This window comes from Acidiphilium sp. 20-67-58, assembly GCF_002255515.1.
Lineage (GTDB): Bacteria > Pseudomonadota > Alphaproteobacteria > Acetobacterales > Acetobacteraceae > Acidiphilium.
The window spans coordinates 1-50,128 of record NZ_NCAS01000033.1 but is presented as its reverse complement, the minus strand read 5'-3'; the positions used below and the strand labels follow the sequence as shown (position 1 = coordinate 50,128).

The following is a 50,128-nucleotide window of genomic DNA, read 5'->3' as shown; positions in this document are numbered from 1 at the left end:
ACTTTCCGATCCGATTGGATCGGATGTAGTGCTCTAGCATATTGATAAGTCGAGCATCTTTATCCGATCAGATGATTCCATCTGATCGGATGATGCTCTGGATGGGTGCTGGCGACCGCAGCACCCCGCCTTGCGGCGGCGGCGCGGCGGTCAGGCGGTCATTTCTGCGCCGGCAGGCCGGCGGCGGCGAAGAGCTGCGCGCGCATCGAGGGATTCTGCCGGGCCTCGGCCAGGACCTGGTCGTATTGCCGGACGGTGAGGCCCTGGGCGGTGATCGCCGCCGCCGCCTTGGACTTGGCCGAGGCGATCAGGCGCTGCTTGCCGGCGGGGTCGGTCGTGTGGGCGAGTTTCGCGCCGTAGCTGTGGTTGATGTCGAGCACCTGGTGCAGCGCCTTGCCGGCCTTGGCGACGGTCTGCGGCGAGGCGGCGGGGGCGGCTGCCATCGAGCCGGTGGTGGGTGCGGGCATCGGGGTGGCGGCGCCGGGCGCGGTGGTCGCGGCCAGAGCGGGGGAGGCTGCGAAAGCGGCGGCGAGCAGGGCAACGGCACTGGCGCGGAAAAGGGTTCGGTCGTTCATGGGCATGACCTCTTCAGGCTGGGCGGCCGCAGGGCGGCCGCGGCGGCATCGTCGCCGGGCGGCGATGCGCGGGGCGGCCGAGGAGCGGCCGCCTTCCTCACGCAAAGATGAGGACCGGGGCGGCCGGAGCAAGTTTCGATTTGTTTAGTTACGCCACCGGATCATGCGGCTTTCGACTGGTCGAGAATCCGCTGGAGGTTGCCCACGATGTCCCGCGCGGCGGCGAGGCGGGCCTTCACGTCCATCTCGCGGACCATGACCAGCTTGTGGTCCGGGCGCAGGCGGAGCAGGCCGGCGCGGGTGGCGAGCCAGGAGACGAGGCCGCCGGGATTGGCGAAGGCGTTGCCGCGGAAGGCGACGACCATGCCTTTCGGCCCGGCCTCCAGCTTCTCGACGCCGACGGCGCGGCAGGCGCGCTTGAGCGCCACGGTGGCGAGGAGGTTTTCCACCTCCGCCGGCATCGGGCCGAACCGGTCGACCAGTTCGGCGGCGAGCGCCTCGCTCTCGGCATCGGTCACGAGCCCGCCGATGCGGCGGTAGAGGCCGAGGCGGACCGGCAGGTCGGCCACGTAGGCCTCGGGGATGAGGACGGGCAGGCCGAGGCCGATATTCGGCGTCCAGTCCCGCGCGGCCTCGCGCGATTGGCCGCCGCCGGCCGCGCGCAGCTCGGCCACCGCATCCTCCAGCATCTGCTGGTAGAGCTCGATGCCGACCTCGCGGATATGGCCGGATTGTTCATCGCCCAGCAGGTTGCCGGCGCCGCGCAGGTCGAGATCGTGGGAGGCGAGGGTGAAGCCGGCGCCGAGCGTGTCGAGCGTCTGCATCACTTCGAGGCGTTTCTGCGAGGAGGCGGCGAGCGTGTGCGAGGCGGGCCAGGTGAGATAGGCGTAGCCGCGCTGCTTGCCGCGGCCGACGCGGCCGCGCAGCTGGTAGAGCTGGCCGAGGCCGAAGAGATCGGCGCGCCAGATCAGGATCGTGTTCACCGCCGGCATGTCGAGCCCGGATTCGACGATGTTGGTGGCGAGCAGGACGTCGTGCTTGCCTTCGCTGAACTCGGTCATCACCCGCTCGATCTCGGTGGGGGGCAGGCGGCCATGGGCGGTGGCGGTGCGCAGGTCCGGCGCGATCTCGGCCAGGCGCTCGCGCATCCGGTCGATATCCTCGATATGCGGGACGACGCAGAAGATCTGCCCGCCGCGGAAGCGCTCGCGGGCGATGGCCTCGCGGATCACCAGCTTGTCCCACGGCATGATGAAGGTGCGCACGGCAAGGCGATCGACCGGCGGGGTGGTGATCAGCGAGAGGTCGCGCACGCCGGTCAGCGCGAGCTGGAGGGTGCGGGGGATCGGCGTCGCGGTCAGGGTGAGGACGTGGATGTCCGCCTTGATCTGCTTGAGCCGTTCCTTGTGGGCGACGCCGAAATGCTGCTCCTCGTCGACGATCAGCAGCGCGAGATCGGCGAAGGCGATGGTTTTGGAGAGCAGCGCATGGGTGCCGACGACGATGTTCACCGTGCCGTCGGCGAGGCCGGCCTTCACCTTCGCGGTATCCTTGGCGGAGACGAGGCGGGAGAGCTGCTCGACGCGGATGGGCAGGCCGGCGAAGCGCTCGGAGAACAGGCGGTAATGCTGGCGGGCGAGCAGCGTGGTCGGCACCACCACGGCGACCTGGGCGCCGGACATCGCGGCGATGAAGGCGGCGCGGAGGGCCACTTCGGTCTTGCCGAAGCCGACATCGCCGCAGACCAGCCGGTCCATCGGCTTGCCGGCGGCGAGATCTTCCATGACATCGGCGATGGCGCGGGCCTGGTCCTCGGTTTCGGTATAGGGGAAGCGGGCGCAGAACTCGGCGAAGGCGCCGTCATCGGCGGCGAGGATCGCGGCGTCGTGCAGCTTGCGCTCGGCGGCGATGCGGATGAGGCCGGCCGCCATGTCGCGGATGCGGTTGCGGGCCTTGGCCTTGCGCGCCTGCCAGGAGGCGCCGCCCAGGCGGTCGAGCCCGACGCCGGCGGTCTCGCTGCCGAAGCGGGAGAGCATGTCGATGTTCTCGACCGGCAGGAAGAGCTTCTGGTCGCCATCGTAGAGCAGGCGCAGGCAGTCATGCGGCGCGCCGTCGACGCTCAGCGTCACCAGCCCGTCATAGCGGCCGATGCCGTGATCCTGATGGACGACGAGATCGCCCTCCGCGATTTCGGTGGCGTCGGCGATGAACTGGTCGGCGCGCTGGCGGCGGCGCGGCGGGCGGGCGATGCGCTGGCCGAGCAGGTCCTGCTCGGCGACGATGGCGAGATCGTCGGCGACATAGCCGCGCTCGAGGCCGAGAATGGCGAGCAGTATGGCGTCGCCCTGGGCGATGCGGGCCTCGGCGGCGTTGTCGATCGGGATCGAGCGCATGCCGTGGTCGCGCAGCAGGGCGGCGAGACGGTCGCGCGAGCCGGCGGACCAGGCGGCGAGGACGACGCGGCGCCCGGCCTCGCGCCAGCGGGCGGCGAGCAGGCGGAATTCGTCATAGACCGAGGCGATGCCCTGGGCGGCGGCGAGGATGGCGCCGGGACGGCCGCCGGCTTCGACACCCTCGGCCCCGTCGGGCCGGGCGAAGGGGGAGAAGACGGTCGCGCCACGGGCGCGGAGCAGCGCATCGAGGCCGGCGCGGTCGAGATAGAGGCTGGCGGGCGGGATCGGCCGGTAGGGCGCCTCGCCGGCGCGGGGCGGGGCGCGGCGGGCTTCATAATGATCGGCGATCATCTCGAAGCGGGCGGCGGCGGCCTCCTCGGCCTGGTGGTCGAGGCTGATGGCAGCACCGGGCGCATAGTCGAACACGGTTTCCATCGTCTCGCAGAAGAGCGGGGCGAAATGTTCCATGCCGGGCTGGCGGCGGCCGTCGGAGATCGCCTCGTAGAGCGGGTCGGCCTGCGCCTCGGCGCCGAACAGGTCGCGAAAGCCGGTGCGGAAGCGGCTGACCGCCTCGGCATCGAGCGGCAACTCGGTGGCGGGGCGGAAGGTGAGCTGGTCCAGCGCCTCGCCGCTGCGCTGGGTGCCGGGGTCGAAGCGGCGAAGTGTATCTACCGTGTCGCCGAACAGGTCGATGCGGGCAGGCGTCGGCTCGCCGGCGGGCCAGACGTCGAAAATGCCGCCGCGGACGGCGAAATCGCCGGGTTCCATGACGGTGCCGACGCGGTGATAGCCGCGCTGTTCGAGAAAGCGGGCGAGATCGTCCGGGGCGGCGGCGCCGCCGGGGGCGATGGTGCGGCTGGCGCCGGCGAAGCGGGCGCGCGGCGGGGTGCGCTGGACGGCGGCGTTCACCGTGGTCAGCACGATGCGGGTGCCCTTCGCCGGCTCCAGCAGCCGGGCCAGGGCGGCGACACGGTCGGAGACGATGGCCGGGTTGGGCGAGACGCGGTCGTAGGGCAGGCAGTCCCAGGCGGGGAAGCGGATGATCTCGGCGGCGGGGGCGAAGAAGGCGAGCGCGTCCTCCAGCCGGGCGAGGCGGGCATCGTCGCGCGCGATGTGCAGCACCGTGCCGGCCTCGGCGGCGCGGCGGGCGATCAGGTCGGCGTCGAACCCTTCCGGCGCGCCGTAGACGGGAAGCAGGCTCATCGCCCGCGCTTGGCGCCGAACTCGCCCTGCGCGATCTCCGCCGCCTCGTCGCGGATGCGGTGGAACATGTCCGAATCGGCTTCAGGCGGGACCGGCTTGCGGCCGGTCAGCCAGTCCGCCAGCTCGGCGTCGGGGTGTTCCATCACCGCCTCCAGCGCGTCGAGCGCGGCATCGTCCATCGCGTCGATATATTTGCGGGCGAAACCGCCGATCATCAGGTCGTTTTCATAGGTGCCGCGATGGGTGGCCCGGTAGAGCAGCCGGCGGCGGCGCTGCGCGAGCGCCTCGGTCGATACATCGGTCATGATGGGTTGCGATATAGTGGAGTGCTCCGCCACTGTCAGCCCGTGACCACCAACATCTCCGAGTCGCTGGCGCCGTTCCGGGCCGAGCTTGCCAGCCTGCCGGGCGTCGGCCCGAAACTCGCGGCGCTGATCGCGCGCGCGGTGGGCGGGCCACGCGTGGGCGACCTGCTGTTTCACCTGCCGCTGCATTTCATCGACCGCTCGCGGTTTTCGACGCTGGCCGAGGCGGAGCCGGGGATGGTTGCGACGGTTATGATCGAGGTGGTGCGGCACGAGGCGCCGGCGCGGCGGGGGCAGCCGCACCGGGTGGTGATTCGCGACGCCAGCGGCTTCGGCGAGGTGGTGCTGTTCCATCCCGGGCGGCTGCGGCAGTTTCCGCTGGGGGCGAAACTGCTGCTGTCGGGCAAGGTCGAGCGGTTCGCCGACCGCCCTACCCTGCCCCATCCCGATTACGTGCTGGCGGCGGAGGACGCGGCGCGGCTGCCGGCGATCGAGCCGGTGCGGGGGCTGACGGCGGGGCTTTCGGCGCGGCTGATGGCGCGGGCGGTGGACGGCGCCCTCGCCCGTCTGCCGGAGCTGCCGGAATGGCAGATGCCTTCCGTGCTGAAGAAGCAGGGCTGGCCGGGATTCGCCGCCGCGCTGCGGGCGCTGCAGGCGCCCGAATCGATGCCGGACGACCGCCCGGCGCGGCGGCTCGCCTATGACGAGTTGCTGGCGCGGCAGCTCGCCTTCGCGCTGATCCGCGCGCGGCGGCGGCGGCGGACGGGGCGCGCCTTTGCCGGGGATGGGCGGCTGCGGGCGGCGGCGCTGGCGCGGTTCGGCTTCGCGCCGACCGCGGCACAGGACGAGGCGCTCGCCGAGATCGACGCCGATCTCGCGTCACCGCACCGGATGCTGCGGCTGTTGCAGGGCGATGTCGGCGCGGGGAAGACGCTGGTGGCGACGCTGGCGATGCTGCGCGTGGTCGAGGCCGGGGCGCAGGCCGCCCTGCTCGCCCCCACCGAATTGCTGGCCCGCCAGCATCTCGCGACGCTGGAGAAACTCTGCCCCGTGCCGGTCGCGCTGCTGACCGGCTCGCTGCGGACGGCGGAGCGGCGGCGCGTGCTGGCCGGGCTCGCCGACGGGTCGATCCCGATCGTGGTCGGCACCCATGCGATCTTCCAGAAGAGTGTCGCGTTCCACGATCTCGGCCTCGCGGTGATCGACGAGCAGCACCGGTTCGGCGTCGAGCAGCGATTCGCCCTCGGCGCCAAGGGGCGGGCGACGGACATGCTGGTGATGACGGCGACGCCGATCCCGCGCACGCTGCTGCTCTCGCATTGGGGGGAGATGAGCGTGAGCCGGATTCTCGCCAAGCCGGCCGGGCGGCAGCCGATCCGCACCACGCTGCACCCGGCGGGGCGGATGGAGGAGATCGTCGCCGCGGTGGCGCGGATGATCCGCCAGGGCGGGCGGGTCTATTGGGTGTGTCCGCTGGTGGCCGAGAGCGAGGCGATGGACATCGCCGCCGCCGAGGCGCGGTTCGCCGCACTCGCCGAGCGGTTCGGCGCGCGGGTGGTGCTGGCGCATGGGCGCCAGCCGATCGAGATCCGGGCGGCGGCGCTGGAGCGCTTCGCCCGCGGCGAGGCGGATATCCTGGTCTCGACCACGGTGATCGAGGTGGGGGTGGACGTGCCGGAGGCGAACGTGATGGTGATCGAGCATGCGGACCGGTTCGGGCTGGCGCAGCTGCACCAGCTGCGCGGGCGGGTCGGGCGCGGGGCGGCGGCGAGTTTCTGCCTGCTGCTGCATGGCGACGAGCCGAGCCAGGCGGCGCGGCGGCGGCTCGCGATCCTGCGGGAGACGGAGGACGGGTTCCGCATCGCCGACGAGGATTTCCGGCTGCGCGGCGGCGGTGACATATTGGGGGCGAAACAGTCCGGCCTGCCCGGCTACCTTCTGGCGGACGCCGAACGCGACGAGGACCTGATTGCGATGGCGCAGAAAGACGCGACCCTGCTGCTCGACACCGACCCGCAGCTCGAATCCCCGCGCGGGCGGGCGGCGCGGGTGCTGCTGCACCTGTTCGAGCAGGACCGCGCGATCCGCGCGCTGGTGGCCGGATGAGCCGGGCCTATCCGGAGGCGCCGCGCGTCGGCATCGGGGTGGTGCTGCTGCGCGGCGACGAGGTGCTGCTGATCCGCCGCGGCCGCAAGCCGGCACTCGGGGCCTGGAGCCTGCCGGGCGGCGGCCAGGAGCTGGGCGAGACGGCGGAGGCGGCGGCGCGGCGGGAATTGCGCGAGGAGACCGGGCTCGAAGCCGGGGCGCTCGTGCTGGCGGCGCATGTCGATTCGATCCATCGCGATGCGGCCCAGCGCATCGAGTTCCATTACACAATCCTCGATTTCGCCGGGCTGTATCAGGGCGGCGAGGCGGTGGCGGGCGATGACGTGACCGACATCGCCTGGGCCAGGGCGGCGGAATTCGACCGCTACGAATTGTGGAGCGAGGCGCGGCGGGTGATCGGCATCGCCCGCCGGCTGCTGGGCGTCACATGAACAGTTTCTTGTCCTGCTTCATGCCGGCATAGAGCGGGGCGACCCATTTGCCGTAGCCGTTGTAAATTTGCGTCGGCACCACATCGCCGGTGCCGATGACGCGCTCGCGCGCCTGGCTCCAGCGCAGGGTGGGGTAGTTCGGGTTCACATTGGCCCAGAAGCCATACATGTCCGGGCTGGTCTTTTCCCAGAAGGTGACCGGTCGCTCCTTGGTGAATTCGATGCGGACCAGGGATTTCGCCGACTTGAAGCCGTATTTCCAGGGCAGCACGACGCGGATCGGCGCACCGTCCTGCTTGGGCATCTTCGCGCCGTACATGCCGGTGCCGACGAAGGCGAGCTCGTTCATCGCCTCCGCCATGGTCAGGCCCTCGTGATAGGGCCAGGGGAAGAAGGGGATCGACAGGCCCGGCATCACCTTGGGATCGGCGAGCGAGGTGAAGCGGAGATATTTCGCCCCCGAGAGCGGCTTCGCCAGCTTGACCAGCTCGGCGAGCGGAAAGCCTTCCCAGGGGACGACGAGGGACCAGGCCTCGACACAGCGATGGCGGTAGATTCGGGTTTCGGTGCTGACCTTCTTCATCAGGTCGTCGAAGGAGATGGTGAAGGGCTTTTCCACCATGCCGTCGATGCGGATGGTCCAGGGCTCGGTGGGGAGCTTCTGGGCCTTGGGCCAGATGTCCTTGTGCAGGCCGAATTCGTAGAAATTGTTGTAGGTTTCGGCATTGTGGCGAGGGGTAAGGCTGCGCGCGGGGTCGAAGCGGGCGGCGGAGGGCGGGTAGTCGGCGATGCGATCGCCCGGTTTGGCATTCGCATCGGCCAGCGCGGCGCCGATCTGGCCGAAGCCGAGCATGGCGCCGCCCAGCGTGGCGAGGGCGGCGCGGCGGTTGAGGGCGAGATGCGGGGGGGTTGCATCCCGCTCGGGCAGGGACCAGTCCGGTGTGCGGATGACGTGCATGGTTGTTCTCCTCGGGCGATAGATTACTCTGGTGCGCGCTGGCCATTCATCAAGCCGCCGTGACCGCGGCGGGATCACCCATCACAGCTTCGGGATCGCATGACCGACAGACCGATCGACCGCCTCCTCGCCGTCATGGCCGCACTTCGGCATCCGCAGACCGGATGCCCGTGGGATCGCGAGCAGGATTTCGCCACCATCGCTCCCTATACGGTCGAAGAGGCCTATGAGGTTGCGGACGCGATCGGAAAAGGCGATCCGGCGGCGCTGCGCGACGAGCTGGGGGATCTGCTGTTCCAGGTGGTGTATCACGCGCGGATGGCGGAGGAGCGCGGCTGGTTCGGCTTCGACGAGGTCGCCGCCGGGATTGCCGCGAAGATGATCCGCCGGCATCCGCATGTGTTCGGCGATGCCGCGGCGCGGGACCAGGCGGCGCAGACCCAGGCCTGGGAGGCGGACAAGGCGCGCGAGCGGGCGGCGCGGGCGGAGAGCGGCCTGCTGGATGGCATCGCCACCACGCTGCCGGCGCTGATGCGGGCGCGCAAGCTCGCGGCGCGGGCGGCACGGGTGGGTTTCGACTGGCCGGATGCGGAGTCGGTTCTCGACAAGCTCGACGAGGAGACGGCGGAGCTGCGCGCCGAGCTGGCGGGGGCGGACCCGGCGCGGATCGAGGACGAGCTGGGCGACATGTTCTTCGTGATGGTCAATCTCGCCCGCAAGCTCGGCTGCGATGGCGAGCAGGCGCTGGCGCGGGCGAATGCGAAGTTCGAGCGCCGGTTCCGCGCGGTGGAGGCGAGGCTCGCCGCCGCCGGGACCACGCCGGAAGCGGCCGGGCTCGCGGAGATGGAAGCGCTCTGGCAGGCGGTGAAGCTGGAAAGCTAGCCGTAGAGCGCGTCGCGCAGGCGGTGCCAGGTGTCGCGGTCGGCGGCGGCGATGAGGCCGCCATCGATGTCGGCGGGGCGCCAGGCCTCGCCATCCGGGCGGCGGACATGGCCGCCGGCCTCCTCGACGATCAGCGTGCCGGCGGCATGGTCCCACGGCAGGGTGCGGCGGGAGACCGTGGCGTGCATGTGGCCCGACGCCATGGCGCGGTAGGTGGCGGCGGCGCAGCGCAGGTTGGGCGTCTGCCCGATTGCGTCGAGACGGGCGAGCACGCGGGATTTTTCGTCCGCCGCCATGTATTGCCAGGAGACCGAGGCGATCATCTGCGCGAGCGGCGCCGGGGCGGCGACGCGCAAAGGCAGGAATTCGGCACGCGCCGCCGCGCCGCGGAGCAGGAAGGCGCCGGCGCCGCGCGTGGCGAGCATGGTATCGTCCCGCAGCGGGTCGTGGATCAGGCCGGCGATGGTCTGGTTGCCCTCGACCAGGGCGATCATCAGGCCGAACAGCGGCAGGCCGGCGGCGTAGTTCTGGGTGCCGTCGATCGGGTCGATCACGAAGACCGGGGCGGGGCCGGCGACCGCGCCGAGCAGGGCGGGATCGGCGGCGACCGATTCCTCGCCGATCACCGCGACATCGGGGAAGAGGGCGCGCAGGCCTTCGGTCAGCGCGCGCTCGGCCGCCTCGTCGGCCACGGTCACGGGGTCGAGCGGGCCGGATTTGGTGCGCAGATCGGCCGGGCCGATATGGCCGAAGCGCGGCATCACGATGCTGCCGGCGACCTCGCGCAGCAGCGCCGCGATGGCGGAAAGGTCGGATCTGTCAGGCATCATGGGCGGGATTCCGTGGCGATGGATGGGGTGCCGGATCGGGGCGATGGATCAGGGGGTCGGGGCGTGCAGCGCGGCCTCGTGGTCGCGCTCGAAGCGGGCGCGGTCTTCGGGGCGGAGCCGGACCTCGATGGCGATGGCATCCTCGCCATCCATGCGGGAGAGCACCTCGCCGTGGCGGTAGAGCCAGGCGAGGGCGGCACCGTCGGCATGGGCGAGCCAGTAGGTCGCGACCTGCATGGCGCCGGCGAGCCGGGCATCGATCGCGGCGCGCAGGGTTTCGAGATTTTCGCCGGAAAGCGCCGAGACGGCGATGGCGGCGGGGCCCGGCAGGTCCGAGATCGCGGGATCGAGCAGGTCGATCTTGTTCATCACCTCGATGCAGCGGGAGGACCAGCCCTCGTCGATCATGCCGGAACGGGCCATGCCGTCGAGCACCGAGATCACGTCGGCGCGCTGGGCGGCGCTGTCGGGGTGGGCGCAGTCGCGGACATGGAGGATGATGTCGGCGGCGGCGACCTCTTCGAGCGTGGCGCGGAAGGCGGCGACGAGTTCGGTCGGCAGGTCGGAGATGAAGCCCACCGTGTCCGACAGGATGGCGTGGCGGCCGGAGGGCAGGACGATGAGGCGCATCGTCGGGTCGAGGGTGGCGAAGAGCTGGTCCTGCGCGTGGACGGTGGCGCCGGTGAGCGCGTTGAACAGCGTCGATTTGCCGGCATTGGTGTAGCCGACCAGGGCGACGACGGGATAGGGCACGCGGTTGCGCGCGGCGCGGTGCAGGGCGCGGGTGCGGCGGACCTCGTCGAGCTCGCGGCGGAGGCGGGCGATACGGTCGGTGATCAGGCGGCGGTCCGCCTCGATCTGGGTTTCGCCGGGGCCGCCGAGGAAGCCGAAGCCGCCGCGCTGGCGCTCCAGATGGGTCCAGGAGCGGACGAGGCGGGAGCGCTGGTAGGCGAGATGCGCGAGTTCGACCTGCAGCACGCCCTCGGCGGTGCGGGCGCGCTCGCCGAAAATGTCGAGGATCAGGCCGGTGCGGTCGATGACCTTGCATTTCCAGGCGCGTTCGAGATTGCGCTGCTGCACCGGGCTGAGCGTGGAATCGACCACCGCGACGCCGATTTCGGCCTCGGCGATGGAGTCAGCGATGCGCTGCACCTGGCCCTCGCCGAACAGGGTGGCGGGGCGGTGGGCGCGGAGCTGGACGATTTCCTCATGGGCGATGACGAGGCCGATCGAGGCGGCGAGGCCGATGGCTTCGGCGAGGCGGGCCTCGGCCTCGCGCGGGCCGTTGCGCCGCCCGCCATGCTCCCAGGGCAGCAGGATGGCGGCGCGGGTGGGTGCGGCCTTTGTCGGTATGGTCAATCCGGCCTACTCGGCGTCGCGATCGGCATCGCCGGCACGGCCGAGGGAGAGAGTCGCCCCGCTGCCGCCGGCCGCGCCTTCGGCCTTGGTCGCATCGAAGAGCTGGATCGGCGCGCCGGGCATCACGGTCGAGATCGCGTGCTTGTAGACGAGCTGGGTATGACCGTCGCGACGGAGGAGGACCGAGAAATTGTCGAACCAGGTGATGACGCCCTGCAGCTTCACGCCGTTCACCAGGAACACGGTGACCGGGGTCTTGCTCTTGCGAACGTGATTGAGGAACACATCCTGCACGTTCTGCGATTTTTCGTTGGCCACGTGTGGAATCCTTTTTTTCTTGCCGTGCATGGCTTGTGCCATGGCGTGGTTGCATCGACCCGCGGCAGGGAGATCCGGCACGCGGGAGCGGCTCCGGCCGGCCGGACTTCAGGCTGACGGGGGGCGCCAGTCTGGATATAGACCGCCACGGCGGCGAAACCAATCAGACTTGTCGGCGAGGTGCGAAAAAAACCCGGCTTGCGACGGCGGCGATCACCGGATCACAGGATGAAGCCGCCGCCGAGGACGCGGGTGTCGCGATACACAACGCAGGCCTGGCCGGGGGCGGCGAGAGCGGGGGTATCGAGGGTGACGAGGTTGCGGGCGATGTCGATCTCGGCGGGGTGCGGCGTCTCGCCGGCGCGGAGCTTGACGCTGGCGCGGAACGGGGCGGCGGGCGGGTCGATCAGCCAGTTCGGCTCGGCGATCCGCACCTCGCGGCCGCCGGCGCCGCGCGGGCCGACGACGATGCGGCGGCGGGCGGCGTCGATCCTGGTGACGACATGGCCGGAGGCGGCGCCCAGTCGCTTGGCCTGGCCCACCGTGTAGCGGGCGATGCCCTGGTGATGGTCGAGCACGGCGCCGTCCTCGGTGACGATCTCGCCGGGGGCGGCGGCATCGGGGCGGAGCTTCGCGACGATGTCGGCATAGGTGCCGGAGGGGACGAAGCAGATATCCTGGCTGTCCGGCTTTTCGGCGACGGGCAGGTGCATCCGCGCGGCCTCGGCGCGGACGGCGTCCTTGTCCGGCATGGTGCCGAGGGGGAAGCGGGCGAAGGCGAGCTGGTCGCGCGTGGTGGCGAACAGGAACCAGGACTGGTCGCGCCGCGCATCGACCGCGCGATGCAGCTCGGCGCCCTCGGCGCCCTCCTCGCGGCGGACATAATGGCCGGTGGCCAGCGCCTCGGCGCCGAGATCGCGGGCGAGGCCGAGCAGGTCGCCGAACTTGAGGTGCTGGTTGCAGCGCACGCAGGGGACCGGGGTGCGGCCATCGGCATAGGCATCGGCGAAATCGCCGATCACCGCAGCGCGGAAGGCGGCCTCGGCATCGATCACGTAATGGGCGATGCCGAGACGGTCGGCGACGTTGCGGGCGTCGTGGATGTCCTGCCCGGCGCAGCACGCGCCCTTGCGGCCGGTGGCGGCGCCGTGATCGTAGAGCTGGAGGGTGACGCCGATCACCTCGTGCCCGGCCTCGTGCATCAGCCCGGCGACGACCGAACTGTCCACCCCGCCGGACATGGCGACGACGACGCGCATGGTCTCAGCCGTCCTGCGCGTTCCGCACGCCGGCGGGCAGCTTCACGACGAGCCCGTCCAGCACCGGGGACATCACGATCTGGCAGCCGAGGCGGGAGGTCTTTTCAAGGCCGAAGGCGAGGTCGAGCATGTCTTCCTCGTCTTCCGAGGCGGCGGCGAGCTTCGCGAACCAGTCGGGCTCGACGATGACATGGCAGGTCGAGCAGGCGAGCGAGCCCTCGCAGGCGCCTTCGATGTCGATCCCGTGCTTGTGGGCGATTTCGAGCACCGACAGGCCGGACGGGGCGTCCACCGTCCGGCGCGTGCCGTCGCGCTCGATGAAAGTCATGTTCGGCATGTGCGACCCCTGAATCCGTTGCGTTATCCGTTGCGTAGTCGGTTGCGGTGCGAGGGCGCGCGTCCGGGCGCCGTTCACGCAGCCGAGGTAGAGACATGCGCGGATTTGCGCAAGGCGCGGTCGGCAAGACGCCGATATGCGGCGAGGAATCGGGCGGGCGCGTCGTCCGGCGCGTTCCAGGGCAGCGAGACGCGGATGGCGTTGGACGCGAGATCGCCCAGCCCCATCGCGGCCAGGACGTGGCTGCGCGCGACCTTGCCCGAGGAGCAGGCCGCGCCGGCGGAGACGCGGATGCCGGCGAGATCGAGCGCGATGACCTGGGTTTCGGCGGCAAGGCCGGGCAGGATCAGGCAGGTCGTGTTCGCCAGCCGGGGCGCGCCGGCGCCGGCGATGCGCGCGCCGCACGCGCGTGCGCCGGCCTCGATCGCATCGCGCAGGGCGGCGAGGCGCGGAGTTGAGCCGGCGGTGGCATGGACGGCATCGAGGGCGGCATCGAGGGCGGCGGCGAAGCCGGCGATGCCGGGCAGGTTGTGGGTGCCGCCGCGGCGGCCCTGTTCCTGGCCGCCGCCGCGGATCAGCGGGACGAGGCGGGCGGCGGCGTCGGGGGCGAGCAGCAGCGCCCCCGCCCCTTTCGGGCCGCCGAGCTTGTGCGCGGAGATGGCGACGCTGGAGGCACCCTGGGCGAGATAATCGGGATCGGCAACGCGGCCGGCGGCCTGCACGGCATCGACATGCAGCATCGTGCCGCACGCAGCGCAGAGGGCGGCGATGGCGGCGATGTCGTTCAGCACGCCGGTTTCGTTGTTCGCCGCCATGACGCAGGCAAGGGTCGGGCGGCATTCGGCCAGCAGGGCGGCGAAGGCGGCAAGGTCGAGCTGTCCCGCGTCATCGACCGGGGCGATGCGGGCATTGGGGGCGGCGGCGCGCACGGCGTCGTGCTCGGTGGCGCCGATGACGATGGCGCCGCCGGCGGCGAGGCCGTGGATCGCCATCGCGTTCGCCTCGGTCGCGCCGGCGCAGAAGACGAGGTTTTCCGGCCGGGCGCCGAGCCGGGCGGCGAGGGTGGCGCGGGCGGATTCGAGATATTTGCGCGCCGCCCTGCCCTCGGCATGGACCGAGGCGGGATTGCCGTCGAGATCGAGGGCGGCGAGGATTGCCGCGCGGGCTTCGGGGCGGAGCGGCTCGGTCGCGTTGGCGTCGAGATAGAGGCCCGGGTCAGCCGCGGGCGATGGGCGCGTCATGGATGGGCTCGCGCAGCGCGGCATCATCGGGTGTGTGCGCTTCGGCGTGATCGGGTGTGCGCGACTCCGCGTGATCGGGTTTGCGCGACTCCGCGTGATCGGGTGTGCGCGATTCCGCGCGGTCTGGTGTGCGCGATTCCGCGTGATCGGGTTTGCGCGATTCCGCGCGGTCTGGTGTGCGCGATTCCGCGCGGGCGACACGGGCTTCGAGATCGGTCAGTTCGGCGCGCAGACGCTCCATCTCGCTCAGCAGCGGGTCGAGGCAGGGGTCGCAGGGCGTGCCATAGGGGTCGAACCGGGGTTTGGACGGGCGGATCGAGGTGCCGCGCTCGACCGGGCGGGCGGGAATGCCGACCACGGTGGTATTCGCCGGCACATCGGCCACCACCACGGCATTGGCGCCGACGCGGGCGTTCTCGCCGATCAGGATGTTGCCCAGCACCTTGGCGCCGGCACCGATGATGACGTTGTTGGCAAGCGTCGGGTGGCGCTTGCCGCGCTCGCTCGACGTGCCGCCGAGCGTGACCTGGTGGTAGAGATAGACATCGTCGCCCAGCACCGCGGTTTCGCCGATGACCACGCCCATGCCATGATCGATCATGCAGCGGCGGCCGATCGTGGCACCGGGATGGATCTCGATGCCGGTCGCCACCCGGGCGAGATGCGAGAGGAAGCGGCCGGCGAGTCGCAGCCGGTGCCGCCAGAGCCAGTTCGCGACACGGTGCAGCAGGACGGCGTGCAGGCCCGGATAGCACAGCAAAACCTCGAGATCCGACCGGGCGGCCGGATCGCGCTGGCGGTAGGCCCGGATGGTTTCACGCAAAAACATTGAGCTCATGCGACATTTCCGTGGAAAATCTGGATGCCATCCGTTATCTCTGTGCCTCTCCGGCGATATTGGCGCCGGATGGACGAAATGAAAGCTCTAAAAGCTCTAGCGGGCCCTGGGATACGAATTTTCGGGCGGGAGACGAAGTTTTGGCGGACGCCTTCCCCGGCAGGCATGGCAACGGCGCGACGCGGCGTGCTGCGGAAGGGCGGAGACACAGGGCTCCGCACGCTGGACCGGCGGCTTTCGGGCCGGCGACCGGAACAATGCCAGAGGCCGTGCTGGGGGCCATGGTTGCGGATGATCGCGCTCGTCATGACGGGGAGAGTAGGTATGCATACCGGACCGGTCAATCATGCGTGGAGGCAACCTATATATAAGTGTCGAAGCCGTTTCCCCGGCTCCGGCGGCACTTGAGGGTGCGAGGGCGGCTTCGGGCCGCCGGCGGGGAAATATTCCTGCACCCGGCGACGATCGAAGGCCGGGTGATGTGACGATCGATTGGGAAAGACCAGACAATACCATGCCTGAAGTTATGTTTGCCGGGCCGGATGGCCGTCTCGAAGGGCGTTATCACCATGCCAAGGACCGGGGGGCGCCGCTCGCGCTGGTGCTGCACCCGCATCCGCTGCATGGCGGAACCATGAACAACCGCATCACCTACACGATGTACCAGGTGTTCCAGCGGCTTGGCTTCTCGGTCATGCGGTTCAATTTCCGCGGCGTCGGGCGCAGCCAGGGCAGCTATGACGGCGGGATGGGCGAGATCAACGACGCGGCCGCGGCGCTCGACTGGATGCAGGCGCTGAACCCCGGGCATGCCGGGCTGTGGATTTCGGGCTATTCGTTCGGCGCCTTCGTCGGCATGCAGTTGCTGATGCGCCGGCCGGAGGTTTCGGGCTGGATCAGCGTTGCCCCGCCGGCAGCGCATTACGATTTCGGCTTCCTTGCCCCCTGCCCTTGCGGCGGGCTGATGATCCATGGCGATGCCGACGAGCTGGTGCCGGAGAATTCGGTGCGCAAGCTGGTCGACAAGCTCAACACGCAGAAGGGTGTCGCCGTCGATTACCGCGTGCTGGCCGGCGCCGACCACGTGTTCGCCAACCATGCCGAGGCGATCGGCGAGGCGGTGGAGACCTATGTCAGCGGCGCGATCGCGCGCAAGCACATGGCGCTGGCCGCCGACTGAGCGCCAACCCGATATCGCGACAGAGCGCCCGGCCCGGCAACGGACCGGGCGTTTTCATGTCGGCGATCCGGACGGCGATCCGGGCGGCGATCCGGGCGGCGATCCGGACGGAGGCTGGGGGGCCGGGTCGGCGACGTGCAGTTCGATGCCGAGCGTGCCGATCAGGGCGGCGATCGGCGGCGGCGGCGGCAGGTCGGTATAGAGGGCGGAGACCTGGGCGAGCGTGCCGATCCGCACCATCGCCGGGCGGCCGAACTTGGAATGATCGGTGACGAGGACGACGCGGCGGGCGTTGCGGATGATCGCCTGCGAACAGATCACCTCATCCATGTCGAAATCGTAGAGCGCGCCATCGGCGTCGATGCCGGAGACGCCGATGATGCCGATATCGACGCGGAAACGGTCGAACATGTCGCGGGTGGCCTGGCCGGTGATGCCGCCATCGCGGTTGCGGACCATGCCGCCGGCGACGATGACGCGGAAATCGGTGCTTTCGCTCATGATCCGCGCGACGTTGAGATTGTTCGTGATCACCGAGAGATCATGATGGCCGAGCAGGGCGCGGGCGACCTGTTCGGTGGTCGAGCCGATATTGATGAAGAGCGAGGCGTGTTCGGGAATGTCCGCCGCCACCATGTCGGCGATGCGGAGCTTGGCTTCGAGATGGACCACGCGGCGGCGGTTGTATTCCATGTTCTCGATGCTCGATGGCAGGCCGGCGCCGCCACGGTAGCGGCTGAGCTTGCCATCGGCGGCGAGCGCGTTGAGGTCGCGGCGGATGGTCTGCACCGTGACGTCGAAATGGCGGGCCAGCGCCTCGATCGTCTGAAAGCCATTCTGCTCGACCAGGGCGACGATTTCCGCCCGCCGGCTGATGGATGCGGCATGATCCAACACGCGATGTTCCTTTTCCGGGTGCGAAACAAAAAGACGGCGGCGTTTCGCTTGCGAAGATTGTAGGATGAGGGTGCGCGAAAAGGCAATCGGGCCAGGCGACCAGATGGCGGGCAGATGGCGGGCAAGAAAAAGCCCGACGGGGAGACCCCGCCGGGCATTCGGCCGAAACCTTTGAGACGTGCTCTAAATTATCGATAAACCGAGTATCTTTATTTTGTCAGATGACACCATCCGGTCAGATGTTTCCATCTGACCGGATAATGCTTTAGAGCACTTTCCGATCCTGATGGATCGGATGTAGTGCTCTACCACGTTGATAATCAGAGCATCTTTATCCGGGCAGATGATATCATCTGACCGGATGATGCTCTACTCGCCCTTCTTGGCGCGCCCGGAGCCGGAGGGGGTGGCGCCGGCGGTCTTGGTGCCGAGGCCGATCTTCTTGGCGAGGGTGGAGCGCTGCTTGGCATAGGCGGGGGCGACCATCGGATAGTCGCTCGCCAATCCCCACCGCTCGCGATACTGCTCGGGCGTCAGATTGTAGGCCGATTTCAGATGACGGCGAAGCATCTTGAGTTTTTTTCCATCCTCAAGACAGACGATGTAATCGTTGAAGACGGATTTCTTCGGATTGACTGCCGGCTCGAGCGGCGGCGGCGGCTCTTCTACAGGCTGATCCGTGCCGCTGAGGCTCGTGTAGACATCCCGGATGAGCGTGGGCAGCATTTCGGCCGAAACCGAATTGTGCGATACATGCGCTGACACAATCTGCGCGGTGAGTTGTAGGAGTTGTTGTGTGTCATGGCTATCCGGCATCACTGGTCCTTCTTCGACACTACTTGATCATTTACCTGAAAACTGATCTGGAGCATTTTGATGTGAATTGCAAGAATTTACGTTTGAAATTCGTCCGAAAGGCGGATGTAATTCATCTCATCGATGTTCCATTTTTTGAAATTGGTTAGAAAATGGTAATCCAGGATATGAAAGTCATGGAACTCCCTGCCCATAACCGGGCCATCGACATTACTGCGGAAACCTGTCCGATGACTTACGTGCGGACACGGCTGGCGCTCGATTCGATGGCGGCGGGGGAGATTTTGCTGGTGCGGCTGCGCGGCGCCGAGCCGCGGGCGAACGTGCCGCGCGCCGCCGCCGACCAGGGGCACGATTTGCTCGACATGTTCGACCTGCCGGATGGCAGCGCCGTGGTGGTGATCAGGAAAGCGGACGCGTGAACAGCAGCGCGTCGCGCCCCGGACCGTAATAATCGCGCCGGCGCCCGGCGGGGCGGAAGAGGCAGGCGCGATAGAGGCGGATGGCGGCATCGTTGTCCGCCGCGACCTCGAGAAACACCGTCTCGGCCCCCCTGCCCCGCGCTTCCGCCAGGGCGGCGCCCAGCAGGGCGCGGGCGATGCCGCGCCGGCGGGCGGTGGCGGCGACGCCGATGGTCAGGATCTCGGCCTCGCCGGCAACCGCACGGGCGAGGACGAGCCCGCCTGCGGGGGCGATGAAGCCAAAGGTCGTCGGGTTCTCGAACAGGGTGGCGATGGCCGCTTCCGACCAGGGATCGTCCGGGAAGGCGGCGGCGTGGATCGCGGCGAGGGCGGCGGCGTGCGCGGCCGTGGCCGGCGCGGGTTGGTCTGGCACCCCTGCGGGCGCGGGCCAGTCTTGCGCCCCTGCGGGCGCGGGTTGGTCTGGCGCCGCTGCGGGCGCGGAATTATCGCCGTTGCCCGCGCCGGTCACGGGGCCGGGTTGGTGGGGGTGGTGTCGTGCCCCTGCGGGGGCGGGCGCAGGCCGCCGGCGGGCAGGCGTGCCTCGGGCGGATCGACATAGAGCGGGGCGGCGGGGCGCGGCGCGTGCCCTGCGGCGAGGCGCTGGCGCAGGGCGGCGGCGATGCCGGCGATGGTGCAGGTCTCGATCCCGGTGGGCACGGCATCGTGGCCGGCTTCGGCGAGGCGGGATGCGATATCCGCCGCACGGTCGCCGGCAAGGGCGATCGGGCCTTCGGGGGTGGGCAGGTCGGTCTCGTCGAAGGCGCTCGCTTCGCCGTCCCGTTCCAGGAAGAGGCGGCCGCGCCGGGCCGTGGTGACGACCCAGAGCTTGCGGCCGGGATCGGGCAGCAGCGCCGCCATCGCCTCGCCCACGGTGACGCCATAGACCGGGATGCCGGCGGCGAGGCCGATTCCGTGCGCGAGGGCAAGCGAGGCGCGCAGGCCGGTGAAGCTGCCGGGGCCGATGGTGACGGCAATGCCGTCGAGCGAAGCGGCGGCGAGCCCCGCCTCGTCGAGACAGGACGCCGCCCAGACCGGCAGCAGGTCGGCAAGACCGGTCTCGGGCGCGCCCTCGCGCGCGGCGCGGAGGCGATCACCCTCGATCACCCCCGCGCGGGCGGATTTCAGCGCGGCATCCAGCACCAGAAGCCGCGCGGCGGGCGGCGTCATCTCAGAGCAGGACGCAGGCTTCGTCGAACCCGAGGCGCGGGGCGCGGGGGAACGGATCCTCGGCCACGCCGTAGCCGAGATTGATCAGGAAATTCGACCGCCAGCCCTGGTCGGAGAGGAAGGTCTGGTCGACCCTCGCCTTGTCGAACCCGGACATCGGGCCGCAATCGAGCCCGAGGGCGCGGGCGGCCATGATGAGATAGGCCCCCTGCATCGTGCCGTTGCGGAAGGCGGTTTCCTCGGCGAGGTCGGGGTTGCCGGCGAACCAGCCGCGGGCATCGGCATGGGGGAAGAGCTTCGGCAATTCTTCATAGAATTGCGGGTCGTGCGCGACGATGACGGTGACGGGGGCGGACATCGTCTTGTCGATATTGCCGGGGTTGAGGGCGGGTTTCAGCCGCTCGCGCGATTCGGGGCTGCGCAGGAAGAGGAAGCGCGCGGGCGAGCAATTGGCCGAGGTGGGGCCGTATTTGAGCAGGTCGTAGAGTTTTTGCAGCGTGTCGTCCGGGACCGGCGTGTCGGTCCAGGCGGATTTGGTGCGGGCGGTGCGGAACAGCGCATCGAGCGCGCCGGCATCGAGGGTCATGCGGGTCTCCGTCGGGTTCGGGGCGTCAGGCCAGCTGGCTCAGGCCATTACCTGCTGCACCGATTTCACTTCGGGGACGTAATGTCTGAGCAGGTTCTCGATACCCATCTTGAGGGTCGCCGTCGAGGAGGGGCAGCCGGAGCAGGCGCCCTGCATGTGCAGCGACACCACACCGTCGCGGAAGCCGCGGAAGACGATGTCGCCGCCATCGCCGGCGACCGCGGGGCGGACCCGCATGTCGAGCAGTTCCTTGATCTGGTCGGCGATCTCGCGGTCGGCCGGATCGACATCCTCCGCCGCGTCTTCCTGCGCGCTGTCCATCACCGGGCGGCCGGAGAGGAAATGCTCCATGATCGCGCCGAGCACCTGCGGCTTGAGCGAGGGCCACGCGCCCGGATCGTCGCCGGTGACGGAGATGAAATCGGCGCCGAGAAAGACGCGGACCACGCCGGGCAGCGCGAACAGCGACGCGGCCAGCGGGCTCGACGCCGCGGCATCGGCGGTGTCGAAATCGGCCGAGCCCTGGCCGAGCACCTCGCGGCCGGGGAGGAATTTCAGCGTGGCGGGGTTGGGGGTAACATCGGTTTCGATGAACATTGGTGGTCTCCGTCGTCAAACCGGACCTGTGCGGTCCTCTCCGGGACAACATCGTCCCGAACGGGGCAAAGAACAAGGGGGGTGACGCAGGGCAAAACCGCGGATGAAATCGCCGTAGGCCATGATTCCGACACGGCGGCGCCAGCATCGCGTCATGAAACGCAGGCTAGAGCGGGATGGTTCAACCAACCGGAGTTCCGACATGAAGCCGATCCGCGCCGTCCGCAGCCTTCGCACCCACGCCCCCGCCGCCTTGCTGGCCGCGACCATGGCCGGCGCCTCGATCGCCGCAATCGCCCTGCCGCATGCGAGGGCGGCGACCCCCGAAAGCAAGACCACGAGCAAGACCACGACCACGACCACAACGGCCCCTGCCCCGCATTCGCGCATGCTCGTCCATGTCGATCACCGGCTCGCGGCGCTGAAGGCGAAGCTGCGGATCACCGCTTCCGAGCAGCATGCCTGGCACGGTTTCGCCCAGGTCTCGCGCGACAACGCGACCGCGATCGCGACGCTCTACCAGAGCCGGGCCGCGCATCTCGCGACGATGAACGCGGTGCAGAACATGGAATCCTTCGCCGCGATCCAGGCGAAGCAGGCGGACAACATGAACAAGCTGACCGCCGCGTTCCAGACGCTCTACGGCAAGCTCGACGCGAGCCAGCAGAAGACGGTCGATTCCATGTTCCGGGCCTATGCCGAGCACCACATGGCGCATCACCGGAAGCTGCACGCCAAGGGCTGACGCCCCCTCAGCGCTCGGCGAGGACGAGGCGGCGGCGGCCGGCGCGCAGCGGGATGACGCCGGCGACGTCCTTCGTCGCCTCGGTGATGACGACGCCGCCGGCCTGGGCGGCGATGCGCCGCCCGACACGCTCGACCAGCGGGGCGGCGCGGAGGACGGCGCGGCCGCCGAGCGGGGGGAGGAACAGGGCGGCGTCGCGCCGCTCGACCCGGAACAGCGACTCGGCGAGCATCCGACCGAGTTGCGCGGGCGAATAGGGCTGGCCGTGGCCGAAGGGCGTGCGGTCGAGATAGGCCCAGGACGAGGCGCGGTTGGGCACCACCACGATCATCCGCCCCGCCGGGCGCAGCACCCGCCACGCCTCGCGCAGCAGGCGGCGGGCGGTTTCGGCGTGTTCGAGACCATGGATCAGCAGCAGCCGGTCGATGCTGACATCGGCGAGCGGCAGGGCATCGTCCTCGACCAGCACGCTGAGGCCGGGGCGGGAGACGGGCCAGGGGGCGGCGCCGATCTGCGCCGGCACCGCGGCGATGCAGCGCGTCGCCCGGTCGCGCCAGAGCCGCAGATAGGGGCCGGGATAGCCGAGGCCGAGAACCTCGAGGCCGCGCGCCTCCGGCCAGAATGCGCGCAGCCGGGCGCGGATCAGCCGGGCGGTGGCGGCGCCGCGCGGCGTGGCGTAGAAATCGGCGATCGAGGGCGCATCGAGACGCATTCCTCCCGTATAGCATGAGAGAAGGACGGATCATGACGATTTCCCATCGCGGCTTCACGATCACGCGGGTGCCGATGCTGGCCGACAATTATGCCTGGGCGGTGGCGCATGGCGGGGCGAGCGCCTTCGTCGATCCGGCGGATGCGGCGGCGGCGATCGCTTCCGTCGAGGCGGCGGGCGGGCGGCTGGACTGGGTACTGCTGACGCATCATCACGACGATCATATCGCCGGGGCGGTGGAACTCGCGGCGCGGTTCGGCGCGCGTATCGCCGGCAATGCGGCGGATGCGGCGCGGCTGCCGAAGCTGGATGCGGCGCTGGCGCCGGGGGAGACGATCGATCTCGGCGGGGCTGCGGTCAGGATGATCGCGACACCGGGGCATACGGTCGGGCATGTCGCCTATGTGTTCGGCGATGCGGCTTGCGCCTGCGGCGATACGCTGTTCAGCCTCGGCTGCGGGCGGATGTTCGAGGGCACGCCGGCGCAGTTCCATGCCAGCTTGCAGGCGCTGGCGGCACTCGACCCCGAGATGCTGATGCTGTGCGGGCATGAATATACGCTGTCGAACGCGCGGTTTGCCCGCCATGTCGATCCTGACAACGCGGCCGTGGCGGCGCGGGCGGCGGAGGTGGAGCTTCTGCGCGCGGCGGGCGCGCCGACGCTGCCGGTGCGGCTCGCCGACGAGCTGGCGGCCAATCCCTTCCTCCGCGCCGCCTCGGCCGAGGAATTCGCCCGGCTGCGCGCCGCCAAGGACAGGTTCTGAACCGGCGGCGGGCCGGGGCAGAGTCTGATCCCGGCGGCGGGCCGGGGCAAAGATCAGGGCGAGAGCAGCGGGGCGATCTGATCGAGCACGGCGGCGTCCTCGATCGTGGGCGGGATGACGGGTTTGGCGCCGTTCGCCATCTGCTTCATCGTCGCGCGGAGGATCTTGCCGGAGCGGGTCTTGGGCAGGCGCTGGACCACCAGCGCGTCCTTGAACGCGGCGACCGGGCCGATGCGCTCGCGCACCAGGGCGACGAGTTCGGCGGCGATCTCGGCATCCGGCCGGGCGACGCCGGATTTCAGCACGACGAGGCCGAGCGGCACCTCGCCCTTCACCGCGTCCTGCCGGCCGATCACCGCGCATTCGGCGACGTCCTGGTGGGCGGCGAGGACCTCTTCCATCGCGCCGGTCGACAGGCGGTGGCCGGCGACGTTGATGATGTCGTCGGTGCGGCCCATCACCCAGATATCGCCATCCGCATCGACCATGCCGGCATCGCCGGTGCGATACCAGCCGGGGAAGGTTTCGAGATAGGCGCGGCGGTAGCCCTCGTCGTCCTGCCAGAGGGTGGGGGCGCAGCCGGGGGGCAGCGGCAGGCGGATGGCGAGGGCGCCGACCTCGCCCTGGGGCATCAGCCCGCCCTCGGGGTTGAGGGCCTGGACATCGTAGCCCGGACAGGGGCGGCCGCCGGAGCCGGGCTTGAACGCGGTGAGGCCGAGGCCGCGGAAGCGGGCGGAGATCGGCCAGCCGGTTTCGGTCTGCCACCAATTGTCGATCACCGGCTTGCCGAGCAGGGCGGCGATCCATTCGGCGGTCGGCGGGTCGCAGCGTTCGCCGGCGAGGAACAGGGCTTCGAGTTTCGAGAGATCATGCTGGCGGGTGAGCGCGCCCTCGGGATCCTGCTGCTTGATCGCGCGCAGGGCGGTGGGGGCGGTGAACAGGGTTTTCACCCCGTGCTCGGCGCAGACGCGCCAGAAGGCGCCGGCATCCGGCGTGCCGACGGGCTTGCCCTCGTACATCACGGTGGTGACGCCGGCGAGCAGCGGGGCATACACGATATAGGTGTGGCCGACGACCCAGCCGACATCGGAGGCGGTCCACATCACCTCGCTCGCGCTGCCGGGGCCGGGATGGACGTCGTACATCATCGGGATGGTGGCGGCGAGGGCGACGGCGTGGCCGCCATTGTCGCGGACGATGCCCTTGGGCCGGCCGGTGGTGCCGGAGGTGTAGAGCACGTAGAGCGGGTCGGTCGCGGCGACGGGGACGGGATCGTGCGGGGCGGCGGCGGCCTCGGCGTCGAGATAATCCTCGTCGCGGCCGGGGACGAGATCGGCGCGCAGGGCCTCGCGCTGGAAGATCAGGCAGGCGCGCGGCTTGTGGGCGGCGCGATCGAGAGCAGCGTCGAGGATCGGCTTGTAGGGCACGATGCGGCCGGGTTCGAGGCCGCAGGAGGCGGCGATGACCAGTTTCGGCTCGGCGGAATCGATGCGGCTGGCCAGCTCGGGGGCGGCGAACCCGCCGAAGACGACGGAATGGATGGCGCCGAGCCGGGCACAGGCGAGCATCGCGATCGCCGCTTCGGGGACCATCGGCATGTAGATCACCACGCGGTCGCCCTTCGCGACACCGCGGGCGGCGAGCGCGCCGGCGAGCTTCGCCACCCGGTCGCGCAGGGCGCGATAGGTGTAGCGGGCGATGCGGCCTTCCATCGCGCTGTCCCAGATCAGGGCGATGCGCTCGCCGGCGCCGGCGGCGATGTGACGGTCGAGGCAGTTGGCGGCGGTGTTCAGCGTGGCGCCGGGAAACCAGCGCCCGAACGGACCCTGGGTGGGGTCGAACACTTTTTCATAGGGGGTGATCCAGTCGATCCGGCGGGCGGCCTCGGCCCAATATTCCTCCGGGGCGTTGTGCCATTGATCATAGCGCGCCTGGTATTCGCTGGACATTTTTTCGCTCCCCTTGTTTCCGTTGGCCGGCTGTTACGGGCAGACTAGGAGCAAGCGGCGCCGCGGGCAATCAGGGCGGCGGCGTATTGGCGCGGGATCGCAAGAGATAGCGCGCTGGTCTTTCTGGTAGCTTGGGAGGTAGCTTGGGACAACGCGCGAATTTTCAGGCAGCGCAGAGTAAAACGCTGCTGGAGGTCCGGGCGGGAATCGAACCCACATTCAAGGATTTGCAGTCCTCTGCATAGCCACTCTGCCACCGGACCGGCGCGGCTTACCCCGGCTTATCGGGCGGGGACTGGCCGCGGTCAAGCCCCGGGGGATCGATGACTTTGCCGGATCGGCCGGCGCGTCCTATAGAGGGGCGGCTCCAGCGTAGAGGATCTCCGATGTCGGACAAAGAAGGATATTTCCGCGCCGCCCGCACGATGATGGTGGACGGCCAGATCCGGCCCAACAACATCGCGGACGACCGGATCATCATCGCCATGCGCACGATCCGGCGCGAACGATTCTGCCCGGCGGCGCAGGCGAATCGCGCCTATGCCGATGCCGACCTGCCGCTCGGCGGCGGGCGGTTCATGCCGGCGCCGCTGAGCGTGGCGCGGCTGGCCTATTTCGCCGCGGCGGCACCGGGCGCGCGGGTGCTGGTGGTGGGGGCGAACACCGGATATTGCGCCGCCTTGCTGGCGTCATGCGGCGCGGTGGTGACGGCGCTGGAGGAAGATGCCGGCCTGCGCGCGGCGGCGGCGGCGGCGCTGGCCGCCGAGGCGCCGGAGGTGCGGCTGGTCGGCGGCGCGCTCGCGGCGGGAGCGCCGGCGGCGGCGCCGTTCGACGTGATCGTGATCGAGGGCATGGTGGACGCGCTGCCGGAGGGATTCGCCGCACAGCTCGCACCGGGCGGTCGGCTGGTGTGCGTGCTGCGCGAAGGCGGGATCGGCCGGATCGTGGTGGCCGAGGCGGTCGGCGGGCGGTTTGCCCATCGCGCCATGGCGGATTGCAACATGCCAGCGCTTGCCGCGTTTGAACGTAAGACAGCATTCAGTTTTTGATATCATGATGGATTTGATGTCCGCATTTAAGGAGACAGCACTTTTGCGAGCAGAACGGGCGAGGCCGGGAGTCCGGCGGATTGCGGCGGCGCTTTCGGCAGCACTGCCGGCGGTGGCGTTGCTCGGCGCGCCGGTGGTGGCGTTGCTCGGCGCGCCGGTGGCGCGGGCGGCGGGCGGCGATCGCCCGTCGACGCTGACCGCCGCACTGGCGGAAGCCTATTCCAATAACCCGACCCTGCAGCAGCAGCGCGCGACGCTGCGCGCGACCGACGAGAACGTGCCGGCGGCGCTGGCCGGCTGGCGGCCGACGATCACCATCCAGGGCTCGGCCGGGCGGGTGGACGAGACCTCGGAATCGGCGTTCTACGCCACCAGCATCACCGGCGCGCCAGTCCTGACGCGCAACAGCCTGACCGCGGCGCGCAACGAGGCCAGCGGGCAGATCACCGTCAACCAGTCGATCTTCGATGGCGGGCTGACGATCGCCAAGGTTCACCAGGCGAAGAACGACGTCTATGCCGCGCGGGCGCAGCTGCTCGCGACCGAGCAGGACGTGTTCGGCAAGGTGGTGACCGCCTATGTCACCGTGATTACCGACCGGCACCTGCTCGACCTCGACCGCAGCAACGAGGGTGTGCTGGCGCAGCAGCTCCGCGCGGTGAAGGACCAGTTCAAGGTTGGCGAGATCACCGAGACCTCGGTGGCGCAGGCCGAGGCCTCGCTGGCGGGGGCGCAGGAGCAGATCGCGGTGGCGAAGGGCAACCTGCACATCGCCGAGGAGAATTTCCGCCAGCTGGTCGGCGCCTATCCGGCGAAGACGCTGGTGCCGCCGCAGCCGCTCGCCCTCGGGCACCAGGGCAAGGCGGCGCTGGCGCGCGCGGCGCTGGCCAACAACCCGGCGGTGGTCGCGGCGCTGTTCACCATGGCGTCGAAAAAGGACGGGGTGGATGCGGCGGTGGCCGGGCTCGGGCCGCAGCTCTCGCTCTCGGCCTCGGCCTTCGACCAGTCCAACCCCGGCGGGCCGCATTCGCGCGCCACCGGCGGGCAGATCCTCGCCAATCTCACCATCCCGCTCTACCAGGGCGGCAAGGAATATGCCGCGATCCGCCAGGCGCGGGACAATGTTCAATACGCCTATGCCGGGGTGATCGACGCGCAGCGCGCCGCCGTGCAGCAGGCGACCCAGGCCTTCGAGGGGTTGCAGGCGGCGCGGGCGGCGATCGTCAGCAGCCGGGCGCAGATCAGGGCCGACGCCATCGCGCTCGACGGCACCGAGCGGCAGGAGATCGTCGGCACGCGCGACACGCTCGACGTGCTGAACGCGCAGCAGCTGCTGTTCAACGCGCAGACCACGCAGATCCAGAACATCGCCACCGAGGTGAACGAATCCTACGCCATCGCCGCGGCGGTCGGCCGGCTGACCGCGAGCGACCTCGCTCTGCCGGTCACGCAATATGACGATCTCAAATATTATGACACCGTGAAGGGCGCGCTGTTCGGCAACGGCAACGAAGCCTTCCGCAATGCCGGCATCACGCCGGACGGCACCCTCCTCGCCCGGCCCAAAACGACGCCGAGCGGGCCCAGCGAACTGCACATCAAGCCAGGGGGCACCAACCCATGAGCGGAACGCCACCGGATCCCGCGGCCGAACCCTCGATGGACGAAATCCTTTCCTCCATCCGCCGCATTCTCAAGGACGATGACCCCGTCGCCATGCCGGCGGCGGAGACGGCGCAGGCCGGCGGCGCCGCACACGCCGCGGCGAAGCCGGTGCTCGACCTCGACCCGACGATGATGGTCGCGGAAGGGCGCATCGCGCCGAAGCCCGAGGGCGAGCTTCAACAAGGCGGCGCCATGGCGGCGGGGGCGACGCTGTCGCGCGCCACACCGCCGGGCATGGCGACGGAGCAGACGATCGATACCGAAGCGGTCGCGCTGCGCGATCCCGAGCGGCTGGTCAGCCCTGCCGCGGCACAGCGCGCCGCCGAGCATATCGGCACGCTGCGCCGCACGGTCGCACCGGAGCGCGGGCTGTCGCTCGGGCGCGGCGACATCACCGTCGAGGACCTGGTGCGGGCGGAATTGCGGCCGATGCTCAAGGCCTGGCTCGACGAGCATCTGCCCAACGTGGTCGAGCGGATCGTGCGGTCGGAAATCGAACGGCTGATCGGCGAGGACGGCCCGTAAGCGGCGCCGGGCGGGCTTTCGTCCCTGCCCGGTTTCGCGCATAAGGGCGTCATGCTGGACAAGACTTTCGACCCCGCCGCGTTCGAGACGCGGCTTTACGAAATCTGGGAAAACGCCGGTGCCTTCGCCGCCGATCCCACGCGCGCGGCCGCACCCTTCACCATCATGATCCCGCCGCCCAACGTGACGGGGAGCCTGCATGTCGGCCATGCGCTGACGATGACGCTGCAGGACGTGCTGATCCGGCATCACCGGATGAGCGGGCGGGACGCGCTGTGGCAGCCGGGCACCGACCATGCCGGCATCGCCACCCAGCTGATGGTGGAGCGCGAACTCCAGCGCGAGGGCACATCGCGCCAGGAGATCGGCCGCGCGGCGTTCCTCGACCGGGTGTGGAGCTGGAAGTCCGAGCAGGGCGGCACCATCACCCGCCAGCTGCGCCGGCTCGGCGCCTCGCCGGACTGGTCGCGCGAGCGCTTCACCATGGACGAGGGCCTGTCGGAAGCGGTGCGGACCATTTTCGTCCGGCTGTTCAATGACGGGCTGATCTACCGCGCCAAGCGGCTGGTGAACTGGGACCCGGTGTTCCGCTCGGCGATTTCCGACCTCGAGGTCGAGATGCGGGAGGTGAAGGGCAATCTCTGGCACCTGCGCTACCCGATCGAGGGCACGGAGCGGACCATCACGGTGGCGACGACGCGGCCGGAGACGATGCTCGGCGATACCGCGGTGGCGGTGCACCCGACCGACGAGCGCTATGCCGACCTGGTCGGCCGCACCGTGATCCTGCCGATCACCGGGCGGCGGGTGCCGATCGTTGCCGACGAGCATTCAGATCCGGAGAAGGGATCGGGCGCGGTCAAGATCACGCCGGCGCATGATTTCAACGATTTCGGCGTCGGCCAGCGGCATGGGCTGGCGATGCCCTCGGTGCTGGACCGCGAGGCGCGGGTCACCCTCGCCGAGATCCGCGCCGAATGCGCGCCGGCGGATGCGGCGTTTCTCGATGGTCTCGACGGGCTGGACCGGTTCGAGGCGCGGCGGCGGATCGTAGCACATCTCGACGAGATCGGCGCGCTGGAAAAGATCGAGCCGCATGTGCACGCGGTGCCGCATGCCGACCGCTCGAACGCGGTGATCGAGCCGCTGCTGACCGAGCAATGGTTCTGCAACGCCGAGGCGCTGGCGGGGCCGGCGATCGCGGCGGTGGAGGACGGGCGGGTGCAGTTCGTGCCGAAATCGTGGGAGAACACGTATTTCGCCTGGATGCGCAATATCGAGCCCTGGTGCATCTCGCGCCAGCTCTGGTGGGGGCACCGGATTCCGGCCTGGTATGCGCCGGATGGGAGCGTGTTCGTCGCCGAGACCGAGGCGCAGGCGCAGGCACAGGCCGAGGTGCGTTTCGGCGCGAGCGTCGCGCTGCGGCAGGACGAGGACGTGCTCGACACCTGGTTCTCCTCCGCCCTCTGGCCGTTCTCCACCCTCGGCTGGCCGGAGCAGACGCCGGAGCTTGCCCGCTACTATCCGGGCGCCGTGCTGGTCACCGGGTTCGACATCATCTTCTTCTGGGTCGCCCGGATGATCATGATGGGGATGTACGCGATGGGCGACGTGCCGTTCCGCACCGTCATGATCAACGGGCTGGTGCGCGACGAGCGCGGCCAGAAGATGAGCAAGACCAAGGGCAACGTGATCGACCCGCTGGCGCTGATCGACCAGTTCGGGGCGGATGCGCTGCGCTATACGGTGATCGCGCAGAGCGGGGCCGGGCGGAACATCAAGCTCGGGCCGAACATGGTCGAGGCCAATCGCAGCTTCGTCACCAAGCTGTGGAACGCGGCGCGGTTCTGCGAGATGAACGCCTGCCGGCCGGAGGCGGCGTTCCGCCCGGAGGCGGCGACGCTGCCGCTCTCGCGCTGGATCCTCGATGCGGCGAACCGCGCCATCGTGGAGGCGACCGAGGCGCTGGAGGGGTTCCGCCTCGCCGATTATGCGCAGGCCTGCTACCGCTTCACCTGGGGCGATTTCTGCGACTGGTTCCTCGAACTGGCGAAGCCGGCTCTGGCCGGCGATGACGAGGCCGCGCGCGAGTTGCGGGCGGTGGCCGCGCATGTGCTGGGCCTGCTGCTGCGGCTGCTGCATCCGGTGATCCCGTTCGTCACCGAGGCGCTATGGGACGAGTTCGGCTATGGCGCGCCGGGTTCGTTGATCCGCACCGCCTGGCCGGTGCCGGCCCCGGTGGCAGAGGCGGCCGCGGCGCGGGACGAGGTGTCGTGGGCGATCCGCGCGATTTCGGAAATCCGCGCCGTGCGCAGCGAGATGAACGTGCCGGCGGCAACGCGGATCGACCTGCTGATCCGCGATGCGGCGCCGCAGACGCTGGCGCGGGCGGCGCGCTGGCGCGAGGAGATCGGCCGGCTCGCCCGGGTGGCCACCCTCGCCCCGCTGGAGGGCGAGATGCCGCAGGGCGCGGCGCAGGCGATTCTCGACGAGGCGACGCTGGTGCTGCCGCTCGCCGGCATCATCGACCTCGCCGCCGAGCGCAAGCGGCTGGCGACGACGCGGGCCAAGGCCGAGGCCGAGGCCGGCAAGCTGCGCGGCAAGCTCGGCAACGAGGATTTCGTCCGCCGCGCGCCGGAAGAGGTGATCGCCGAGAACCGCGAGCGGCTGGAAGCGGCCGAGGCGGAGATGGCAAGGCTGGACGCCGCCCTCGCCCGCATCGCATGATCGGCGGAGCAGTTTCGGCCGCGTGACGGCCACCGCGCGGGGCGGTGGCGGGGCGGCGCAGGGAGATGCGGGATGAACCGTTCCGCCGCGACCATCGCCGTCATTCTCGTCGTGCTCGGCGTGCTCATCGCCGTGCCGCTGCAATTGCCCGCCCCGGGCGCCATCGTGGCGCTGCTCGGCATCGTCTGCGGGCTGACGCTCAGGACAGCGAACGAATGGGAGCGCGCGGTGGTGCTGCGGCTCGGCCGCTTCGCCGGCATTCGCGGGCCGGGCGTGTTTTTTATCATCCCGGTCATCGAGACGGTCTATGTGCTGGTCGATACCCGCAAGCAGAGCACGATCATCAGCGCGGAGAACACGCTGACGCTGGATGGCGTTTCGGTCGCGGTGGATTCGGTGCTGTTCTGGAAGGTGGAGGATGTGCGGCGGGTGGCGACCGAGCTGACCGATTATCGCGCGATGATCGGCCAGGTGGCGCAGACCTCGCTGCGGGAGATCATCAGCGGGATGGTGCTGGGCGAGATTCTCGGCAATCGCGAGACGATGGATGCGAAGATCCGCGCCGCGATCGCCGCCAAATCCCAGGATTGGGGGATTGGCGGGATCGCGGTCGAGATTCGCGACGTGCGGATCCCGGCCGAGCTGAACGACGCGATGAGCCGCAACGCGCAGGCGGAGAAGGAGAAGCAGGCGCGGGTGACGCTGGCGAGTTCGGAAGTGGCGATTGCCGAGCAGATCGTCCATGCCGGGGAGGTTTATGCCGCCAACCCGATGGCGCTCAAGATCCGGCAGATGAACCTGGTTTACGAGATGAACAAGGACCGGGGGGCGACGATCCTGCTGCCGACGGAGCTGGCCGGGGCGATGACCGCCGCGCTGAAGGGGCTGACGCCGGAGGGCTGAGCCTCAGGCGCCTGCCGCCTAGAGCACTTTCCGATCCGATTGGATCGGATGTAGTGCTCTATCATATTGATAAGTCGAGCATCATCCGATCAGATGATTCCATCTGATCGGATGATGCTCTAGCCGGCCGGTTCAGGCTCCGGCGATCGTCATGCTCTCGATGCGCAGCGTCGGCGTGTCGGTGCCGCGGCGGAATTCGAGGTCGTTCGCCGGGGTGAGATGGAGGAACATCTCGCGCAGATTGCCGGCGACGGTGAGTTCGGCGACCGGCTCGGCGAGCTGGCCGTCGCGGATCATGAAGCCGGCGGCGCCGCGCGAATAATCGCCGGTGATGCCGTTCACGCCCATGCCGATCAGCTCGATGACGTAGAGGCCGAGGCCGATATCGGCGATCAGCGCCTCGGGCGAAAGCGCGCCGGGCTGCATGTAGAGGTTGCTCGGCGCCGGGGATGGCGGGCCGGACGTGCCGCGGGCGGCGTGGCCGGTGGTGGCGAGGCCGAGCTGGGCGGCGCTGCGGGTATCGAGCAGCCAGGTGGTGAGCCGGCCATCCTCGATCAGCGCGCGGCGGGAGACGGTCTGGCCCTCGCCGTCGAAACTGCGCGAGCGCAGGCCGCGGCGGCGCAGCGGATCGTCGATGATGGAGATGCCGGGGGCGAAGATCGCCTGGCCCATCGCATCCTTGAGGAAGCTGGTGCCGCGGGCGATGGACGCACCGTTGATGGCGCCGGCGAAATGGCCGAGCAGGGAGCCGGCGACGCGGGGGTGATAGACCACCGGGAGTTTCGCGGTGGCCGGGCGGCGCGGGTCGAGCCGGCTGACCGCGCGCTCGGCGGCGGCGCGGCCGAGGGAGGCGGGGTCGGCGAGGTCGGCGCCGTGGACGGCGGCGGAATATTCATAGTCGCGCTGCATCCCCACCCCTTCGCCGGCGATGGGCGAGACGGAGATGCCGTGACTGGAGCGGGAATAGGCGCCGGCGAAGCCGCGCGAGGTGGCCAGCGCGACGTGGCTGCGCGACCAGGAGGCGCCCGCACCCTCGGAATTGGTGATGCCCTTGACCGCGAGGGCGGCCTCTTCGGCCGCGGCGGCGCGGGCGAGCAGCGCCTCGACGCCGGGTTCGGCCGGATCGTCCATGTCGAGCGGGGCGGAATCGGGCGGGGGCGGCGCGTCGGGGATGGTGGAGAACCGATCCTCGGGGACGACGCGGGCCATCGCCACCGCCTGTTCGGCGAGGCGGGCGAAGCCTGCGGGGTCGATCGCGCCGGAGGAGACGATGGCGCTGCGGCTTCCCACAAACACGCGCAGGCCGACCGTGTCGCTCTCGGAGCGCTCGATCTCCTCGACCTTGCCGAGGCGGCGGCCGACGGAGAGCGAGGTGCCGGAGCCCATCAGCGCATCGGCGGAATCCGCTCCGGCGCGCTTCGCGGCGTCGAGCAGGGCGTCGAGCAGGGCGAGCCGGTTCACGCGGCCAGCCTCTCGATGATTTTCGGCATTTGCGGCACGCGGCCGACCGGGCCGATCGCGGCAAGCGTGGGCTTGGCGCGGAAGATGCGGGTGGCGACGCTGGTGATGTCGTCCACCGTCACGGCATCGATTTTCGCGACGGTTTCGGCGGTCGGGACGATGCGGCCGAAGATCTGCCACTGGCGGGCGATCTGCTCGCAGCGGCTGCCCGTGCTTTCCAGCGACATCAGCAGCCCGGCCTTGACCTGGGCGCGGGCGCGGCGGAGTTCGGCCTCGGAGACGCTCTGGCGGACCTTGGCCAGCTCACCGAGGGTGACGGGGACGAGTTCCGCCGCCTCGGCCTCGCCGGTGCCGGCATAGATGCCGAACAGCCCGGCATCGCGCGCCGGCAGGGCGAAGCTGTAGATCGAGTAGACGAGGCCGCGCTTCTCGCGGATTTCCTGGAACAGGCGCGAGGACATGCCGCCGCCGAGCAGGGTGGAGAGCAGCATCGCGGCGTGGAAATCGGGATCGGCGTAGCCAACGGCGGGGAAGCCGAGGACGAGATGCGCCTGGTCGAGATCGCGCAGCTCGCGGTATTCGCCGCCGGCGTAATCGGCCGGCAGCGGCTCGGCGCGGGTCGCGGCCGGCAGGTCGGCGAAATGCTTCGCCACGAGATCGACCACGCGGGCGTGTTCGAGATTGCCGGAGGCGGCGACGACGAGGTTCTCGGGCGTGTAATGCGCCTTCATGTAGCGGCGCAGCGCATCCGGCCCGATGGCGCGGATTATGTCCTCGGTGCCGAGGGTGGGCCAGCCCATCGGCTGGTCGGGATAGGCGGCGAGCTGGAAATGGTCGAACACGATATCGTCCGGCGTGTCGTTCGCCTGGCCGATCTCTTGCAGGATGACGCCGCGCTCGCGCTCGAATTCCGCCGGATCGAAGGTGGAATGGCAGAGAATGTCGCCGATGATGTCGATGCCGAGGGAGAGATCCTCCTTCAGCAGCTTCACGTAATAGGCGGTCTGCTCGCGCGAGGTGTAGGCGTTGATGTGGCCGCCGACATCCTCGATCGCCTCGGCGATGGCGGCGGCACTGCGCCGCTCGGTGCCCTTGAAGGCCATGTGTTCGAGGAAATGCGAGACGCCGTTTTCCGCCGCCGTCTCGTGGCGGGTGCCGACGCCGGCATAGGCGCCGAAGGAGACGGTCTCCACCCGGTCCATCCGTTCGGTCAGGATGGTCAGGCCGGAATCGAGTTTCGTCACCTGCACTGTGTCACTCATGCATCGTTCCTGTGCGCGAAATGGCGGACCAGGGTCTCGACCTCGCCGAGGCTGTTGGCCGCGCGTACGAAATGTTCATCCCGATGATATAGGTCGGCCAGCCGCTCTGGCAGCCCCGGGCGGATGCCGATCGCGCGGTGCATCGCATCGGGGAACTTCGCGGGGTGCGCGGTTGCCGCCGCGATGACCGGCACGCCGACCGGGGCGGCGGCGCGGGCGGCGGCGATGCCGATCGCGGTATGCGGGTCGGCCATGTAGCCGGTTTCGGCGCGGATCCGGGCGATTTCGGCAAGGGTCGCCGCATCGTCGAGGGCGAGGCCGGCGAAGTCCCGCCGGACCGACTGCCAGACCTCGCTTGGAACCTGCATCGAGCCGGTGGCGCGGAAATCGGTCATGGTGCGGGCGGTGGCCGGCGCATCCCTGCCCAGCGCCTCGAACAGGAGGCGCTCGAAATTCGAGCTGACCTGGATGTCCATCGAGGGGGAGACGGTCTCGACCACGCCGGCGGTGCGCATGTCGTTGGCGGCGAGGAAGCGGGCGAGAATGTCGTTCGCATTGCTGCCGACGATGAAGCGCTCGATCGGCAGGCCCATCTGGCGCGCCGCCCAGGCGGCGAGGATGTTGCCGAAATTGCCGGTCGGCACGGCGACGGCGACCGGGCGGTCCGGCGCGCCGAGGGCGAGGGCCGCGGCGACGAAATAGGGGATCTGGCCGGCGATGCGGGCCCAGTTGATCGAGTTGACCGCCGACAGGCGCAGCTCGGTGCGGAAGGGCGCATCGGCGAACATCGCCTTGACCAGGTCCTGGCAGTCATCGAACGTGCCGGAGAGGGCGATGTTGAGGACGTTGCGGGCGTTGACCGTGGTCATCTGCCGGCGCTGGACCTCGGAGGTGCGGCCCTCGGGGTGGAGGATCGCGATATCGACCCGCAGGCGGTCGCGGCAGGCCTCGATCGCGGCGGAGCCGGTGTCGCCGGAGGTGGCGCCGACGATCGTCACCCGCTCGTCGCGGGCGGCGAGGACATGGTCGAACAGGCGGCCGGCGACCTGGAGGGCGAGATCCTTGAAGGCGAGGGTCGGGCCGTGGAACAGTTCGAGCACGAAGAGCGAGGGTTCGAGCTGGACCAGCGGGACCACGGCGGCGTGATCGAAGCCGCGATAGGACGCGCGGGTGATGGCTTGCAGATCGTCGAAGCCGATGGCGCCGCCGGTCATGAACGGGGCCATGACGCGGGCGGCCAGCTCGGCATAGGGCAGGCCGCGCAGGGCGCGCCATTCGGCTGGCGAGAAGGTCGGCCAGCTCTCGGGGACGAACAGCCCGCCATCCTCGGCGAGCCCGGCGAGCAGGACGCCGTCGAAATCGCGGGACGGGGCCGCACCGCGGGTGGAGACGTAGCGCATCGGCAGGTCGTTCCTGGAAAAGCGTCAGCGTGCGGCGCCGCGCGCGGGGGCGGCGCCGCCCCGGATCAGGCGTTGGCGGCCGGCTGGCCCTCGGCCTCGGCGCGGCGGGCCTGCCAGAGGCCGACGAAATCGACCGGGCCGAGCATCACCGGCGGGAAACCGCCATCGCGCGTGACATCGGCGAGGATGTTGCGGGCGAAGGGGAAGAGCAGGCGCGGGCATTCGACCAGCAGCACCGGCTCCATCTGGTTTTCCGGGATGCCGGTCAGGGTGAACACGCCGGCATAGGCGAGGTCGGCGATGAAGACGGTCATTTCCTTGCCGGCTTCGGCGCCGTTGCCGGATTCGGCGGGGGCCGGATGGGTCGCCTCGGCGCGGGTGGTCAGGGTCACCTCGAAGACATCGGCATCGTCCTGCAGGCGCTGGACCTGGACGTCGAGATTGATGTTCACGTTCGGGGCCTGGCGGAGAAGCGTGTAGATCGAGGGCGCACCGGGCACCTCGAAGGACAGGTCCTTGGTGTACTGGATGTTGAGGGTGAGCGGCGCGATCTGCGATTCAGACATGGGGGGTGGCTCCGTTTGACTGGAGGCCCGCCTAGCACAGGGCCGCGTTTGGTGCCAGCATGGCGGGACGAGGAGTGTTGGACCATGAACAGGAGCGTGTTCATCGATGGCGAGGCCGGCACCACCGGCCTGCAGATTGTGGAGCGGCTGCGCCGGCTGCCGGGGGTGGAGCTGCGCAGCCTCGATCCCGCGCGGCGCCGCGACCCGGCGGCGCGGCGGGCGATGATGGAAGCGGTCGATCTCGTCGTGCTGTGCCTGCCGGACGAGGCGGCGCGCGAGGCGGCCTCGATGGTCGAGGGCATGGGCAGTGCGGCGCCGCGCCTGCTCGACGCCAGCACCGCGCACCGCGTCGCACCCGGCTGGACCTATGGCTTCGCCGAACTCGCGCCGGGACAGGCGGCGGCGATCGCGGCGAGCCCGCGGGTCGCCAATCCCGGCTGCTATGCCACCGGCGCCATCGCGCTGCTGCGCCCGCTGGTCGATGCCGGGTTGGTGCCGGAGGATCATCCGGTCGCGATCAATGCGGTGTCGGGCTATTCGGGCGGCGGCAAGGCGATGATCGCGGATCATGAGCAGCAGGGCGGGCCGGCCTTCGAGCTGTATGCGCTGTCGCTCAACCACAAGCACCTGCCGGAGATCGCGGCCCATGCCGGGCTCGCGCGGCGGCCGATCTTCGTGCCCTCGGTCGGGCATTTCCGCCAGGGGATGCTGGTGTCGATCCCGCTGCATCTCGACGCCCTGCCCGGCCGGCCGACGGCGCGCGAGATCGGCTCGGCGCTGATGGAGCGCTATGACGGCGGCGGGCAGGTGGTGGTGCGCCGCACACCCTGCGAGCAGCGGGTCCAGGCGGCGGTGGCCGAGGGGTCGGACCTGATGGAGCTGTTCGTCTTCGAGAACGAGGCGGAGAGCCAGGCGGTGCTGGTGGCGCGGCTCGACAATCTCGGCAAGGGCGCCGCGGGGGCGGCGGTGCAGAATATCGGCCTGATGCTCGGGCTGGCGGCGCGGCAGGCGGCGGAGGCCTCCTCCGCCTGAGCTTGACCCGCCGCGGCGCGCCGCCCACCATGCGCGCCGAGAGGAGGGCATTCCCATGCGACTGTTCATCGCCCTCGACCTGCCGCGGGAGATCCGGCAGACGCTCGCCGGCTTCGCCTTCAACCTGCCGGGGGCGCGCTGGGTGCCGGCGCAGAACATGCACATCACGCTGCGCTTCATCGGCGAGACCGGGCGGCTTCAGGCCGAGGAGATCGACCACGCGCTCGCCGCGATCCGCGCGCCGGGGTTTCCGCTCACCCTCGCCGGCGCCGGCTGGTTCGAGAAGGGCGGCCGGGCAAGCTCGCTGTGGATCGGGGTCGAGCGGAACCCGGCCTTGCTGCATCTGCAATCGAAGATCGAGACCGCGCTGCGGCGGATCGGGCTGGCGCCGGAGCGGCGGCGCTACGCCCCGCACGTGACGCTGGCGCGGATGGACCTGCCGGTGGGGCCGCGCTTCGCCGAATTCGTGCAGAGCCACAATCTCTACCGCTCGCCGCCGATCGGGGTGGAGCACATGATCCTGTTCAGCTCGCAGCTCAGCGCCGATCATCCGGCCTATACGGCGGAGGTCGAGTATCCGCTCGGCGCGGCGGCTGGCCGGCGCGAAGATGAGCGCGAGGAGGCGGATGTGGAAGAAGGCAGGGACGAAGGGGACTGGCGGTAGGGCAGAGCATTATCCGATCAGATGGAGTCATCTGATCGGATAATGCTCTGGGGTCCGGGCCTGGCGGGGCGGACATGGAAACGGCCCGGATCGGGGGATCCGGGCCGCCCCACGGTCAGGCGTGAGCCTGCATTACTTCATCGTGGGCATCACGAATTCGGCGCCGGCGCGGATGCCGGTGGGCCAACGGGTCGTGATCGTCTTGAGCTTGGTGTAGAAGCGCACGCCTTCCGGCCCGTGCATGTGGTGGTCGCCGAACAGCGAGGCCTTCCAGCCGCCGAAGGAGTGGAACGCCATCGGCACCGGGATCGGCACGTTGATGCCGACCATGCCGACCTGGATGCGGTGGGCGAATTCGCGGGCCGAATCACCGTCGCGGGTGAAGATCGAGGTGCCGTTGCCGAATTCATGGGCGTTGATCATGCCCGCCGCCTCGTCGAAGCTGCCGGCGCGGACCACCGAGAGGACCGGGCCGAAGATTTCCTCGCGGTAGATCTTCATCTCCGGGGTGACGCGGTCGAACAGCGTGCCGCCGATGAAGAAGCCGTTCTCGTAGCCCTGGCGGCGGAAATCGCGCCCATCGACGACCAGCTCGGCGCCGGCGGCGACACCCTCGTCGATATAGCCGCGCACCTTGTCGAGATGCTGGCGGGTGACGAGCGGGCCCATCTCGGCCTCGGGATCGGTGCCCGGGCCGATGCGCAGGTCGCGCACGCGGGGGGCAAGGCGCTCGACCAGCGCGTTGGCGGTTTTCTCACCGACCGGGACGGCGACCGAGATCGCCATGCAGCGCTCGCCGGCGGAGCCATAGGCCGCACCCATCAGGGCATCGACCGCCTGGTCCATGTCGGCGTCCGGCATGATGATCATGTGGTTCTTCGCACCGCCCAGCGCCTGGGCGCGCTTGCCGTGGCGGGCGGCGGTTTCGTAGATGTAGCGGGCGATCGGGGTCGAGCCGACGAAGCTGACGGCGGCGATGTCCGGGTGGGTCAGCAGCGCGTCAACCGCGGTCTTGTCGCCATGCACGACGCTGAACACGCCATCCGGCAGGCCGGCTTCCTTCAGCCATTGCGCGAGCAGCAGGGCGGCCGAGGGGTCGCGCTCGGAGGGCTTGAGGATGAAGCTGTTGCCGCAGGCGAGGGCGACGGGGAACATCCACATCGGCACCATCGCCGGGAAGTTGAACGGCGTGATGCCGGCGACGACGCCGAGCGGCTGGCGGACGGAGTGGCTGTCGATCCTGGTGCCGACATTCTCGGTGATCTCGCCCTTGAGCAGCAGCGGGGCGGCAGTGGCGAACTCGACCACCTCGATGCCGCGCTGCACCTCGCCCTTCGCATCCGAGATCACCTTGCCGTGCTCGGCGGAGATCACCGCGGCGAGATCGTCGATGCGCTCTTCGAGGATGTGCAGGAAGCGGTTGAGGATGCGCGCGCGGCGCAGCGGCGTGGTTTCGGCCCAGCCGGGAAAGGCCTTGCGGGCGGAGGCGATGACCGCCGCGATCTCGGCTTCGGAGGCGAGCGGAACCTGGGCGGCGACCTCGCCGGTGGCGGGGTTGTAGACCGGCGCGGTGCGGCCGCTCTGGCCCGGCACGAGGCGGCCCTCGATGAAATGCTGGATCTCGGTCGGCATGGAATGGTCCTCCGTCTTGTTTGATGGCGGGATGTGTTTTCGCGCTTTGAATTCCGCATATCAACACCCAGGATTGCGGCATCGATGTGCGTGAAATAACGTCATGCGCGATGCAGTGGGACCGGATCAGGATTTTTCTCGCGATTGCGCGGCAGGGCCAGATTCTCGGCGCGGCGCGGCAGCTGCGGCTGAACCACGCGACGGTGGGGCGGCAGCTTTCGGCGCTGGAGGCGGAGCTGGGGGCGAAGCTGTTCGAGCGGCATACCGGCGGCTGCACCCTGACCGGGGCGGGCGAGGCGCTGCTGATCGCCGCCGAGCGGGCGGAATCGGAGTTCCTGCGCGTCGGCACTGCGCTGGCGGGCACGGCGGAGACGGTTTCGGGCGTCGTGCGCGTCGGCGCGCCGGACGGGCTCGGCAATTATTTCCTCGCCCGCGAGCTTGGCGCGCTGGCGGCGCTGCACAAGGCGCTGACGATCCAGCTGGTGCCGCTGCCGCGCACCTTCTCGCTGTCGCGGCGGGAGGCGGACCTGGTGATCACGCTGGAACAGCCGCAGCAGGGGCGGCTCGTGGTGCGCAAGCTCGCGGATTACACGCTCAGCGTCTATGCCGCCGCGTCCTATCTCGACCGGCACGGGCCGATCCGGCGGCAGGAGGATCTCGCCGGGCACCTGCTCGTCACCCATGTCGAGGAACTGGCCTACAGCCCGGCGCTCGACTACGCGGCGACGCTCGGGCGGATCATGGAGCGGCATTTCGAGTGCGGCAGCGTGGTCGGGCAGATGGAGGCGGTGCGGGCGGGGCACGGGATCGGCATCCTGCACGATTACGCCGCCGCCGGGTTTCCCGAGCTGCGCCGGCTGCTGCCGGAAATCCGCTTTACCCGCAGCTACTGGCTGATCGCCCATCCCGATACCTACCGGACCCGGCGGGTGAGCGAGGTGGCGCGGCATATCGGCGCGCGGCTCGCGGCGGCGCGCGCGGAGCTGGTGTTGCCCTGATCGGGCGCAAGGCGCGGATCGATACAATTCGCGCATGAATGTTATTGAAAGTCCGGAGGTTCATCGAAGCGTCACACAGGCCCATCTCCAACTCCGTAAGCCGGCTGCTCCCTGCCGGCGGAAACCGACGGAACGGACAACGAGCCTTCCGCGACAAGGAGAAGATCAATGACGAAGACAATGAAGATCATGGCGGCGGTTGCAGGTTTGACGGTGATGACGGCGGGCAGCGCGATGGCGGGCCAGCTGCAGGCCAACAGCCAGCCGATCGCGGCCGAGGCCTCGCACAACCCCACCGTGACGTTCGGCAACAGCGCCACCGCCGGCACCCCGGCCGGGACGCAGACGCCGGTGACCACCTCGCCGGGCTTCACCCCGTTCGCGGGTAACTGAGACCCTGGCTATCCCGGCCCCTCCGGGGCCGGAGGATGACGGCCCTTCCGGGGCCGTGAGGATGACGAAAGGCGGACGTGGCCAGGCCACGCCCGCCTTCTTCGTGTCTGGTCCCGCGCGGATTGATCGGGATCAATGCGGAGATACGGCCCGGCTTCCAGGATCGGTCGTGCAACACGCCATCCGGAAGGAGACGCTCGGTGCCGAAACTGCCGCCGCGAACCGCCCGCCTTGCTCTTGCGGCGGTGCTGCTGGCTGCCGCGCTCGCGGCGGTGATGTTCCTTCTGGACCGGACGCCGCGCCGCACCGCGCTCGTTCTCTATGGCAATGTCGATCTGCGCGAGACGATGCCGGCCTTCGAGGTGAGCGGGCGGGTGACGCGGCTGCTGGTGCAGGAGGGCGCGCCGGTGCGGCGGGGTGAGCTGCTCGCGACGCTGGATGCGACCTTGTATCAGGATGCCCTCGCCGCCGCCGAGGCCGATCTCGCCGGGCGCAAGGCGGCGCTGGCGAAGCTGCTCGCCGGCTCCCGCCCGGAGGAGATCGCGCAGGCGCGGGCGACCATGCAGGCGCTGCTCGCACAGGCGGAGAATGCGGGGCTCGCCTATCGCCGGCTCGCCACCCTCAGCCGCCGGCACGCCGCGAGCCTGCAGGACCGGGACAATGCCCGCGCCGCCTTCCGCAGCGCGCGCGACCAATATACCGCGTCGCGCCAGGCCTATCTCCTCGCGGTGAAGGGGCCGCGGGCGGAGGACATCGCCGCCGCCCGCGCCGCCCTTGACGCGGCGCGCGCCGCCGTCGCCCTCGCCCGGCGCAATCTCGACGAGACCCGACTGCGCGCGCCGCAGGATGGCGTGATCGAGGACCGCATCCTGGAGACCGGCGACATGGCCTCGCCGGCAACGCCCGTGTTCACCATCGCCCTGCCCTCCCCGCTCTGGGTGCGCGCCTATGTGCCGGAAACCGCGCTCGGGCGGCTGCGCCCCGGCATGGCGGCGAGCGTGAGCACCGACAGTTTTCCCGGCACGCGCTATCGCGGCTGGGTCGGGTTCATCTCGCCGAGCGCCGAGTTCACGCCACGCACGATCGAAAGCCCGGACCTGCGCACGGCGCTGGTCTATCGCATCCGCGTCTATGTCTGTGATCCGCGCGGGCAGCTGCGGCTCGGCATGCCGGCGACGGTGCGGATCGGGACGGCGGCGGCGGTGACGGGGGATGCCGGCTGCGGGGGCGGGCATGATGGCGGGCGATGACGCGCCGGCGCTGCGCCTCGACCGGGTCTGCCGGCGGTTCGGCGGCGGCGGGCGGGTGGTCGACGCGGTGGAGGAGGTCAGCGCCGCGGTGGCGCATGGCGGGATCACCGGGCTGATCGGCGCCGACGGGGCGGGCAAGACCACGCTGATGCGGCTGATCGCCGGGCTGCTGCGGCCGGATCGCGGCGGGATCGAGGTGCTGGGCATCGATGTGCGGCGCGATCCGCTCGCGGTGCAGGGGGAAATCGGCTACATGCCGCAGCGTTTCGGGCTGTACGAGGAGCTGACGGTCCGGGAGAATCTCGACCTCTATGCCGATCTGCACGGGGTCGCGGCGGCGGCGCGGGAGGCGCGCTATGCCACGCTGATGGCGATGACCGGGCTTGCGCCCTTCACGGCGCGGCGGGCGGGGCGGCTTTCCGGCGGGATGAAGCAGAAGCTCGGCCTCGCCTGCACGCTGGTGCAGCCGAAGCGGCTGCTGCTGCTCGACGAGCCGACCGTGGGGGTCGATCCGGTCTCGCGCCGGGAATTGTGGGAGATCATCGACCGGCTGACCGCGCGCGAGGGGGTGACGGTGCTGTTCAGCACCGCCTATCTCGACGAGGCGGCGCGCTGCCGCGATGTGTTGCTGCTGCACGAGGGGCGGCTGCTGGCGCAGGGCCCGCCGGAGCGCTTCACCGCGCCGATGGCGGGGCGGATTTTTCGCGCCGCCGCACGGGAGGGCGGGCGGCGGCGGTTGCAGGCGGTCCTTGCCGCGACGCCCGGGGTGATCGACACCGTGATCGAGGGGCGGTTCGTGCGGGTGGTGAGCGAGGCGGCCTCCTGGCAGACGCCGCCGGGGATCGACCTCGTGGCGGCGGCGCCGCGCTTCGAGGACGGGTTCGTCGATGCGCTGCTGCGCGCGCGCGGCACGGCGCGGACGGGCGCGCCCGCCGCCCCTGCCCTGCCGGCTCCGGCGAGCGGGGCGGCGAAGACCGTCATCGCGGTGGAGCGGCTGACGCGGCGGTTCGGCGATTTCATCGCCGTCGACGCCATCAGCTTCGAGGTGCGGCGAGGCGAGATATTTGGCCTGCTCGGCGCCAACGGGGCGGGGAAATCGACCACGTTCCGCATGTTGTGCGGCCTGCTGCCGGCAAGCGGCGGGCGGCTCGACGTCGCCGGCTACGACCTCAGGCGCGCGGCGGCGGCAGCACGCGGGCGGATCGGCTACATGGCGCAGAAATTCTCGCTCTATGGCGATCTTACCGTGGGCCAGAACCTCGCCTTCTTCGCCAGCGCCTACGGGCTGCGCGGCGGGCGGCGGGCGGCGCGGATCGGCTGGGCGATGGCGGAATTCGGGCTCGGCGCGATGCGCGACGCCGCCGCGCGCGACCTCGCCCTCGGCTATCGCCAGCGCCTCGCCCTCGCCGCAGCGCTGATGCACGCGCCGGACATCCTGTTTCTCGACGAGCCGACCTCGGGTGTCGATCCGCTGGCGCGGCGGGAGTTCTGGCGGCGGATCGGCGCGCTGGCGGAGGCGGGGGTGACGGTGCTGGTCACCACCCATTTCATGGAAGAGGCCGAGTATTGCGACCGGCTGGTGATCATGGCGCAGGGGCGGATTCTCGCCGAGGGCACGCCGGATGCGATCCGCGCCGGGGCGGCGGACGCGAGCCGGCCTGACCCGACGATGGAGGATGCGTTCATTGCCGTGATCGGCAAGGCGACCGGCGCGGAGAACGGCGCGGAGACCGGCGCGGAGTTTGGCGCGGAGACCGGGGGCAAGGCGGCATGAACGGCGCGGCACGGCGGCGGGTGCGCGGGCTGATGCGCAAGGAGGTGGTGCAGATCATGCGCGACCCGTCCGCGCTGGCGATCGCCTTCCTGCTGCCGGCCATCCTGCTCTGGCTGTTCGGCTATGGCGTGACGCTGGATGCGCGGCGGGTGCCGCTCGGCATCGTGGTGGAGCAGCCGGGGGCGCTGGCGGCGAGCTTCGTCGCCGGGTTCGACCGCTCGCGCTATTTCGCGCCGCACCGCTATCAGAGCGGCCAGGCGGCGGAGCGGGCGATGGCGGCGGGCAAGGTGAGCGGCATCGTCTGGCTGCGCGTCGATTTCGGCCGGCAGGCGCGCACGGCGCGGGGCGCGCCGGTCGGCATCGTCATCGACGGGGTCGACGCCAATACCGCGCGGCTGGTGGAGGGCTATGTCCGGCAGGTCTGGGCCTTGTGGGTGGTGGCGACGGCGGCGCGGCAGGGGACGGGCGATCCGATCCCGCTCGATATCCGCCCGCTTGTGCGGTTCAACCCCTCGGTCAACAGCCGGCATTATCTCATCCCCGGGCTGATCGCGCTGATCATGACGCTGACCGGCGCGCTGCTGACCGCCCTCGTCATCGCCCGCGAATGGGAGCGCGGGACGATGGAGGCGCTGATGGTGACGCCGGTGACGCTGCGCGACATCCTGATCGCCAAGCTGGTGCCGTATTTCGCGCTCGGCATGGGCGGGATGTTCGGCTCCGTCGCGATCGCGGTGCTGCTGTTCGGCGTGCCCCTGCGCGGCTCGATCGTCGTGCTCACCTTCTGCGCCGCGCTGTTCATGCTGGCGACGCTGGGCATGGGGCTGGTGATCTCGACGGTGGCGCGCAACCAGTTCGTCGCCGGGCAGATCGCGCTGATCACCACCTTCCTGCCGGCCTTCATCCTGTCGGGTTTCGTGTTCGACCTGCACAGCACGCCGGGCTTCGTGCAGGCGATTTCGCATGTGGTGGCGGCGCGGTATTTCATTGCGATATTGCAATCGGTTTTCCTCGCCGGCGACGTGTGGAGCGTCATCCTGCCCAATGCGGCGTATCTCGCGCTGCTGGCGGCGATCTTTCTCGCCCTCGCGCGGGCGCTGGCGCGCAAGCGGCTGGACTAGGCGGGATGGCGCGCATCATCGCCCTCGTCATCAAGGAGTTGCAGGCGATCCTGCGCGACCGCAGGGGGCGCGTGGTGCTGTTCGCCGCCCCGCTGATCCAGCTGATGGTGTTCGGCTATGCCGCGACTTTCGATCTCAACCGCGTGCCGGTCGCGATCTATGACCAGGATGGCAGCGCGGCGTCGCGGCAGCTGGTGGCGCGGTTTCTCGGCGCGCCCGCTTTCGCGCTGGCGGACACGCTGCACAGCGATCACCGGATCGACGCGCTGATCGATTCCCGCGCGGTGCAGATGGTGCTGGTGATCGGCCGGCATTTCACCCGCGACCTGCTGCGCGGGCGGGCGGCGCCGGTGCAGGTGATCGTCGATGGGCGGAATTCCAATACCGCGCTGATCATCGAGGGGTATGCGAACACCATCCTCACCGGCTTCGACGATGCGTGGCGGGCGGCGCGCGGCGGGCGCGGGCCGCCGGCGCATGTGGTGATCCGGGCGCGCTACAATCCGGCGCTGCGCTCGCAATGGTTCGTGGTGCCGGGGATCGTGGCGCTGCTCACCCAGGTGGTGACGCTGGTGGTGATCGGGCTGTCGGTCGCGCGCGAGCGCGAGGCGGGGACCTTTGACCAGCTGCTGGTCACGCCGCTGACAGAGCTCGACATCCTGATCGGCAAGAGCGTGCCGGGGCTGCTGATCGGCATGGTGGAGGCGAGCGTGATCGTGCTCGCCGCGGTGTTCTGGTTTCATGTGCCGCTGCGCGGGAGTATCGGCGCGCTCTATGCCGGGCTGCTGCTGTTCGTCACCGCCGTCACCGGCGTGGGGCTGGCGATTTCGGCGGTCTCGGCAACGCAGCAGCAGGCGCTGCTCGGCGCGTTCCTGTTCATGGTGCCCTCGGTGATCCTGTCGGGCTTCGCCACGCCGATCGCCAACATGCCGCTCTGGGTCGAGCGGATCACGCTGGTCAATCCGCTGCGCTACATGCTGGTGATCGTGCGGGCGACCTTTCTCGAAGGGGCGGGATTCGCAACGCTCGCCGGGCAGCTCTGGCCGATGGCGGCGATCGGCGCGGTCAATCTTGGCCTCGCCGCCTGGCTGTTTCGCAAGCGGACGACCTGATCGCGCGCCCGCGTGATGCAGGCGACCTGATCATGCGCCCGCGTGATCCAGATCAAGGCAGGGGCGGATTTTAACAGTCATTTGAAATGAGCCTTTTGGCGCCGGCCGCACGGCCCCGCCCGGGAGGATCACCAGCGAAGGGAACCGGATTTCATGTTTTGCTTTCAGTGCGAACAGACGATGCACTCCGAGACCGGGGCCGCCGGCTGCGGCGGGGCGAAGGGTGTGTGCGGCAAGGACGAGGCGACGGCCGACCTTCAGGATGTGCTGATCCATCAGCTCAAGGGCATCGGCCAGTATCTGACGCGGTTGCAGGCGTTCGGGCAGCGGGACGAGGCGGCGGACAGTTTCGTGCTGTATGCGCTGTTCACCACGCTGACCAATGTGAATTTCAACCGGACCCGCTTCGTCGAGATGATCGCGCGGGCGGCGCAATTGCGCGACCGGCTGCGCGACGCCCATGCGGCGGCGGCGCGCGCGGCCGGGCAGGCGCCGGAGGTGCCGGGCGGGCCGGCGTCGTTCGTGCCCGCCGATTCGCTGGTGGGGCTGCTGGCGCAGGCGCATGTCGCCAGCGTGCGCGCCGGCGCCGAAGCGGCGGGCGAGGACGTGATCGGCATGCGCGCCCTGCTGCTCTATGGCCTCAAGGGGGTTGCCGCCTATGCCCATCATGCCGAGGTGCTGGGCGAGACCCGCACGGCGATCGCCGAAGGGGTGGCGCGGGTGCTCGACCTGCTCGCCGGCGATCCGGTCGATCTCGAGGCGATGCTGGAGGAGGCGCTGGCGCTCGGGCGCATCAATTTCATCGTGATGGAAGCGCTGGATGCGGCGAATACCGGCACCTATGGCACGCCGGTGCCGACGCCGGTGCGGATCACGCCGGTCGAGGGCAAGGCGATCCTGGTGTCGGGGCATGATCTGCGCGACCTGCACGCGATCCTGGAAGCGACGAAGGGGACCGGCATCAACGTCTATACCCATGGCGAGATGCTGCCGGCGCATGGCTATCCGAAGCTGCACGCCTATCCGCATCTCGCCGGCAATTACGGCACCGCCTGGCAGAACCAGCAGGCCGAGTTCGCCGCCTTCCCCGGCCCGATCGTGATGACATCGAACTGCCTGATCGAGCCGCAGCCGCTCTATCGCAACCGCATCTTCACCGCCGGGCCGGTGGGCTGGCCGGGGCTGCGGCACATCGCCGATGGCGATTTCGCGCCGGTGGTGCAGGCGGCGAAGGCGCTGCCGGGGTTCAGCCGCACCGGGCCGGAGCGGACGGTGACCACCGGCTTCGGGCGCGAGGCCGTGCTGGGGGCGGCGGAGCAGGTGATCGGCGCGGTGAAATCCGGCGCGATCCGGCATTTCTTCCTGATCGGCGGCTGCGACGGCGCTGCCCCCGGCCGCAACTACTATACCGAGTTCGCCGAGCAGGCGCCGTGCGACACGGTGGTGCTGACGCTGGGCTGCGGCAAGTACCGCTTCAACACGCACGAATTCGGCACGATCGGCGGGCTGCCGCGGCTGCTCGATATCGGCCAGTGCAACGACGCCTATTCGGCGCTGGTGATCGCCCAGGCGCTGGCCGGGGCCTTTGGCTGCGGGGTGAACGAGTTGCCGCTGTCGCTGGTGATTTCGTGGTTCGAGCAGAAGGCGGCGGCGGTGTTCCTGACGCTGCTGGCACTCGGGGTGCGCAATGTCCGGCTTGGGCCGACGCTGCCGGGCTTCCTGACGCCGGCGCTGCTCGACATCCTGGTCAACCGCTTCGGGGTGCGGCCGATCACCTCGGCCGAGGCCGACATCGCCGACGCACTCGCGCCGAAGGCGGCGGCCTAGAGCATCATCCGATCAGATAGAATCATCTGATCGGATAAAGATGCTCTATTTGTCAAAAAGATAGAGCACTACATCCGATCCGGAAGGATCGGAAAGTGCTCTAACGATCACAAGCCGGGACGGCCACGCGCCGCCCCGGCCCCCGCATCCGCATCCGCATCCGAACCGGGGATCGACCCCCAGGAACCGCCAGGAACCGAACAATGAGCGACATCACCCTTTTCACGCGCGACGGGGCACGCCTCGGCGTCATCTGCCCGCCGGGCGAGACCGTGCTCGCCGCCGCCGAGGCAGCCGGGCTGTTCCTGCCCTCGATGTGCCATGAGGGCAGTTGCGGCCTGTGCCGCGCCGAAATCGCCAGCGGCGACCACGATGCCGGCGGGCAGCCTGGCGAGACGATGACCCGCGACGTGCTGCTCTGCCAGTGCCGCCCGACCTCCGACATGACGGTGGCGTTGCCTTATGCCGAGTCGGCGATCCTGCGGCACCGCGCGCCGACGCGCGAGGCGGTGATCGAGCGGATCGCGCCGGCGGGGGCGAGCGCCGTTTCGCTCGTCCTGCGCCTGCTGCCGGACGCCGAATACGGCGAGGCCGCTGATTTCGTGCCGGGCCAATACATGGAGGTGGCGATTCCGGGCGCCGGGATCCGCCGCGCCTATTCGCTGGCCAACCTGCCGAACTGGGACGGGCGGATGGAGTTCCTGATCCGGCTCGTGCCGGGCGGGGCGTTCTCGACCTGGCTCGGCGCCGGGGCGAAGCCGGGCGATGCGCTCTCGCTGCGCGGCCCGCTCGGGCGGTTCACCCTCGACGACACGAGCCCGCGGCCGCGCTGCCTCGTGGGCGGAGGCTGCGGCCTCGCGCCGCTGCTCTCGATGCTGCGCCATCTCGCCGACTTCCAGGACATGCAGGAGACGCACCTGATGTTCGGCGCCAATCGCGAGGCGGAATTGTTCGCGACCGCGGAGATCGCCGATCTCGCCACACAGCTGCCCGCCCTCGCGGTGACCACCGCGATCTGGCATCCGGAGGGCGACTGGGCGGGGTTCGTCGGCACTGCGGCCGAGGCGCTCGACAGATTCCTCGCAACAGCCGCGAACAAGCCGGATGTCTATGTCTGCGGCCCGCCGCGTCTGGTCGAGGCGGTGGTCGCGACGGCGCGACGTCATGGCGTGCCGGCGGCGCAGATCCACGCCGAGGAAATGCAATTTCGTTGATCCGGCGCGGCGGCGGCGTTAGGGGTGGTGAATGCATCTCACAATGTTCACCGATTACGGCCTGCGGGCGCTGATTTTCCTCGCGTTGCGGCCGGACGATCATGCGTCGATCCCGGAAGTGGCTTCCGCCTACGGGATTTCGGAGAACCATCTGACCAAGGTGGCGCACGCGCTCGGCCAGAAAGGGCTGGTCGAGACCATTCGCGGCCGCAATGGCGGAATGCGGCTCGCGCGGCCGGCAGAGCGGATCGGGCTCGGCGAGGTGGTGCGGGCGATGGAGCCGAGCCTCGCGCTGGTGACCTGCCAGGAGGGCGGGGCCTGCGCGATCGGCGGCTGTTGCGGGTTGCACGGGGTGATGAACGAGGCGCAGGCGGCACTGCTCGCGGTGTTCGACCGCTATACGCTGGCGGATGTCGTCACACCCGGGGATGCAAGGCTGCTGGCGCGGCTGGGGATTGCTCCGCCGCCCCCGCGCTAGAGCACTTTCCGATCCGATTGGATCGGATGTAGTGCTCTAGCATATTGATAAGTCGAGCATCTTTATTCGATCAGATGATTCCATCTGATCGGATGATGCTCTAGGCTCTGGACTCAACTGATCCAAGATGTGACGGCGAGGACGAGGCAAATACCAGCGAGGAAAT

General features: G+C 69.8%; 47 protein-coding genes and 1 tRNA gene. 23 read left to right on the top strand and 25 right to left on the bottom strand.

From position 1 onward, the window contains the following. Nucleotides 1–158: 158 nt before the first annotated feature. The 3 genes from B7Z76_RS12770 to B7Z76_RS12760 all read right to left on the bottom strand — a co-directional run bounded on the left by B7Z76_RS12770 (nucleotide 159) and on the right by B7Z76_RS12760 (nucleotide 4,476). Nucleotides 159–575: a DUF4168 domain-containing protein gene (locus B7Z76_RS12770; RefSeq protein ID WP_291344334.1), complete on the bottom strand. Its 417-nt coding sequence runs from the start codon at nucleotides 573–575 to the stop codon at nucleotides 159–161. A 161-nt stretch (nucleotides 576–736) separates the two neighbouring features. Continuing rightward, nucleotides 737–4,171, bottom strand: a complete 3,435-nt coding sequence (gene mfd / locus B7Z76_RS12765) for a transcription-repair coupling factor (protein WP_291344332.1) — start codon at nucleotides 4,169–4,171, stop codon at nucleotides 737–739. After that, entirely contained in the window at nucleotides 4,168–4,476 is a 309-nt protein-coding gene (locus tag B7Z76_RS12760; protein WP_174504245.1) for a succinate dehydrogenase assembly factor 2, read from the bottom strand. Before B7Z76_RS12760 ends, mfd begins: the two co-directional genes overlap by 4 nt. A 42-nt stretch (nucleotides 4,477–4,518) precedes the next feature. Between B7Z76_RS12760 and recG the strand changes: the two genes are divergently transcribed. After that, a complete protein-coding gene (gene recG / locus B7Z76_RS12755) occupies nucleotides 4,519–6,582 on the top strand; it encodes an ATP-dependent DNA helicase RecG (RefSeq protein ID WP_291344330.1) in 2,064 nt (687 codons plus the stop codon). Then, nucleotides 6,579–7,013, top strand: a complete 435-nt coding sequence (locus tag B7Z76_RS12750; protein ID WP_291344328.1) for an NUDIX hydrolase — start codon at nucleotides 6,579–6,581, stop codon at nucleotides 7,011–7,013. Before recG ends, B7Z76_RS12750 begins: the two co-directional genes overlap by 4 nt. On the opposite strand, the gene msrP is transcribed toward B7Z76_RS12750, so the two are convergent. Then, on the bottom strand, nucleotides 7,006–7,971 hold the full coding sequence (msrP, locus tag B7Z76_RS12745; protein ID WP_291344327.1) for a protein-methionine-sulfoxide reductase catalytic subunit MsrP: 966 nt from the start codon (nucleotides 7,969–7,971) through the stop codon (nucleotides 7,006–7,008). The two genes, B7Z76_RS12750 and msrP, sit on opposite strands and share 8 nt — an antisense overlap. A 99-nt stretch (nucleotides 7,972–8,070) precedes the next feature. On the opposite strand from msrP, the gene mazG reads away from it, so the two are divergent. After that, nucleotides 8,071–8,853 carry a nucleoside triphosphate pyrophosphohydrolase gene (gene mazG / locus B7Z76_RS12740; protein WP_291344325.1) on the top strand — a complete coding sequence of 261 codons (783 nt, stop codon included), beginning with the start codon at nucleotides 8,071–8,073 and terminating at the stop codon, nucleotides 8,851–8,853. Here mazG and B7Z76_RS12735 read toward each other — a convergent pair. The 7 genes from B7Z76_RS12735 to cysE all read right to left on the bottom strand — a co-directional run bounded on the left by B7Z76_RS12735 (nucleotide 8,850) and on the right by cysE (nucleotide 15,035). Further along, nucleotides 8,850–9,683, bottom strand: coding sequence for an inositol monophosphatase family protein (locus B7Z76_RS12735; protein WP_291344323.1), 834 nt, complete (start codon nucleotides 9,681–9,683; stop codon nucleotides 8,850–8,852). The genes mazG and B7Z76_RS12735 overlap by 4 nt on opposite strands. Before the next feature lie 48 nt (nucleotides 9,684–9,731). After that, the gene (hflX, locus tag B7Z76_RS12730) at nucleotides 9,732–11,042 is read right to left on the bottom strand and encodes a GTPase HflX (RefSeq protein ID WP_291344321.1); all 1,311 of its coding nucleotides are present in this window, start codon (nucleotides 11,040–11,042) and stop codon (nucleotides 9,732–9,734) included. A gap of 6 nt (nucleotides 11,043–11,048) precedes the next feature. Further along, the gene (gene hfq, locus B7Z76_RS12725) at nucleotides 11,049–11,360 is read right to left on the bottom strand and encodes an RNA chaperone Hfq (RefSeq protein ID WP_174504238.1); all 312 of its coding nucleotides are present in this window, start codon (nucleotides 11,358–11,360) and stop codon (nucleotides 11,049–11,051) included. 221 nt (nucleotides 11,361–11,581) lie between these two features. Then, on the bottom strand, nucleotides 11,582–12,619 hold the full coding sequence (gene mnmA, locus B7Z76_RS12720) for a tRNA 2-thiouridine(34) synthase MnmA (protein ID WP_291344319.1): 1,038 nt from the start codon (nucleotides 12,617–12,619) through the stop codon (nucleotides 11,582–11,584). 4 nt (nucleotides 12,620–12,623) lie between these two features. Further along, nucleotides 12,624–12,956, bottom strand: coding sequence for a ferredoxin family 2Fe-2S iron-sulfur cluster binding protein (locus B7Z76_RS12715; RefSeq protein ID WP_174504236.1), 333 nt, complete (start codon nucleotides 12,954–12,956; stop codon nucleotides 12,624–12,626). A 74-nt stretch (nucleotides 12,957–13,030) separates the two neighbouring features. After that, nucleotides 13,031–14,197: a cysteine desulfurase family protein gene (locus B7Z76_RS12710; protein WP_291344316.1), complete on the bottom strand. Its 1,167-nt coding sequence runs from the start codon at nucleotides 14,195–14,197 to the stop codon at nucleotides 13,031–13,033. Further along, nucleotides 14,172–15,035 carry a serine O-acetyltransferase gene (gene cysE, locus B7Z76_RS12705; protein ID WP_291344314.1) on the bottom strand — a complete coding sequence of 288 codons (864 nt, stop codon included), beginning with the start codon at nucleotides 15,033–15,035 and terminating at the stop codon, nucleotides 14,172–14,174. Before cysE ends, B7Z76_RS12710 begins: the two co-directional genes overlap by 26 nt. A gap of 514 nt (nucleotides 15,036–15,549) precedes the next feature. On the opposite strand from cysE, the gene B7Z76_RS12700 reads away from it, so the two are divergent. After that, a complete protein-coding gene (locus tag B7Z76_RS12700; protein WP_174504233.1) occupies nucleotides 15,550–16,215 on the top strand; it encodes an alpha/beta hydrolase in 666 nt (221 codons plus the stop codon). Nucleotides 16,216–16,269: 54 nt separating this feature from the next. On the opposite strand, the gene B7Z76_RS12695 is transcribed toward B7Z76_RS12700, so the two are convergent. Both B7Z76_RS12695 and B7Z76_RS12690 read right to left on the bottom strand, forming a co-directional pair. Further along, nucleotides 16,270–17,112: a DeoR/GlpR family DNA-binding transcription regulator gene (locus tag B7Z76_RS12695; RefSeq protein ID WP_174504232.1), complete on the bottom strand. Its 843-nt coding sequence runs from the start codon at nucleotides 17,110–17,112 to the stop codon at nucleotides 16,270–16,272. Nucleotides 17,113–17,481: 369 nt separating this feature from the next. Beyond that, a complete protein-coding gene (locus B7Z76_RS12690; RefSeq protein WP_174504909.1) occupies nucleotides 17,482–17,928 on the bottom strand; it encodes a MucR family transcriptional regulator in 447 nt (148 codons plus the stop codon). 158 nt (nucleotides 17,929–18,086) lie between these two features. Here B7Z76_RS12690 and B7Z76_RS12685 point away from each other — a divergent pair, with 158 nt between their 5' ends. Beyond that, a complete protein-coding gene (locus tag B7Z76_RS12685; protein ID WP_291344338.1) occupies nucleotides 18,087–18,350 on the top strand; it encodes a sulfurtransferase TusA family protein in 264 nt (87 codons plus the stop codon). Here the strand turns inward: B7Z76_RS12685 and B7Z76_RS12680 are convergent. From B7Z76_RS12680 to B7Z76_RS12665, 4 genes are all read right to left on the bottom strand, one after another. Then, nucleotides 18,331–18,762: a GNAT family N-acetyltransferase gene (locus B7Z76_RS12680; protein ID WP_291344310.1), complete on the bottom strand. Its 432-nt coding sequence runs from the start codon at nucleotides 18,760–18,762 to the stop codon at nucleotides 18,331–18,333. The two genes, B7Z76_RS12685 and B7Z76_RS12680, sit on opposite strands and share 20 nt — an antisense overlap. A gap of 92 nt (nucleotides 18,763–18,854) precedes the next feature. Further along, nucleotides 18,855–19,556, bottom strand: coding sequence for a tRNA (adenosine(37)-N6)-threonylcarbamoyltransferase complex dimerization subunit type 1 TsaB (gene tsaB / locus B7Z76_RS12675; protein WP_291344308.1), 702 nt, complete (start codon nucleotides 19,554–19,556; stop codon nucleotides 18,855–18,857). A gap of 1 nt (nucleotide 19,557) precedes the next feature. Continuing rightward, complete coding sequence (locus B7Z76_RS12670) at nucleotides 19,558–20,142, bottom strand: malonic semialdehyde reductase (RefSeq protein WP_174504230.1); 585 nt, start codon at nucleotides 20,140–20,142, stop codon at nucleotides 19,558–19,560. 39 nt (nucleotides 20,143–20,181) lie between these two features. Further along, the gene (locus B7Z76_RS12665; RefSeq protein ID WP_174504229.1) at nucleotides 20,182–20,739 is read right to left on the bottom strand and encodes a NifU family protein; all 558 of its coding nucleotides are present in this window, start codon (nucleotides 20,737–20,739) and stop codon (nucleotides 20,182–20,184) included. Nucleotides 20,740–20,941: 202 nt separating this feature from the next. Between B7Z76_RS12665 and B7Z76_RS12660 the strand changes: the two genes are divergently transcribed. Then, nucleotides 20,942–21,484, top strand: coding sequence for a Spy/CpxP family protein refolding chaperone (locus tag B7Z76_RS12660; RefSeq protein WP_174504228.1), 543 nt, complete (start codon nucleotides 20,942–20,944; stop codon nucleotides 21,482–21,484). A gap of 7 nt (nucleotides 21,485–21,491) precedes the next feature. Here B7Z76_RS12660 and B7Z76_RS12655 read toward each other — a convergent pair whose 3' ends face one another. Continuing rightward, nucleotides 21,492–22,196, bottom strand: coding sequence for a methyltransferase domain-containing protein (locus B7Z76_RS12655; RefSeq protein WP_291344305.1), 705 nt, complete (start codon nucleotides 22,194–22,196; stop codon nucleotides 21,492–21,494). A gap of 32 nt (nucleotides 22,197–22,228) precedes the next feature. On the opposite strand from B7Z76_RS12655, the gene gloB reads away from it, so the two are divergent. Then, nucleotides 22,229–22,960: a hydroxyacylglutathione hydrolase gene (gene gloB / locus B7Z76_RS12650; protein ID WP_174504226.1), complete on the top strand. Its 732-nt coding sequence runs from the start codon at nucleotides 22,229–22,231 to the stop codon at nucleotides 22,958–22,960. Between the two features lie 53 nt (nucleotides 22,961–23,013). Here the strand turns inward: gloB and B7Z76_RS12645 are convergent, their stop codons facing one another. Beyond that, nucleotides 23,014–24,909: an AMP-binding protein gene (locus B7Z76_RS12645; protein WP_174504225.1), complete on the bottom strand. Its 1,896-nt coding sequence runs from the start codon at nucleotides 24,907–24,909 to the stop codon at nucleotides 23,014–23,016. 189 nt (nucleotides 24,910–25,098) lie between these two features. Next, nucleotides 25,099–25,172 (bottom strand) — tRNA-Cys (locus tag B7Z76_RS12640). A 123-nt stretch (nucleotides 25,173–25,295) separates the two neighbouring features. Here B7Z76_RS12640 and B7Z76_RS12635 point away from each other — a divergent pair. From B7Z76_RS12635 to B7Z76_RS12615, 5 genes are all read left to right on the top strand, one after another. Further along, on the top strand, nucleotides 25,296–25,958 hold the full coding sequence (locus tag B7Z76_RS12635) for a protein-L-isoaspartate O-methyltransferase (protein WP_174504224.1): 663 nt from the start codon (nucleotides 25,296–25,298) through the stop codon (nucleotides 25,956–25,958). 16 nt (nucleotides 25,959–25,974) lie between these two features. Then, complete coding sequence (locus B7Z76_RS12630; RefSeq protein ID WP_291344302.1) at nucleotides 25,975–27,582, top strand: TolC family outer membrane protein; 1,608 nt, start codon at nucleotides 25,975–25,977, stop codon at nucleotides 27,580–27,582. Beyond that, complete coding sequence (locus tag B7Z76_RS12625) at nucleotides 27,579–28,148, top strand: DUF2497 domain-containing protein (protein ID WP_291344300.1); 570 nt, start codon at nucleotides 27,579–27,581, stop codon at nucleotides 28,146–28,148. Before B7Z76_RS12630 ends, B7Z76_RS12625 begins: the two co-directional genes overlap by 4 nt. Nucleotides 28,149–28,199: 51 nt before the next feature. Further along, nucleotides 28,200–30,875, top strand: coding sequence for a valine--tRNA ligase (locus tag B7Z76_RS12620; protein ID WP_291344299.1), 2,676 nt, complete (start codon nucleotides 28,200–28,202; stop codon nucleotides 30,873–30,875). A gap of 72 nt (nucleotides 30,876–30,947) precedes the next feature. Next, a complete protein-coding gene (locus B7Z76_RS12615) occupies nucleotides 30,948–31,778 on the top strand; it encodes an SPFH domain-containing protein (RefSeq protein WP_291344297.1) in 831 nt (276 codons plus the stop codon). A gap of 132 nt (nucleotides 31,779–31,910) precedes the next feature. Here the strand turns inward: B7Z76_RS12615 and B7Z76_RS12610 are convergent, their stop codons facing one another. The 4 genes from B7Z76_RS12610 to secB all read right to left on the bottom strand — a co-directional run bounded on the left by B7Z76_RS12610 (nucleotide 31,911) and on the right by secB (nucleotide 36,467). Next, nucleotides 31,911–33,239, bottom strand: a complete 1,329-nt coding sequence (locus tag B7Z76_RS12610) for a TldD/PmbA family protein (RefSeq protein ID WP_291344295.1) — start codon at nucleotides 33,237–33,239, stop codon at nucleotides 31,911–31,913. Continuing rightward, entirely contained in the window at nucleotides 33,236–34,501 is a 1,266-nt protein-coding gene (locus tag B7Z76_RS12605) for a pitrilysin family protein (protein ID WP_291344293.1), read from the bottom strand. The genes B7Z76_RS12610 and B7Z76_RS12605 overlap by 4 nt, the downstream gene beginning before the upstream one ends. Then, nucleotides 34,498–35,901 (bottom strand): threonine synthase, encoded by a 1,404-nt coding sequence (thrC, locus tag B7Z76_RS12600; RefSeq protein WP_291344291.1) that lies wholly within the window; start codon nucleotides 35,899–35,901, stop codon nucleotides 34,498–34,500. The genes B7Z76_RS12605 and thrC overlap by 4 nt, the downstream gene beginning before the upstream one ends. A 65-nt stretch (nucleotides 35,902–35,966) precedes the next feature. Further along, on the bottom strand, nucleotides 35,967–36,467 hold the full coding sequence (secB, locus tag B7Z76_RS12595) for a protein-export chaperone SecB (RefSeq protein ID WP_174504216.1): 501 nt from the start codon (nucleotides 36,465–36,467) through the stop codon (nucleotides 35,967–35,969). A gap of 84 nt (nucleotides 36,468–36,551) precedes the next feature. On the opposite strand from secB, the gene argC reads away from it, so the two are divergent. Both argC and thpR read left to right on the top strand, forming a co-directional pair. Then, the gene (gene argC, locus B7Z76_RS12590) at nucleotides 36,552–37,499 is read left to right on the top strand and encodes an N-acetyl-gamma-glutamyl-phosphate reductase (RefSeq protein WP_291344288.1); all 948 of its coding nucleotides are present in this window, start codon (nucleotides 36,552–36,554) and stop codon (nucleotides 37,497–37,499) included. A 55-nt stretch (nucleotides 37,500–37,554) separates the two neighbouring features. Continuing rightward, complete coding sequence (gene thpR, locus B7Z76_RS12585; protein WP_236656423.1) at nucleotides 37,555–38,163, top strand: RNA 2',3'-cyclic phosphodiesterase; 609 nt, start codon at nucleotides 37,555–37,557, stop codon at nucleotides 38,161–38,163. A gap of 132 nt (nucleotides 38,164–38,295) precedes the next feature. Here thpR and B7Z76_RS12580 read toward each other — a convergent pair whose 3' ends face one another. Next, nucleotides 38,296–39,795 carry a CoA-acylating methylmalonate-semialdehyde dehydrogenase gene (locus B7Z76_RS12580; RefSeq protein WP_174504214.1) on the bottom strand — a complete coding sequence of 500 codons (1,500 nt, stop codon included), beginning with the start codon at nucleotides 39,793–39,795 and terminating at the stop codon, nucleotides 38,296–38,298. A gap of 110 nt (nucleotides 39,796–39,905) precedes the next feature. On the opposite strand from B7Z76_RS12580, the gene B7Z76_RS12575 reads away from it, so the two are divergent. The 9 genes from B7Z76_RS12575 (at nucleotide 39,906) to B7Z76_RS12535 (ending at nucleotide 49,962) form a co-directional block, all read left to right on the top strand. Continuing rightward, nucleotides 39,906–40,793: a LysR family transcriptional regulator gene (locus B7Z76_RS12575; protein WP_174504906.1), complete on the top strand. Its 888-nt coding sequence runs from the start codon at nucleotides 39,906–39,908 to the stop codon at nucleotides 40,791–40,793. A 168-nt stretch (nucleotides 40,794–40,961) separates the two neighbouring features. Beyond that, nucleotides 40,962–41,186 carry a hypothetical protein gene (locus tag B7Z76_RS12570; protein ID WP_174504213.1) on the top strand — a complete coding sequence of 75 codons (225 nt, stop codon included), beginning with the start codon at nucleotides 40,962–40,964 and terminating at the stop codon, nucleotides 41,184–41,186. A 200-nt stretch (nucleotides 41,187–41,386) separates the two neighbouring features. Further along, nucleotides 41,387–42,436: an efflux RND transporter periplasmic adaptor subunit gene (locus tag B7Z76_RS12565; protein ID WP_174504212.1), complete on the top strand. Its 1,050-nt coding sequence runs from the start codon at nucleotides 41,387–41,389 to the stop codon at nucleotides 42,434–42,436. Continuing rightward, complete coding sequence (locus B7Z76_RS12560; protein ID WP_408736376.1) at nucleotides 42,420–44,210, top strand: ATP-binding cassette domain-containing protein; 1,791 nt, start codon at nucleotides 42,420–42,422, stop codon at nucleotides 44,208–44,210. Before B7Z76_RS12565 ends, B7Z76_RS12560 begins: the two co-directional genes overlap by 17 nt. Beyond that, nucleotides 44,207–45,331 (top strand): ABC transporter permease, encoded by a 1,125-nt coding sequence (locus tag B7Z76_RS12555; protein WP_174504211.1) that lies wholly within the window; start codon nucleotides 44,207–44,209, stop codon nucleotides 45,329–45,331. The genes B7Z76_RS12560 and B7Z76_RS12555 overlap by 4 nt, the downstream gene beginning before the upstream one ends. A 5-nt stretch (nucleotides 45,332–45,336) precedes the next feature. Next, nucleotides 45,337–46,443: an ABC transporter permease gene (locus B7Z76_RS12550; RefSeq protein WP_291344282.1), complete on the top strand. Its 1,107-nt coding sequence runs from the start codon at nucleotides 45,337–45,339 to the stop codon at nucleotides 46,441–46,443. 153 nt (nucleotides 46,444–46,596) lie between these two features. Continuing rightward, nucleotides 46,597–48,270: a hydroxylamine reductase gene (gene hcp / locus B7Z76_RS12545; protein ID WP_291344280.1), complete on the top strand. Its 1,674-nt coding sequence runs from the start codon at nucleotides 46,597–46,599 to the stop codon at nucleotides 48,268–48,270. Between the two features lie 203 nt (nucleotides 48,271–48,473). Next, the gene (locus tag B7Z76_RS12540; RefSeq protein WP_174504208.1) at nucleotides 48,474–49,484 is read left to right on the top strand and encodes a 2Fe-2S iron-sulfur cluster binding domain-containing protein; all 1,011 of its coding nucleotides are present in this window, start codon (nucleotides 48,474–48,476) and stop codon (nucleotides 49,482–49,484) included. A gap of 31 nt (nucleotides 49,485–49,515) precedes the next feature. After that, entirely contained in the window at nucleotides 49,516–49,962 is a 447-nt protein-coding gene (locus B7Z76_RS12535; RefSeq protein ID WP_174504207.1) for an Rrf2 family transcriptional regulator, read from the top strand. Nucleotides 49,963–50,128 lie beyond the last annotated feature (166 nt).

Coding starts and splice junctions, on each gene's coding strand:
- B7Z76_RS12770 (WP_291344334.1), bottom strand. CDS start 575: ATGAACGACCGAACCCTTTTCCGCGCCAGTGCCGTTGCCCTGCTCGCC.
- mfd (WP_291344332.1), bottom strand. CDS start 4,171: ATGAGCCTGCTTCCCGTCTACGGCGCGCCGGAAGGGTTCGACGCCGAC.
- B7Z76_RS12760 (WP_174504245.1), bottom strand. CDS start 4,476: ATGACCGATGTATCGACCGAGGCGCTCGCGCAGCGCCGCCGCCGGCTG.
- B7Z76_RS12750 (WP_291344328.1), top strand. CDS start 6,579: ATGAGCCGGGCCTATCCGGAGGCGCCGCGCGTCGGCATCGGGGTGGTG.
- msrP (WP_291344327.1), bottom strand. CDS start 7,971: ATGCACGTCATCCGCACACCGGACTGGTCCCTGCCCGAGCGGGATGCA.
- mazG (WP_291344325.1), top strand. CDS start 8,071: ATGACCGACAGACCGATCGACCGCCTCCTCGCCGTCATGGCCGCACTT.
- B7Z76_RS12735 (WP_291344323.1), bottom strand. CDS start 9,683: ATGATGCCTGACAGATCCGACCTTTCCGCCATCGCGGCGCTGCTGCGC.
- mnmA (WP_291344319.1), bottom strand. CDS start 12,619: ATGCGCGTCGTCGTCGCCATGTCCGGCGGGGTGGACAGTTCGGTCGTC.
- B7Z76_RS12715 (WP_174504236.1), bottom strand. CDS start 12,956: ATGCCGAACATGACTTTCATCGAGCGCGACGGCACGCGCCGGACGGTG.
- B7Z76_RS12710 (WP_291344316.1), bottom strand. CDS start 14,197: ATGACGCGCCCATCGCCCGCGGCTGACCCGGGCCTCTATCTCGACGCC.
- cysE (WP_291344314.1), bottom strand. CDS start 15,035: ATGAGCTCAATGTTTTTGCGTGAAACCATCCGGGCCTACCGCCAGCGC.
- B7Z76_RS12700 (WP_174504233.1), top strand. CDS start 15,550: ATGCCTGAAGTTATGTTTGCCGGGCCGGATGGCCGTCTCGAAGGGCGT.
- B7Z76_RS12690 (WP_174504909.1), bottom strand. CDS start 17,928: ATGCCGGATAGCCATGACACACAACAACTCCTACAACTCACCGCGCAG.
- tsaB (WP_291344308.1), bottom strand. CDS start 19,556: ATGACGCCGCCCGCCGCGCGGCTTCTGGTGCTGGATGCCGCGCTGAAA.
- B7Z76_RS12670 (WP_174504230.1), bottom strand. CDS start 20,142: ATGACCCTCGATGCCGGCGCGCTCGATGCGCTGTTCCGCACCGCCCGC.
- B7Z76_RS12665 (WP_174504229.1), bottom strand. CDS start 20,739: ATGTTCATCGAAACCGATGTTACCCCCAACCCCGCCACGCTGAAATTC.
- B7Z76_RS12660 (WP_174504228.1), top strand. CDS start 20,942: ATGAAGCCGATCCGCGCCGTCCGCAGCCTTCGCACCCACGCCCCCGCC.
- B7Z76_RS12655 (WP_291344305.1), bottom strand. CDS start 22,196: ATGCGTCTCGATGCGCCCTCGATCGCCGATTTCTACGCCACGCCGCGC.
- gloB (WP_174504226.1), top strand. CDS start 22,229: ATGACGATTTCCCATCGCGGCTTCACGATCACGCGGGTGCCGATGCTG.
- B7Z76_RS12645 (WP_174504225.1), bottom strand. CDS start 24,909: ATGTCCAGCGAATACCAGGCGCGCTATGATCAATGGCACAACGCCCCG.
- B7Z76_RS12635 (WP_174504224.1), top strand. CDS start 25,296: ATGTCGGACAAAGAAGGATATTTCCGCGCCGCCCGCACGATGATGGTG.
- B7Z76_RS12630 (WP_291344302.1), top strand. CDS start 25,975: ATGTCCGCATTTAAGGAGACAGCACTTTTGCGAGCAGAACGGGCGAGG.
- B7Z76_RS12625 (WP_291344300.1), top strand. CDS start 27,579: ATGAGCGGAACGCCACCGGATCCCGCGGCCGAACCCTCGATGGACGAA.
- B7Z76_RS12620 (WP_291344299.1), top strand. CDS start 28,200: ATGCTGGACAAGACTTTCGACCCCGCCGCGTTCGAGACGCGGCTTTAC.
- B7Z76_RS12615 (WP_291344297.1), top strand. CDS start 30,948: ATGAACCGTTCCGCCGCGACCATCGCCGTCATTCTCGTCGTGCTCGGC.
- B7Z76_RS12605 (WP_291344293.1), bottom strand. CDS start 34,501: ATGAGTGACACAGTGCAGGTGACGAAACTCGATTCCGGCCTGACCATC.
- thrC (WP_291344291.1), bottom strand. CDS start 35,901: ATGCGCTACGTCTCCACCCGCGGTGCGGCCCCGTCCCGCGATTTCGAC.
- secB (WP_174504216.1), bottom strand. CDS start 36,467: ATGTCTGAATCGCAGATCGCGCCGCTCACCCTCAACATCCAGTACACC.
- argC (WP_291344288.1), top strand. CDS start 36,552: ATGAACAGGAGCGTGTTCATCGATGGCGAGGCCGGCACCACCGGCCTG.
- thpR (WP_236656423.1), top strand. CDS start 37,555: ATGCGACTGTTCATCGCCCTCGACCTGCCGCGGGAGATCCGGCAGACG.
- B7Z76_RS12580 (WP_174504214.1), bottom strand. CDS start 39,795: ATGCCGACCGAGATCCAGCATTTCATCGAGGGCCGCCTCGTGCCGGGC.
- B7Z76_RS12575 (WP_174504906.1), top strand. CDS start 39,906: ATGCAGTGGGACCGGATCAGGATTTTTCTCGCGATTGCGCGGCAGGGC.
- B7Z76_RS12570 (WP_174504213.1), top strand. CDS start 40,962: ATGACGAAGACAATGAAGATCATGGCGGCGGTTGCAGGTTTGACGGTG.
- B7Z76_RS12560 (WP_408736376.1), top strand. CDS start 42,420: ATGATGGCGGGCGATGACGCGCCGGCGCTGCGCCTCGACCGGGTCTGC.
- B7Z76_RS12555 (WP_174504211.1), top strand. CDS start 44,207: ATGAACGGCGCGGCACGGCGGCGGGTGCGCGGGCTGATGCGCAAGGAG.
- B7Z76_RS12550 (WP_291344282.1), top strand. CDS start 45,337: ATGGCGCGCATCATCGCCCTCGTCATCAAGGAGTTGCAGGCGATCCTG.
- hcp (WP_291344280.1), top strand. CDS start 46,597: ATGTTTTGCTTTCAGTGCGAACAGACGATGCACTCCGAGACCGGGGCC.
- B7Z76_RS12540 (WP_174504208.1), top strand. CDS start 48,474: ATGAGCGACATCACCCTTTTCACGCGCGACGGGGCACGCCTCGGCGTC.
- B7Z76_RS12535 (WP_174504207.1), top strand. CDS start 49,516: ATGCATCTCACAATGTTCACCGATTACGGCCTGCGGGCGCTGATTTTC.